The 57,671-nt window shown below is 36.4% G+C and carries 43 protein-coding genes, 5 tRNA genes and 4 pseudogenes (1 of these 52 running past the window's edge); 31 read left to right on the top strand and 21 right to left on the bottom strand.

Annotation, left to right across the window (positions count from 1 at the left end; all coding sequences use genetic code 11):
* Nucleotides 1-70 (top strand): annotated as a pseudogene (locus FLS47_RS19160) (IS982 family transposase) (its annotated part extends 42 nt beyond the left edge of the window); the annotation flags it as partial.
* 110 nt (nt 71-180) lie between these two features.
* Nucleotides 181-333: pseudogene (locus tag FLS47_RS18650) on the top strand (adenosylhomocysteinase); the annotation flags it as partial.
* 425 nt (nt 334-758) lie between these two features.
* Here the strand turns inward: FLS47_RS18650 and FLS47_RS14825 are convergent.
* The 3 genes from FLS47_RS14825 to FLS47_RS14815 all read right to left on the bottom strand — a co-directional run bounded on the left by FLS47_RS14825 (nt 759) and on the right by FLS47_RS14815 (nt 5,385).
* Nucleotides 759-1,766, bottom strand: a complete 1,008-nt coding sequence (locus FLS47_RS14825) for a clostripain-related cysteine peptidase (protein ID WP_188347446.1) — start codon at nt 1,764-1,766, stop codon at nt 759-761.
* A 269-nt stretch (nt 1,767-2,035) separates the two neighbouring features.
* Nucleotides 2,036-5,026, bottom strand: coding sequence for a collagen-like triple helix repeat-containing protein (locus tag FLS47_RS14820; RefSeq protein ID WP_149915124.1), 2,991 nt, complete (start codon nt 5,024-5,026; stop codon nt 2,036-2,038).
* 116 nt (nt 5,027-5,142) lie between these two features.
* Nucleotides 5,143-5,385, bottom strand: coding sequence for a hypothetical protein (locus FLS47_RS14815; protein ID WP_149915123.1), 243 nt, complete (start codon nt 5,383-5,385; stop codon nt 5,143-5,145).
* 205 nt (nt 5,386-5,590) lie between these two features.
* Here FLS47_RS14815 and FLS47_RS14810 point away from each other — a divergent pair, with 205 nt between their 5' ends.
* Nucleotides 5,591-6,208 carry a S24 family peptidase gene (locus FLS47_RS14810; protein ID WP_149915122.1) on the top strand — a complete coding sequence of 206 codons (618 nt, stop codon included), beginning with the start codon at nt 5,591-5,593 and terminating at the stop codon, nt 6,206-6,208.
* 139 nt (nt 6,209-6,347) lie between these two features.
* On the opposite strand, the gene FLS47_RS14805 is transcribed toward FLS47_RS14810, so the two are convergent.
* The 3 genes from FLS47_RS14805 to upp form a co-directional block, all read right to left on the bottom strand.
* Nucleotides 6,348-6,899: an AAA family ATPase gene (locus FLS47_RS14805; protein ID WP_149915121.1), complete on the bottom strand. Its 552-nt coding sequence runs from the start codon at nt 6,897-6,899 to the stop codon at nt 6,348-6,350.
* Nucleotides 6,900-7,038: 139 nt separating this feature from the next.
* Nucleotides 7,039-7,512, bottom strand: coding sequence for a ribonuclease H-like YkuK family protein (locus tag FLS47_RS14800; protein ID WP_149915120.1), 474 nt, complete (start codon nt 7,510-7,512; stop codon nt 7,039-7,041).
* A 71-nt stretch (nt 7,513-7,583) separates the two neighbouring features.
* Nucleotides 7,584-8,228 (bottom strand): uracil phosphoribosyltransferase, encoded by a 645-nt coding sequence (gene upp, locus FLS47_RS14795; RefSeq protein ID WP_149915119.1) that lies wholly within the window; start codon nt 8,226-8,228, stop codon nt 7,584-7,586.
* A 122-nt stretch (nt 8,229-8,350) separates the two neighbouring features.
* Here upp and uvrB point away from each other — a divergent pair, with 122 nt between their 5' ends.
* On the top strand, nt 8,351-10,381 hold the full coding sequence (gene uvrB / locus FLS47_RS14790; protein ID WP_149915118.1) for an excinuclease ABC subunit UvrB: 2,031 nt from the start codon (nt 8,351-8,353) through the stop codon (nt 10,379-10,381).
* A gap of 12 nt (nt 10,382-10,393) precedes the next feature.
* Here uvrB and FLS47_RS14785 read toward each other — a convergent pair whose 3' ends face one another.
* Nucleotides 10,394-10,819, bottom strand: a complete 426-nt coding sequence (locus tag FLS47_RS14785) for a hypothetical protein (RefSeq protein ID WP_149915117.1) — start codon at nt 10,817-10,819, stop codon at nt 10,394-10,396.
* A gap of 155 nt (nt 10,820-10,974) precedes the next feature.
* Here FLS47_RS14785 and proB point away from each other — a divergent pair, with 155 nt between their 5' ends.
* The 3 genes from proB to FLS47_RS14770 are packed head-to-tail and all read left to right on the top strand — an operon-like array spanning nt 10,975 to nt 13,652.
* On the top strand, nt 10,975-12,006 hold the full coding sequence (gene proB / locus FLS47_RS14780; RefSeq protein ID WP_149915116.1) for a glutamate 5-kinase: 1,032 nt from the start codon (nt 10,975-10,977) through the stop codon (nt 12,004-12,006).
* 8 nt (nt 12,007-12,014) lie between these two features.
* On the top strand, nt 12,015-13,262 hold the full coding sequence (locus tag FLS47_RS14775) for a glutamate-5-semialdehyde dehydrogenase (protein WP_149915115.1): 1,248 nt from the start codon (nt 12,015-12,017) through the stop codon (nt 13,260-13,262).
* Nucleotides 13,263-13,265: 3 nt separating this feature from the next.
* Nucleotides 13,266-13,652 carry a hypothetical protein gene (locus FLS47_RS14770; protein WP_149915114.1) on the top strand — a complete coding sequence of 129 codons (387 nt, stop codon included), beginning with the start codon at nt 13,266-13,268 and terminating at the stop codon, nt 13,650-13,652.
* A gap of 24 nt (nt 13,653-13,676) precedes the next feature.
* Here FLS47_RS14770 and FLS47_RS14765 read toward each other — a convergent pair whose 3' ends face one another.
* Nucleotides 13,677-14,813, bottom strand: coding sequence for an acyl-CoA dehydrogenase (locus FLS47_RS14765; protein WP_149915113.1), 1,137 nt, complete (start codon nt 14,811-14,813; stop codon nt 13,677-13,679).
* 102 nt (nt 14,814-14,915) lie between these two features.
* Here FLS47_RS14765 and FLS47_RS14760 point away from each other — a divergent pair, with 102 nt between their 5' ends.
* From FLS47_RS14760 to FLS47_RS14750, 3 genes are all read left to right on the top strand, one after another.
* Nucleotides 14,916-15,437: a PH domain-containing protein gene (locus tag FLS47_RS14760; protein ID WP_149915112.1), complete on the top strand. Its 522-nt coding sequence runs from the start codon at nt 14,916-14,918 to the stop codon at nt 15,435-15,437.
* Between the two features lie 4 nt (nt 15,438-15,441).
* On the top strand, nt 15,442-16,956 hold the full coding sequence (locus FLS47_RS14755; RefSeq protein WP_149915111.1) for a PH domain-containing protein: 1,515 nt from the start codon (nt 15,442-15,444) through the stop codon (nt 16,954-16,956).
* An 88-nt stretch (nt 16,957-17,044) separates the two neighbouring features.
* The gene (locus FLS47_RS14750) at nt 17,045-17,680 is read left to right on the top strand and encodes a peroxiredoxin (protein ID WP_149915110.1); all 636 of its coding nucleotides are present in this window, start codon (nt 17,045-17,047) and stop codon (nt 17,678-17,680) included.
* A 356-nt stretch (nt 17,681-18,036) separates the two neighbouring features.
* Here the strand turns inward: FLS47_RS14750 and FLS47_RS14745 are convergent, their stop codons facing one another.
* Together FLS47_RS14745 and FLS47_RS14740 are read right to left on the bottom strand one after the other, a co-directional pair.
* Nucleotides 18,037-19,137, bottom strand: a complete 1,101-nt coding sequence (locus FLS47_RS14745) for a S1C family serine protease (RefSeq protein WP_149915109.1) — start codon at nt 19,135-19,137, stop codon at nt 18,037-18,039.
* Nucleotide 19,138: 1 nt separating this feature from the next.
* Entirely contained in the window at nt 19,139-19,729 is a 591-nt protein-coding gene (locus FLS47_RS14740) for an RNA polymerase sigma factor (protein WP_262713886.1), read from the bottom strand.
* A gap of 287 nt (nt 19,730-20,016) precedes the next feature.
* Here FLS47_RS14740 and FLS47_RS14735 point away from each other — a divergent pair, with 287 nt between their 5' ends.
* The 12 genes and pseudogenes from FLS47_RS14735 (at nt 20,017) to FLS47_RS14680 (ending at nt 41,051) form a co-directional block, all read left to right on the top strand.
* A complete protein-coding gene (locus FLS47_RS14735) occupies nt 20,017-24,081 on the top strand; it encodes a glycoside hydrolase family 2 TIM barrel-domain containing protein (RefSeq protein ID WP_223225320.1) in 4,065 nt (1,354 codons plus the stop codon).
* A gap of 655 nt (nt 24,082-24,736) precedes the next feature.
* Nucleotides 24,737-25,759: pseudogene (gene ltrA / locus FLS47_RS14730) on the top strand (group II intron reverse transcriptase/maturase); the annotation flags it as partial.
* 327 nt (nt 25,760-26,086) lie between these two features.
* On the top strand, nt 26,087-26,308 hold the full coding sequence (locus FLS47_RS14725; RefSeq protein ID WP_149915108.1) for a (4Fe-4S)-binding protein: 222 nt from the start codon (nt 26,087-26,089) through the stop codon (nt 26,306-26,308).
* Between the two features lie 48 nt (nt 26,309-26,356).
* Nucleotides 26,357-27,238 (top strand): AraC family transcriptional regulator, encoded by an 882-nt coding sequence (locus tag FLS47_RS14720; RefSeq protein ID WP_149915107.1) that lies wholly within the window; start codon nt 26,357-26,359, stop codon nt 27,236-27,238.
* A gap of 361 nt (nt 27,239-27,599) precedes the next feature.
* The gene (locus FLS47_RS14715) at nt 27,600-30,827 is read left to right on the top strand and encodes a SusC/RagA family TonB-linked outer membrane protein (protein WP_149915106.1); all 3,228 of its coding nucleotides are present in this window, start codon (nt 27,600-27,602) and stop codon (nt 30,825-30,827) included.
* Nucleotides 30,828-30,845: 18 nt separating this feature from the next.
* The gene (locus FLS47_RS14710; RefSeq protein WP_223225316.1) at nt 30,846-32,531 is read left to right on the top strand and encodes a RagB/SusD family nutrient uptake outer membrane protein; all 1,686 of its coding nucleotides are present in this window, start codon (nt 30,846-30,848) and stop codon (nt 32,529-32,531) included.
* A 17-nt stretch (nt 32,532-32,548) separates the two neighbouring features.
* On the top strand, nt 32,549-33,790 hold the full coding sequence (locus tag FLS47_RS14705; protein WP_149915104.1) for a glycan-binding surface protein: 1,242 nt from the start codon (nt 32,549-32,551) through the stop codon (nt 33,788-33,790).
* Between the two features lie 24 nt (nt 33,791-33,814).
* Nucleotides 33,815-35,914 carry a glycan-binding surface protein gene (locus FLS47_RS14700; protein ID WP_149915103.1) on the top strand — a complete coding sequence of 700 codons (2,100 nt, stop codon included), beginning with the start codon at nt 33,815-33,817 and terminating at the stop codon, nt 35,912-35,914.
* Nucleotides 35,915-35,991: 77 nt separating this feature from the next.
* Nucleotides 35,992-37,350 (top strand): glycosyl hydrolase, encoded by a 1,359-nt coding sequence (locus FLS47_RS14695; protein ID WP_149915102.1) that lies wholly within the window; start codon nt 35,992-35,994, stop codon nt 37,348-37,350.
* A gap of 19 nt (nt 37,351-37,369) precedes the next feature.
* Complete coding sequence (locus tag FLS47_RS14690) at nt 37,370-38,365, top strand: glycoside hydrolase family 5 protein (RefSeq protein ID WP_149915101.1); 996 nt, start codon at nt 37,370-37,372, stop codon at nt 38,363-38,365.
* A 90-nt stretch (nt 38,366-38,455) separates the two neighbouring features.
* Nucleotides 38,456-39,625, top strand: coding sequence for a glycoside hydrolase family 130 protein (locus FLS47_RS14685; RefSeq protein WP_149915100.1), 1,170 nt, complete (start codon nt 38,456-38,458; stop codon nt 39,623-39,625).
* A 28-nt stretch (nt 39,626-39,653) separates the two neighbouring features.
* Nucleotides 39,654-41,051, top strand: coding sequence for an MFS transporter (locus tag FLS47_RS14680; protein WP_149915099.1), 1,398 nt, complete (start codon nt 39,654-39,656; stop codon nt 41,049-41,051).
* Between the two features lie 195 nt (nt 41,052-41,246).
* Here FLS47_RS14680 and FLS47_RS14675 read toward each other — a convergent pair.
* From FLS47_RS14675 to FLS47_RS14640, 8 genes are all read right to left on the bottom strand, one after another.
* Nucleotides 41,247-41,320 (bottom strand) — tRNA-Asp (locus FLS47_RS14675).
* Nucleotides 41,321-41,357: 37 nt separating this feature from the next.
* A tRNA-Asp gene (locus FLS47_RS14670) sits at nt 41,358-41,431 on the bottom strand.
* A gap of 51 nt (nt 41,432-41,482) precedes the next feature.
* Nucleotides 41,483-41,559: transfer RNA gene (locus FLS47_RS14665), tRNA-Asp, on the bottom strand.
* Nucleotides 41,560-41,616: 57 nt separating this feature from the next.
* A tRNA-Asp gene (locus tag FLS47_RS14660) sits at nt 41,617-41,690 on the bottom strand.
* A gap of 73 nt (nt 41,691-41,763) precedes the next feature.
* Nucleotides 41,764-42,837 (bottom strand): peptide chain release factor 1, encoded by a 1,074-nt coding sequence (gene prfA / locus FLS47_RS14655; RefSeq protein ID WP_149915098.1) that lies wholly within the window; start codon nt 42,835-42,837, stop codon nt 41,764-41,766.
* A gap of 78 nt (nt 42,838-42,915) precedes the next feature.
* Nucleotides 42,916-43,245 carry a DMT family transporter gene (locus FLS47_RS14650; protein WP_149915097.1) on the bottom strand — a complete coding sequence of 110 codons (330 nt, stop codon included), beginning with the start codon at nt 43,243-43,245 and terminating at the stop codon, nt 42,916-42,918.
* Between the two features lie 70 nt (nt 43,246-43,315).
* Nucleotides 43,316-43,879, bottom strand: coding sequence for a Crp/Fnr family transcriptional regulator (locus FLS47_RS14645; protein WP_149915096.1), 564 nt, complete (start codon nt 43,877-43,879; stop codon nt 43,316-43,318).
* The gene (locus FLS47_RS14640) at nt 43,870-44,616 is read right to left on the bottom strand and encodes a UDP-2,3-diacylglucosamine diphosphatase (RefSeq protein WP_149915132.1); all 747 of its coding nucleotides are present in this window, start codon (nt 44,614-44,616) and stop codon (nt 43,870-43,872) included. The genes FLS47_RS14645 and FLS47_RS14640 overlap by 10 nt, the downstream gene beginning before the upstream one ends.
* Before the next feature lie 93 nt (nt 44,617-44,709).
* Between FLS47_RS14640 and FLS47_RS14635 the strand changes: the two genes are divergently transcribed.
* The 4 genes from FLS47_RS14635 (at nt 44,710) to FLS47_RS14620 (ending at nt 49,932) form a co-directional block, all read left to right on the top strand.
* Nucleotides 44,710-46,857, top strand: coding sequence for a prolyl oligopeptidase family serine peptidase (locus FLS47_RS14635; protein ID WP_149915095.1), 2,148 nt, complete (start codon nt 44,710-44,712; stop codon nt 46,855-46,857).
* Between the two features lie 109 nt (nt 46,858-46,966).
* Complete coding sequence (locus tag FLS47_RS14630; protein ID WP_149915094.1) at nt 46,967-47,539, top strand: Crp/Fnr family transcriptional regulator; 573 nt, start codon at nt 46,967-46,969, stop codon at nt 47,537-47,539.
* Between the two features lie 78 nt (nt 47,540-47,617).
* A complete protein-coding gene (locus tag FLS47_RS14625) occupies nt 47,618-48,328 on the top strand; it encodes a pirin family protein (RefSeq protein WP_149915093.1) in 711 nt (236 codons plus the stop codon).
* A 233-nt stretch (nt 48,329-48,561) separates the two neighbouring features.
* Nucleotides 48,562-49,932: a DUF3943 domain-containing protein gene (locus FLS47_RS14620; protein WP_223225314.1), complete on the top strand. Its 1,371-nt coding sequence runs from the start codon at nt 48,562-48,564 to the stop codon at nt 49,930-49,932.
* Between the two features lie 21 nt (nt 49,933-49,953).
* On the opposite strand, the gene FLS47_RS14615 is transcribed toward FLS47_RS14620, so the two are convergent.
* From FLS47_RS14615 to FLS47_RS14605, 3 genes are all read right to left on the bottom strand, one after another.
* Complete coding sequence (locus FLS47_RS14615; RefSeq protein WP_149915091.1) at nt 49,954-50,508, bottom strand: GNAT family N-acetyltransferase; 555 nt, start codon at nt 50,506-50,508, stop codon at nt 49,954-49,956.
* 69 nt (nt 50,509-50,577) lie between these two features.
* A complete protein-coding gene (locus FLS47_RS14610) occupies nt 50,578-51,909 on the bottom strand; it encodes a trigger factor (protein WP_149915090.1) in 1,332 nt (443 codons plus the stop codon).
* Nucleotides 51,910-51,979: 70 nt separating this feature from the next.
* Nucleotides 51,980-52,061: transfer RNA gene (locus tag FLS47_RS14605), tRNA-Leu, on the bottom strand.
* 197 nt (nt 52,062-52,258) lie between these two features.
* Between FLS47_RS14605 and FLS47_RS14600 the strand changes: the two genes are divergently transcribed.
* The 5 genes and pseudogenes from FLS47_RS14600 (at nt 52,259) to FLS47_RS14580 (ending at nt 57,553) form a co-directional block, all read left to right on the top strand.
* Complete coding sequence (locus tag FLS47_RS14600; protein ID WP_149915089.1) at nt 52,259-52,876, top strand: hypothetical protein; 618 nt, start codon at nt 52,259-52,261, stop codon at nt 52,874-52,876.
* Nucleotides 52,873-53,175, top strand: coding sequence for a winged helix-turn-helix domain-containing protein (locus FLS47_RS14595; RefSeq protein ID WP_149915088.1), 303 nt, complete (start codon nt 52,873-52,875; stop codon nt 53,173-53,175). The genes FLS47_RS14600 and FLS47_RS14595 overlap by 4 nt, the downstream gene beginning before the upstream one ends.
* 51 nt (nt 53,176-53,226) lie before the next feature.
* Nucleotides 53,227-53,703: a Coq4 family protein gene (locus FLS47_RS14590; protein ID WP_149915087.1), complete on the top strand. Its 477-nt coding sequence runs from the start codon at nt 53,227-53,229 to the stop codon at nt 53,701-53,703.
* Nucleotides 53,704-53,705: 2 nt separating this feature from the next.
* A pseudogene (gene creD / locus FLS47_RS19080) lies at nt 53,706-55,178 on the top strand (cell envelope integrity protein CreD).
* A gap of 272 nt (nt 55,179-55,450) precedes the next feature.
* Nucleotides 55,451-57,553: a S9 family peptidase gene (locus FLS47_RS14580; RefSeq protein ID WP_223225312.1), complete on the top strand. Its 2,103-nt coding sequence runs from the start codon at nt 55,451-55,453 to the stop codon at nt 57,551-57,553.
* The last annotated feature ends 118 nt before the right edge of the window (nt 57,554-57,671 follow it).

Below are 57,671 nucleotides of genomic sequence, written 5' to 3'. Positions count from 1 at the left end.
CTTCCCTAAAAAACCTTCTTTAAACATACAGTTTGAACAGCAAGAAAACCAATTATTCCTCGCTGCTTAAACCGAACTCACGTTAATTAAGTGCATCTAAATTTTAAAAGAAAAATCTATGTCTTCATTAGAAACTACGTATGTATTCTACAAAGTTTCATTTGGTGATTTGATGCATTTTCATTTGTAATGTCAAATTCTTTTACGAATCAAACCTTAGCGCAATTAGAGCTTTGGACGAATACAGGTCAATATGAGGAAGAAGTCTGTACCTTGCCAAAAAATCTGGACGAGAAAATGGTATGCCTTAGTTTAGAGTGTAATGGCGTGTAATTTTATGAACTGACTACTGAACAATCATCCTATATTGGAATAGCTGTTTACGGTACATTCCAACCAGAAGCTTAAAAGGTGTTAAAATTAATTTTACCTAAAAAAGAAAGGGCCTTGCTAGCAAGGCCCTTTCTTTTTTAGGTAAATCTATATAACATTAAGGATATAGTCTAATTTCAATTTGAATATTCTCTTTAGTTTGGAATTTCAATGTTTGATTAATTTCAGATGACATAGGTTGTATATTTGTATTTTCTTTTATACAATCCTTTGCAAGATTTATTTTACACAATAAATCTTGTATATAATCAGTTGAATTAACTTTTTTCACAGATAAAAATGTTGGTAGATTTGTTTTCTATGTTGTATTACAAATATACTATAGCGAAATATTTAATCTAATACCTAATTGTGTGTATTTTACTCTAAAACAGCTCGTTGAACCCGCTTGCTGTGTACCATTTTAGTGACCTATAATAATCGTGTACCATGTTTTCATTTTCAGCATTTGGGATATAACAAGTAAGTCCACTGTTTTTATTTATAATAAAACCGTTAAATTTTGGAGTATTCGCCTTGAATAATAAGGCAGTATTGACAGCAGTTTTTAATGAGGCAACATTTAGATTGTTATAATTTGTTTCTATAAAATCTAAGAAATCAAATGCAATTAATGGATTACTAAATCGATCAAAATCCATTCGTTGAATCTGATCTCTATTAAAATCGTTATATAAAGGAGCCTGCGAATTGAGAGTTAGTTTCGTGGCATCAGCTAAAGCTTGAAGCTTACTAGCGTCTACTACAGATACGGTCGCAGATTGAAAATTTCCACTCATTTGATTGTAATGATTAAAATACTTTTGAGAAATTGATATATACGCGTTTGTGCCTTCTTGAAATAAATTATTAACAATTTTACTGTAGGGCATACCATTAGCTACCACTTCTCCTGGAGAAGCAATAAAATATTTAGATTTATCTTTAATCTCGTACAATACTTCAACACTTGCCATAGAGCACGCATCAAACATGATGAAATCAAAGACATTACTTGGAATAGCACTGTTCAACTCCTTGATGTCCATTTCATCGCCACCATCATTACCAAATGATTTTAATTTAATTGGACCTACATTGGCTGGCACCCATCCTGTAGCATGTGACCATAATATTAGACCATAGCTTTTTGCTTCGTAAGATTGTTGTACTTCAGTTATGATTTGTCTTAATACGGTAGGATCAGAAGAATTGTGACTCGTGTATTCTTTTATTTTCTTTTTTCCTTCTTTTTTAGAAATATGATAAAGTGCAGGGTTCGCTCCAGGTAGTTTAGCGTAAACAAGCAAATTACCGTCCACATCACCAATGTTATCTTCCAGTTGCTCGATATTATCGTATGCCTCTGGTGAGAGATTATTGTTAGCTGCCATATAGATTAAAATTGTTCTAAATGCTTGTTTTTTATTTGGAGTTGGATTGTTTTCCCCACACGCGCACAACACTAAAAATGTGAAAAAATATAATAAAATAATTGGATTTTTGAGTTTCATGAATGGGTAGTAAAAGAGGTTTGTATGTAATTAATTGTTGTAAAATATTACTTTAAGACAATTTATGAATTTGTTTTTATTTGCAGAAATATAAAAACACAAAAAGGGTGGCATAATTGCCACCCTTTAAGTTTTATAATAATTAAGTATTAGATACCGCTGTTTTTAACAACTGGTACATAGATATATCCAGTACTTTCAGATGCTTTTGCATCAGTAAGTCCATCATTAAATTTATTAGTGACAGTCACTTTATAAACAATTGTGATAGTTTGTTGAATATTAGCACCATTATTTGTCCATACAGCTTGGTTGTTAGAGTATGAAGCAGAAGCGTTAACTAATGTCAATGGAGTTAAACCGTTGTGACTAGAAATTAATCCAGGGTACACACCTACTACTGCTACGTTAGTTAATGTCGCAGCTGTTTCAGTACCTCCTACATAACCTACAGCATATTGATTCAATAATGAGCTTGTTGTTACGAAATTAGGACTAACAAAATCAAAGATTTTACCTCCGTTGAAATCAAGGACTTGTACTGCTCTACGTAGATCTAATTTAGATGTATTATCAGCAGTTACTTCTTTATCGATTAATTCAAGTTTATTACCCCAGTTTGCAGTAGTTCTTGCTTTAACAACCAATGGTTGAACAGGGTTTTTAAATTTAACTGGGAATGATTCTGTTTTGTACGTAGCACCATTCAATTTAGTAGTAATAGTAACATTAACTTCGTCACCATTGATTCTGTTTCTAGCAGCTTGAATTGTTTCATCCAATTGGATTTGTGCAGTGCCTAAATTACCGTTTACAACTGTGATACCTGAGATACCTGCTAAGCTAAATTCAAAAGTAGTATTAGCAGAACCAGCGACTGGAGTTGCAGGTGTTTTAGTCCAGTAATTCCACAAGTCAGCGTCTAATTGCCAGTTGTTACCACCAATGTTAATACCATTGATAACACCGAATGATTGTGTATTATCCCAGAATGTAACTTGTTTAGTTAATGATTGGATATTATTTGCTGTTACAGTTAATGTAATTTTAACATTTACTTCTGGATTAGCTAAGTTAGAAGAAGTGTATTTACCTGTGATAACATAAGTACCTGGTAACACTTGATTACCTAATGTAATCTCGAAGTTGTTTGAGTTAGGAATTGCTGCTGCGATTGGTGTTACAGTTATAGCTGCAGCTCCTACGCCAGAATAAGTACTACCATCTTTCGTAATAGATGAAGTGCTGTAATTAGCAACAGGATAGTTAGTGTTGAACGTAGTTTGGTTCATTCCTAATCTATTGTATGCAGCATCAAATGTACTTGGCTCTTGGAACGCTACGTTTAATGGAGTTGTTGTACCGACAGCAGTCATATTGAATGATGCTGTACCGTTGATAGATACTGGAGTTACTGGAGTATTTACAAGTGCGATTTTAACAAAACGAGTTGCTAATAATGTAGTTCCATTTGGAGCATACATATCAACTTTTACAACCGGTGTTCTATTACCTACAGCCGCTGCTGTGTTGTAGAAACCTGCTGTTCTCTCTGCTACAGAAATTTTTCCATTATCCAATTTGATATCGTCAGCGTAATCATTACCTCCAGTACCATATGGCGAAACTTTGGAGAATTTTAATACATAACCACTAAGCCCATTATCATCCATAGAGATAAGTTGTGGAGTTGTAAAGTTTCTTACAAAGAATCCTTTTAATTCTTGATTTAAGTCAATAGCACCTTTATATGTGTAAGAACTCAAATTTGGTCGTTGAGAAGCAGCTAACTCGCGCTCAGCGTTTTCATAAATGTTTAATGTAAAGTTTGCTTTTGTTTTAGCATCAAGAATACCTGTCGAGACACCAGTAAAAATACCATTCGAAGCATTTTGATCTCCGATAATAGTATTAATTCTAGAATTTGCGTTTACAAAATAATTTGGAGATGCACCAATAGCTTGGAAATCTGTTTGAGGAGTTACTATTTTACCATTAACTTTTTCATGACGCTCAATAGTTACTTCGTTGATATAAACGATTTCCTCTTTTGCTAAATTGTATTCAGATACAACTCTACTTTGTTTATCTCCTGTGCTACCGTCAGCTTGATTTGCTTTTTTATTTAAAACTCTTAAAGCTAAATGTAATTTGTTCGCATCAGAATTTGCTGGGAATGTGATTCCTTGAGGAGTTGCTGCAATAGTAACTTCACTGAAAGTCTTACTAATAGTATTAATTGAGAATTGCGCTAAATTATCTCCGCTGCTTCTAAATACAGGTGCAGCTGTAGCAGTTTGAGACACTAAACCTTCAACATCATAGAAGTTAGGGTTAACACCAAATGGATTTAATTTGTATGTGATTAAACCAGCACCTTGCATTAATGTAGTTCCGTGAGTTGCGTTGCTACGAACGATTTTAGGGAAAGTCAAAACAGGAGAGTTGCTTTCAATAAAGTTAGGCAATAACGCGATACTTGTAATTGCGTTTTTCTCTTTACCTATGAATATACTTTCAGATGCAGTTCCGTTAGAACCAGTGAATACAACATTATATCCTCCGTCAACTTCTACAACTGTTACTTCTCCGGAGTATGCTAATACATTAGTATTTAGATCATTAATAAACCAGTATTTTTTACCACCAACAGTTCTAATTTCAGGAGTTGCACCGTTAGCTCCATTAGTACCGTTAGCACCTGTTGCTTTTACAGTTGATGGAGTCCAAGTAGATCCGTTTGTAGAACTTTCCCAGAAATTTGTTGTGGCATTGATTCTCCATTGTGTACCTGGTGTACCAGCGGGGCCTTGAGCGCCAGCAGGTCCTTGAGCACCAGCAGGTCCTTGAGCACCAGCAGGTCCTTGAGCACCGTTTCTAATAGAATAGTTTACAGTTGACCCATCAGGTTTTTTAAACACAATATCAAATCCACCTGTTACAGAAGTAACAGATTGAACTACCATGTTTGCTGCTAAAGATTGTAATTGTGTTTTTAAAGTTGCAATGTCAGATGCATTCTGCTCAATGCCTTGTTCAAGTCGTGTGATGTCGTCATCATACTTCTTACAGCCCTCTAATACCACCGAGCTACTAATAGCTACGGCTAAGGCTAGTTTGGATAGATTTCTAATTTTCATATTCGCTTTTTGAGATTAGTTCGAATTATTTGTTATTTTATTTTTATATCTAGTTAATAATAATAAGCTGTGTAAAAGTACAACATAATATTGTATTTACAAATTTTTTTTAAATTTTATTTATTATACGTTTTTATTTCGAAAATAAGATGGTGAATGTGCCCGTCAATATCATTTATTTCAACTTCATAAGTGGTTTTAATATTTTTTTTATTTATCTTAATGTGCTCTTTTGCAAAATCTTTGTCTTTTAATTTTATGCATTTTAACGTAGCTAGCGTTATTATGTCTTGGTTTGTAATTTCGTCTTCCAATTTTAGATTGACGGAATCTGTTTTCTGTTCATGTTGGCTTTTCATACCATTTGTTAATAGTTGGCTGTTGTTGCCCTTGTCAGTTATTTTGTAAAAGTACAATACAAAATTGTTTTTTGCAATATGTTTGATGTTTTTTGTATATTATTTTAATTTTCCGACTTTTGGTCTTATTTTTGTTCTTCCTGTAGCAACATTGGAACTAGAATCAACTGTCTAGAAAAGCAATTCTCTATAATTACAATAAAAAATGACAAACTGGGATCGTTTAGAAAAAGTAATAAAATATTTAAACTTCAACGTTAATTCTTTTGCCAAGGAAATAGGTTTGAACAGGGCTGAAAGATTATATCAAATAAAAAGAGGGAACTATGCTATAAGTAAAAACCTTGCTAGCACAATTTCTGAACACTTTCCAAATATTAATGATGCGTGGTTGATTACAGGTGAAGGTAGTATGTTAAAAGATAGTTCGGATTCATATTATAAAATACCTTTGTTTAATGTAAGTTTAGACGAATTCAATATCGATTTAACCAAAATGACGGCAGCCCATGAATTGGAAATTCCAATATTGTCCGGTAGTGATTTTGCTATAGTGAATGAAGGTGAAGCTATGTCTCCAGAAATTGAGCATGCAAGTGTTGTGTTTGTCAAAGAGGTTGATAAGTCTGCAGTAATTTACGGGGATATATATTTAATAATATCTGAACACATAAATTTAATTCGTTTTGTGCGTGGGTTAGATGAGAAAAGATGGAAGCTTGTTGCAAAGAATTCAGCTGATTACGATGAAATTGTAATTGATCATGAACTCGTAAAAGCTGTATATAAAGTGAAAGGTGTGCTTTCTATGGTTACAATGTAATAATGTAAAAAAAATATTTTTAAAAAGTTCATCACAGTTGATGAGCTTTTTTTATATCCCTGATTTTACATTGAAAATATTGTTTTTATTTTTATTGTTTGATTGGGTTAGTGAAAATATTGGTTGTCTTTATTAATATTTATTTCTGTGTATTATGATCGATAAATTGACTCGATACCATCAAACCTTTCTGCAATCTATCTTGATCCGTGCCAGATATAATGTGGTAATTTGCATTTAGCGCATTTAATTCATCTTTCCATATGTTCATAAAGTGCTCTCTTTCCGTTGGGAAGTCACGTAAAGGATCATCTTGCCATGGTAAATCAATATCCATTAACAAATACAGATCGTATTTTCTATTTTGTATTTCTGCTATGATATTTTCAGGTGTGTGTTTGAATAAATGATCACACCATATTTTCACTGTCAGAATTGTGGTATCACATATTAAGATATTGTTTGTTGCTTTACTAGCAACAGCTTCTTCTAGGGCACGTTGACCGTGAAACATATTCACTTCATCTTCTAACGTATATTGGCGATTCAAATCTTCGCAATAAAATCGTGCATATTCCGGGACGCAAAGTGTGTTTAATTCTTTTGCAAGGTAATTTGCCATGGTCGATTTTCCTGTAGATTCAGGGCCTACCACCGCGATTTTCAGAAGAGTATTTATTGAGTGCGCCATTCTTGCAATATTACACAAAATATTAGGGTTGCAAAATGCTTTTGTGTGAAAATGATTGGTCTAAAATGGAGAGAAAAGTTCTATTCTTCAATTAAATTTCTTAATTGAAAACAGGTTAAAAAAGAAAAATGCTGAATAGTTATTGTACTATTCTATTCGCACAGTTTGTACTAGCAAACGATTCAGGTTTTGCTTTAAATACAAAGCCCATTCCTAAGATATAACCCATAGCTTCTTTTAGGGCTACATTTGATTCGAAATTAGGATTGGTATTAATGTCGGCATGTACCTCTAGGTCTACCTCGTATTTGTCAAGGAGAGGACACAAAAGATAAGCGGCTTCGATGGATTTTTGGACTTCAAGGAGCATCCTTTCTTTGATACTCATGCGGTAGGTAATGCGTTCTTTTTGTGTAAACATAAATCCTCCTTTATGTTCACGAAGAAAAACAATGACAGTGGCCATTTCAACAGTGTTACGTTTGACTTGGGAGTCCGTTCCGATGTACACTTTTAGCTTGTTTCCTAATTGTTTTTCTCGAATTATTGCTGTTTCAACAGCTTCGTTGATAGATGAGCGAAGGTATTCGCCATTGAATTTTTGCCATTCCATAGCTAATTTTGTTTTTTATTGAAGTTAAGATTCGAATGTTCATTTTATATGAATGTAATATTAATACTCAATTAAGCTTTGTTGCCATATGCCAAATCGCCTGCGTCACCTAATCCGGGAACAATGTAAGATTTGCTGGTAAGTTCATTGTCTACGTCTCCAATCCACAAATAAGCTTCTGGGATAAAGGCACGAACATGTTGTACACCTTCTTCGGAAGCGATGACTGCTGCAATATGCAACTCTTTAATATTGTATTGACTTAATAATTCTTTACAACACAAGACCAGACTTTTTCCAGTTGCCAACATAGGATCTGCGATGATCACTACTTTATCATCCAAGTCGGGAGTATTCTCGTATTTTTTATGAATTTCAAATTCACCACTTTTTTTTGTGTGACGAAATGCCGCTATGAAGCCCGAATCTGCATGATCAAAAACATTCAAAAATCCTTGATGAAAAGGCAATCCTGCACGAATTATAGTAATAAGCACGGGTTGTTCATCTAGTGTAAGCATTTTCGAAATACCCAATGGCGTTTCAATTTCTTCTTTTGAATACGTGAGATTTCTACTGATTTCATATGCCATGATTTCACCTAATCGTTCGAGATTTTTTCGAAAGCGTAGTCGGTCTTGTTGAATAGAAATATGGCGGAGTTCGCTTATATATTGATTGGCTATACTATTTTTTTTTGTAAGAATCGTAACCATAGCAGTCTAGTTTAGAACCAATTTAACAAATAATATTGACATATGTTTATGTCGCGCCACAATATATCTTTAATGTTAGGAGATGGTGTAAAGAATTGGTATTTTTACATTAGAGGCATTATATGAGATTCGAACTTACATCAGAATACCAACCTACGGGAGATCAACCAGGAGCAATTAAAGAGCTAGTTGCAGGCGTCAAGGAGGGTGAAATTTACCAAACTTTGCTGGGTGTAACAGGTTCCGGTAAAACTTTTACTGTGGCCAATGTGATACAGCAGACGCAAAAACCTACCTTAATTCTTAGTCATAATAAAACATTAGCAGCGCAATTATATGGAGAATTCAAGCAATTCTTCCCCAATAATTCGGTGAATTATTTTGTGTCTTATTACGATTATTACCAACCAGAAGCTTTTATTGCAACAACAAATACGTATATCGAGAAAGATTTAGCGATCAATGAAGAAATTGAAAAATTACGTTTGGCTACGACTTCGGCTTTAATGTCGGGTCGGAGAGATGTGATTGTCGTTTCTTCGGTTTCGTGTATTTATGGTATGGGAAATCCTGAAGACTTTTCACGTTCGATTTTTCGATTTGGCGTAGGTACTACGATTTCTCGTAATGCTTTTTTACATCGATTGGTTGAAATTTTATATTCTCGAACGACTTCAGATTTCAAGAGAGGAACTTTTCGTGTGAAAGGAGATACCGTCGATATTTATCCTGCTTATTTGGATATTGCCTATCGGGTTTCATTTTTTGGTGATGATATCGATGAATTATCTGAAATTGATCCTGTTTCGGGGAAAACAATCATTAAACATGAAAGTTTATCGCTGTTTCCTGCGAATTTATTCGTTACCCCAAAAGATAAGTTTACCTCTTCAATTTGGTCTATTCAAGAAGAACTGGTTGCTCGTAAAGCACAATTGGAAGAAGAAGGCCGGATGTTGGAAGCGAAACGTTTGGAAGAGCGTGTAAATTACGATTTGGAAATGATGCGTGAACTGGGGTATTGTTCCGGTATTGAGAATTATTCGAGATTTTTTGATGGTCGTCAACCTGGGATGCGTCCTTTCTGTTTGTTGGATTATTTTCCAGAAGATTATTTGTTAGTGATTGACGAAAGTCACGTAACGTTACCGCAATTGCGTGCAATGTATGGCGGTGACCGTTCACGCAAAATTTCGTTGGTTGAACACGGTTTTAGACTTCCCGCAGCATTGGATAACCGACCTTTGAATTTTCCAGAATTTGAGTCCTTGACAAATCAAACAATCTACGTTTCGGCGACGCCGGGAGATTATGAATTGCAAAAAACTGAAGGTGTTTTTGTAGAACAAGTAATTCGTCCTACGGGCTTGTTGGATCCAATTATAGAGGTTCGACCGGCAATCAATCAGGTGGATGATTTCCTGGAAGAGGTGGATAAAGCTATAAAGGATGGTGGACGTGTATTGGCGACTACGTTGACCAAACGAATGGCAGAAGAGTTGACAAAATACATGTCTCGACTAAATATTAAAGTGCGCTATATACATTCAGAAGTGAAGACTTTGGAGCGTGTAGAAATTTTGCGTGGTCTTCGTTTGGGGGAATTTGATGTGTTAGTGGGTGTCAATTTATTACGTGAAGGCTTGGATTTACCCGAAGTTACATTAGTAGCAATTTTGGATGCGGACAAAGAAGGTTTCTTGCGTTCGGAACGTTCATTGATACAAACAATTGGTCGTGCAGCACGTAATGACAAAGGTCGAGTGATCATGTATGCGGATAAAGTAACCGACAGTATGCGTATTACGATTGAGGAGACCGATCGTCGTCGAGATAAACAAATCGCTTATAATTTAAAACACGGTATAACGCCACGTACGGTTGGTAAATCGCGCGAAGAAATTATAGAACAAACATCGGTAGCGGATTATAAGCCAGGAGAAGTGAAAGCTTATGTGGAGCCAGATGCATCGTCGATTGTAGCTGCAGATCCATTGATGGAATATATGGGCGAAAAAGATTTCAAGAAAGCTATTGAAACGGTTCGCAAGCGCATGGAAAAAGCCGCTAAAGACATGGATTTCTTAGAAGCAGCTAAATTGCGTGATGAAATGTTTGCGATGGAATCACAGTACAAAGAGAGATTTGGTTAACCCACATCTCTCTTATTTTCTTTCCTGGTATAATTTTATTTTATTGAGACTTAATGTCCAACAAAAGTTTTCTTTTGTTAGATGAAATTTGCCATTCGAATAAAGTGTATCGTTACTTTGATCCAAAATAATACTTTCATCTTCTTCAGCTACAAAAACTTCGGCTTTCTTTTGGACAGAATCTAGTAAAATAAAGGCAGCAGTTTGATACGAATTAGCGGTATTCAAAATATCCAATGAAATGCCTTCTGTGAAAGGTTGAATACAATCATTCTTCAATTGTGACCACGTATATCCTGCAGCTGTAAGACAACCATTTTTATCTTTCGTTCCACCTATATTTTGGAGCGTATCCGTGCTTTCCATTGCATTATTTGTTCTATTGGATTGACAACCTATCAGGAGTAATACAATTGATAATAAAAGGCTTATTTTCATAATTTTGTTAACTTAGTGTGTTATAGGATTTAGCAAAAAATATTCCGAAATACGTTTTACATCTTTTCTTTGGTTACTTTTGTTTATTTTGTAAATAACAATTGTTAAGTTTACGCAATTGTTAACTTAAGTATAGTCTAATTGAAAAAGTGTTAATGAAGAAGGGGGTTTTAGTTATAAAATTCGGTTCTGCTTCTGTAACTTCAGATGGTGAAATCGATGAACGCATTATATTAGAAATTGCTCGTCAAGTTTCTGTATTACAAACACAGTACAATATTGTAATTGTTTCGTCTGGTGCGGTTGCTGCGGGAAAGAAATTTATACCCAAATACAAAGGGACTTTGGAGCAACGTAAAGCTGCTGCGGCAATTGGTAACCCCTTATTGGTGCGTAAATATTCGACCTATTTCAAACCCTTTAAAATTGCATTGGCACAAAGTCTTTGTGAGCGTCATCACTTTTCGAATAGAGAACAATTTTTGCAATTAAAAAGTACATATGAGACTTTATGGAAAAATAATGTAATCCCGATTGCGAATGAGAATGATGTTGTCAGCAACAAAGAACTTAAATTTTCGGATAATGACGAATTAGCAACTCTTATAGCTGCAGGTTTTGGAGCAGACAAATTATTGCTGTGTACATCAGTTCCGGGCGTTTTGGATGCGGACGGAAATGTTATTTCGGAAATTGATACGATTGATAAAAGTGTTCTATCATTAGCGAGAAAAGATAAGTCTTCTGTGGGTTTGGGCGGGATGACTTCTAAGCTGAATTTTGCACGATTGGCTACACAAATGGGCATTGAAGTCGTTATTTTCAGTATGCATGGGGTTGACAATATTATTAAGGCTGTAAAAGGTGAAGTAGGAACTTTGTGCAGGGCACAAGAAAAAAGAGTCTCATCTAAGCAAAAATGGATGGCAAGTGGCAGTCTGATAAAGGGCTTGGTGACGATTGATAAAGGAGCTTTAAGTGCTTTGCGTAACCGCAAAAGTTTGTTGGCTGTTGGGGTGATTGACATCATTGAACATTTTGAAATTGGTGAAGTCTTTCATATCGCAGACGAAGAGGGAACGATTCAGGCTGTAGCAAAGTCAAAGATTGATTCTTTAGCGATGAAGACGAATAGTAAAACTAAGAATTTGGAAATAGCACATGCTGACGATATTGTGCTCATATAATAGAGGTAATGGGAAGTATTCAAGTACAATTACAAGCTGCACAGCGAGCTAAAAAATCAATCAATGCTTTAGCGTTGAATGAAAGACAAGCTATATTGATAGGGATTTCGGAATCTTTGTTAGAAAACATTGATAAAATAATCACGGAGAATAAAAAGGACTTGGATCGCATGGATCCTGCGGATTCCAAATACGACAGACTTTTGTTGACTAAGGAACGTATTATTGGTCTTTCGAATAGTGTGTTGGATGTTGCAAATTTGCCCGATCCTACTGGTGTAACTCTGACTTCAAGAGTACTGGCTAATGGTCTGCAAATTGAGAAAAAATCAGTAGCCTTAGGCGTTGTTGGCGTGATTTACGAGGCGCGACCAAATGTTACTATTGATGTGGCAGCTTTGTGTATTCAATCTGGAAATGTGTGTCTATTGCGTGGTGGATCGGATGCAATTTATACAAATACTTGTTTGGTGGATTTGATACAAGCTGTGTTGGCTGGACACGGAATTGATGTGCATTTGGTACAATTGCTTCCATCAGACCGTGATTTGGTTTATGATTTGTTGACGGCGACGCAATATGTGGATATAATCATTCCACGTGGATCTCAATCTTTGATTGATTTTGTTCGTGAGAATGCTAAAGTTCCCGTTATAGAGACGGGAGCAGGTGTTTGCCATACGTATGTGGATAAAACTGCGGATCTCGATAAAGCTGTAGCAATTGTTGTGAATGCAAAAACGTCACGACCTTCGGTGTGTAATGCGCTAGATACTGTGTTAGTGGATAGAGAAATTGCTGACGCTTTTGTACAGAAATTGGCTTCGCCATTAATTCCTTTTCAGGTGGAAGTCTTCGCTTCAGAAGAATTATACGGTAGCTTCGAACAATTCCGCTATCCCTATTTAGTAAAAGCGCAGGAAGAGGATTTTGGACGCGAGTTTTTGGATTTTAAATGTTCTATTAAGTCGGTCGATGGGCTTGCAGAAGCGTTAGAACATATCGAAAAATATTCTTCCAAACACTCAGAATGTATTGTGTCTACGGATGAACGAAGTATCAATACTTTCTTGCAAACAGTTGATGCGGCTGCGGTGTATGCAAACGCTTCTACACGTTTCACGGATGGCGGAGAATTTGGGTTAGGTGCTGAGATCGGTATTTCTACACAAAAATTGCATGCGCGTGGACCATTTGCTTTGGAGAAGTTAGTCACCGAAAAATGGTATATTCGTGGTGACGGACATATACGATAGCAGATGGGTATTCGATACGAGAAAGATACTATCCTTAATTGGATAAATGAAATGGGTAAGTTCCTAAGATTGTTGGTAAATAAATGGGAGGGACAATTGGAAGATCTCGCACCCGAAGTTATTCCTAAAGGATATAAGGAGTTTTTTAATAAAGAGAGAGAAGAGTTAATAGCACTATCTGATAATGAATTAATCATCTTTGCTTCCACATTAGAACCCGAGCAAATTCGTCCATTCGCGCAATTGTTGATGTATGATGGGTTGATCAATTCAGATAAGATAATTTTGGGGAAAGCTAAAGTAGTTTTCGAATATCATATGAAATCTTCCGGAAGCTTTTCTTTTGAAGATTATGATTTGCTAGGTCAGATTGATAAAGCTTTAAAATAGAAAAAGTCGGAATTCCGACTTTTTCTATTTTAATACCTCTCGAGCGATTACTAACCTTTGAATCTCGGAAGTACCTTCATAGATTTGGGTAATTTTGGCGTCGCGCATTAAGCGTTCCACGTGATAATCTTTCACATAGCCATATCCACCATGAATTTGTACCGCTTCTACGGTATGTTTCATGGCTACTTCCGATGCGTGTAATTTCGCCATTGCCGCTTCTTTTCCATACGGTAAACCTTGGTCTTTTGTCCAGGCGGCTTTATAGGTTAGTAGTCGTGCTGCTTCGATTTCAACTTCCATATCGGCTAGTTTGAATTGTATAGCTTGGTGACTCGAAATTGGTTTACCAAATGTTTTTCTTTCTTTTGAATAAGCTAAAGCTAAATCATACGCTCCAGCGGAGATGCCTAAAGCCTGTGCTGCAATTCCAATACGTCCTCCATCTAAGGTTTTCATCGCAAACTTAAATCCAAAGCCATCGTCGCCAATGCGGTTTTCTTTGGGAACTTTTACGTCCGAAAACATCAATGAATGCGTGTCCGAACTACGAATCCCCAATTTGTTTTCTTTGGGTCCAATAGTGAATCCTGGCAGACCTTTTTCGACAATGAGTACATTTATGCCTTTGTGTCCTAATTCGGGATTTGTTTGCGCAATTATTAAATATATATCTGCGTTACCGCCATTGGTAATCCAGTTTTTTGTGCCGTTAAGTAGATAATGATCCCCTTTGTCTTCGGCAGTTGTATGTTGCGAAGATGCGTCCGAGCCAGCTTCTGGTTCGGAAAGTGCAAAAGCGCCAAGTTTTTCTCCTTTTGCTAGCGGTACTAAATATTTCTGTTTTTGTTCTTCTGAACCGTATTCATTTAACCCCCAAAGCACTAATGAATTGTGCGCAGAAACGATGACAGCCGCTGAAGCATCTATTTTGGAAATCTCTTCTAAGACTAAAACATATGCTAATGTATCCAAACCTGCACCTCCATATTGTTCAGGCGTCATAATTCCCATAAAACCCAATTCTCCCATTTGTTTGACGAATTCACAAGGGAATTTAGCTAATTCATCACGCTCTATTACACCAGTTTTTAATTCCTGCGCAAATTCACGAGCTGCGTCACGAATCATCTTATGTTCTTCAGATAGTTCAAAATTCATTTTATCAAAGTTTATAAGGTTGTAAATCAAATATAATAAATTATACTATGCAAGCATAATAAATTTTTGTTGAAAATATTTATTATATTAGGAAATACTATTATGACAGAATTTTCAAACAATCAAGTTCTTGTAAAAGACTTGCCAGATTGGCGAGATGTACAATTTGAACATATATCGCCAAAATACAAAACAGTCGTTTTGATTCAATATGTAATCCTTATCACAGTATTTCTTATAATACTTTTTGGTGTTTTCTGGTTAAATGATGATCCTTGGAATAGTACTTATCTGTATATTCTTTTTGGCGGATTGAGTTTTATACTACTATTGCTCATTTTGAGTGTATGGTCTTTACGTTATTGGGGGTATGCATTGCGGGAACAAGATATATTGTATAGATCGGGAATTTTTACAAAATCTATTAAGATTATTCCCTTTAAACAGATTCAACACGTAGATATAAAAGAAGGAGCTGTCTCACGGTTGTTTAATCTTTCCAGCATAGAGCTACATACTGCTGGAGCAGGTGAAGGGCTCAAAGTCCCAGGGATTGAGTCAACGCAAGTCGCGATTATGCAAGAGTTCATTTCTCAAAAAATCAGCCAAAAGCCTATTCATTAACTGTATGCAAGAAGCGCATTTATTTGGATTGCCACAGCGGCTTAATTCTTTAGGTTATCTAATCAATATTCTAAAGACTTTTGTAAAAATCATTAAGCAATTATTCTTTTTCATTGTTTATATGGTTTATAAGCATCGTGATATCATTTTTTCTAAATATGTATGGATTATAATTTTCGGATTATTGCTGTTGGTAGCTATAATCGCATTGGTCAATTTCAGAACCTTTAAATATTATGTGGATGAGGAAGCGGAAGAATTTGTGGTTCAAAAAGGTTTATTTAGCAAATCCAAAGTTGTCATCAAGTTTTCCAATATTCTTCAAGTTAATATCACCCAAAATGTAGTCCAAAAGGCTTTATCATTATACGGACTCACACTGGATACTGCGGGCAGCGATAAAGTAGAAGTTGACTTATATGCCTTGGATGGTTTTCATGCAACAGAATTAAAAAAACTTTTGCTGTCGAAAATTCATGGAGAGCAGCAAAAAGTATCCACAGAAGAAACAGATATTTTAACGCCTACAATCAGTTCTGATAAAACAGTCTTATCGTTACCAGCGAAAAATATATTGCTAGTTAGCTTGTTTAGTAATTATCGTCAGGGATTAGCACTTTTTTTCGCTTTCTTTGTGACCATGTTCCAAAACTTTAAAGATGCAATTGAAACATTTGAACTTTCGGATGAAGATATTGACACCGCCGCTGTAAAAGAACTGGCATTAGCTTCAATATTCATGCTTGTGATTATTGTATTGATTGGACTAATGACTATTCCATTCATTATCAATTTAGTTCGATATTATGTCAAATATTACAATTTTAATATTGTAAAAAATATTACTGGAAATTTCAGTATGCAATATGGTTTGTTTAATAAAGTAAATACCATTTTTAACCGTGAGAAAATTCAATTTATCACGTTTAAACAGAACCAAATCTTAAAGCACTTTGGAATAGGAATTTTGTCCTTAAAGCAGTTGGTTACGAATGCTGCTAAGGAAGACAAAAGTAGCATTGTTATGCCTGGAATTATTTTAGCTGATCGCGATAAGGTTTATGAACTTGCGTTTCCAGATCCGATATTTGAAAACACCACAGAATTAAAACCAAGAATAGGATTGTTGATTAATTTATTTATCAAAATGTTGTTCTTTTTTGGGCTGTTAGGTATTGCTCTTTACTATATAGAATTCGATACGATGTTAATATATCCTGTCTTTTTAATTCTTCTGTTAGCAACTACAATTTATAATTATCTTTTCTATAAAAATTATAGACTGATTTATAATGATAATTTTATAGTAAAACGTTATGGAATGTGGAATGAAAAGGAAATAGTCATTCCGATGGCGCGTGTGCAGAGTGTAGGTGTATCACAGACAATTTTTCAACAACAATCCTTTACAGCGAATTTGAATATTTCTACCGCAGCCAAGGGAGTGAATTTTCGATTTTTTCCTGATGATGAAGTAAACCAAATCGCGAATTATGTGTTATATAAAATAGAAAAATAAATTTATAGCAGATAAAAATTGGAATAGATAATAAAGTCTACTATATTTGTAGGGTTAATAGATTATTTTAATTTAAAACAACAAAAATATGAGTTTAAGATTAGGAGATGACGCGCCAAATTTTACAGCGCAAACGACTATTGGAGATATAGATTTTTACGATTATACAGCAGGAAGTTGGGTAGTATTATATTCACATCCTTCGGATTTCACACCCGTTTGTACAACAGAATTGGGTCGTACTGCACAATTGAAATCAGAGTTTGAAAAACGCAATGTAAAGGTCTTAGCATTGAGTGTCGATCCAGTAGAAGAACATTTGGAGTGGGTGAAAGACATTAATGAAACACAAAATACTACAGTAGATTTTCCAATCATTGCAGATAAAGATCGTAAAGTAGCTGAATTGTATGATATGATTCATCCCAATGCGTCCGCTACAGCGACTGTTCGTTCGGTATTTGTGATTGGTCCAGATCGTAAAGTCAAATTGACATTAACTTATCCAGCATCCACAGGACGTAATTTCAATGAAATTCTAAGAGTAATTGATTCTTTGCAATTGACAGCAGAATATTCGGTAGCTACACCAGCAGATTGGTCGCACGGTGAAGACGTAATTGTAGTTCCTGCGATTAAAACGGAAGATATCCCAGCTAAGTTTCCGAAAGGTTTTAAGGAAATCAAGCCTTATCTACGTGTAACACCACAACCAAACCTCTAATCACGACTAGCACAAACAACATATATAACTAGAAAGCCAACTATCTTTAGTTGGCTTTTTCATTGTATGAATTTCTTCGTTTTCTCAATATAAAGGACACCAGTATCGCAGAGATGATGATAATCAACAGATGTACTGCCAGCTGTTTATAATCCAATGTGTAGTGCTCATTACTTGAGAAATACAGGAAAGATTGTGTTGCTAATAGTAGAGACAAGAATATGAATAGATATATCCAAAAAGTTTTCATGTTAATTCTAAGATATTAAATATCTAATATTCAAACAAATAAATTTTGTAACAAAAAAGGACACATTGCTGTGTCCTTAAACTATATGATGATTTTAGACTAATTTTTAATAAACTTTGACAATATATATAAAGTCTTGTAACTTTTTAATCTGTTCGGTACGGCTTAATTTATTTAGTGAATTTTTGTTGTTCAGTACGATATTACCTTTCAAAGAATCGCTTGGGATTTTGTTAAGCGTTTCAATTAATTCTTTTGATTTAATGGCGAAAGCAGCACCGTCAATGCCTTTTTGTTTACCCGAAATAATACCTACGATATTACCTTGTGCATCCAAAACAGGGCCACCACTATTACCTGGGTTTACAGGAATTGATATTTGATAAGCAATCGTATCACCCGAATACCCCGTATTTGAACTTAAATAACCTTGACCATAAACCGCCTCATCACGTGGAAAACCTATTGTATATATATCCTCACCGACATCAGCCAATTGTCTTTTGAATGTGTAAGGCACAGTTTTAACATTTTTGAATGTAGAATCTACAATACGTAATATCGCAAGATCTTTTTCTGCATCCGTATGAATGATTTCCGCACGGAATGCTTTACCTTTTTGATTTTGCAACTGAATAGAATCCGCACCATTAACGACGTGATAATTTGTTACCACATAACCATCTTTAGTCAATAAGAATCCGGTAGCACCGAAATGCGTAGGAGTTTCTTTCTGTGTAATGTCGTTTTTGTTGATGTTTTGAATGACTTTGTTTTGTGCAGTCACATTACGTTTTACAGAATTCATTTCTCTACGCAAAGCACTATAGTCTGAAGTTGCTTTTTTCACATCTGTGAAATAGCCTGTCAACCACAATGTACTAAATACAGAAATAAATGCTACAGCCGCCGCGACACCGGTATTAATCTGTAATTTACTCCAGAATGAAATAACTTTTGTGCCGAAGTCTTTCTCTTTCTCAAAAGAGGAAACTTGTGCGGACTCTTCTAGGAGCGCAGCTTTAAAATGATTTCTGTGTTCGTTTTCTTGGAAAGTAGCTAAGAAATTCTTGTGTTCTTCGAAAATTTGCGCATATTCAGGGTTAGACTGGCAAAAATTTTCGAAAGCCTGAACATCTATTGGTTCAAGTTCACCTCTCAAATATTGGTCTGCCCATTCTATGAAATTATGCCGCTGCATTTGCATATTACTCTTTGATTTTGATCGTAAAAAATATCTTTTTGAGACGTTGTAAGCATTTATACTTTTGTGTCTTTGCGTTGTCGCTATTGGTATATCCAAACTTTTCCGTTATATCCTGCATGGATAAGTTTTTGATATAAAAATCTTTCAACAGCGTCTGACACGGTTCGCCTAATTGAGTCATTGCTTCGTTCATTTGATCAAATTTGTTTTCAATCTCTTGATGTTGTTGCAAATCCTCTTCGACATGTAATATATCTTCAAAATCCGATATATCAGCCGTATTAGTGCTGTGTCCTTTTCGCGACAACTGCTTTAACCACAATCTGCGCGAAACAGCATACAAAAAAGTACTGAGTTTACTACTCAACTCAAATTTTTGTTGAGTAATCTTATCGTACAATACCATCACCGCCTCTTGAAAGATGTCTTTCGCTTCTTCATCACTTCCATTATTGTTGATAATCATGTGTGCAATCGAAGGGTAGAATGATTTGTATATCTTGTGGATAGACCTATTATCTCCCTGAGCGATGCCGTTGATGATATCAGCGTCTGAAACGTCTGCTGGTAATATGTTCTTAATCTTACTCACTTATTAATACCCTAAAATCCAAATAGTAACCCTTTGAAAATTAAATTTAAGATATGAAAAAAATCTCACCCAAACGTAGTGGAATTTTTAATGAAAACCCAATAAACTTAATGAAATTACTAGGATATTGTTTTAACCAATTGTTATACAATATCTTTTGTTTGAGTGGAATTGATAAGTGTGCAACAAATATTCATTAGAATTGAAAATTCCGCAAACGTGTGTGTTTACTTTGCCTGTTGTATTTGCTCTAGGATATGATATTTTTGTTTTATACTTCTTAAACAATGAATTGCAAATCAATTATTTCTCTTTACTTAATGCTAACTTTTATCTTGTCGCATTCGCATGCGCAGGAACGAGTTGGAACAATCATGCCGGTTACACGAAATCTAAATGGATTCGCTTTTGGTGTGAAGGATGCGCCCGAGGGCAATGAATGGCAGTCACCTCAACAATTGTCGTTGAACAAGGAATTGCCTAAATCGTATTTCTTTTCCTTTGGTAATACAGAGCAAGCGTTAAAGGTATTACCAGAAAATAGTCCTTATTACCAAAGTTTAAATGGCACTTGGAAATTCAATTGGGTAAAACATCCAGATGAAAGACCTATGAATTTCTATGAAAATTCATTTGATATAGCTAAATGGGATGATGTTCCTGTGCCGATGAGTTGGAATATTCTAGGTATTCAGAAAGATGGTTCCTTAAAATATGGTGTTCCAATTTATGTCAATCAACAGGTAATTTTTCAACACAGCGTCAAAGTTGGTGATTGGAAAGGTGGTGTAATGCGCGAACCACGTCAAGATTGGACAACATATACCTATCGTAATGAAGTCGGATCGTACAAAAGATCGTTTGATGTGCCTAAGGATTGGAAAGGGAGAGAAGTGTACATTAATTTTGATGGGGTAGATTCGTTTTTCTATTTGTGGATAAATGGCAAATATGTGGGTTTCTCAAAAAACTCCAGAAACTTAGCTTCGTTTAATGTCACTCCTTATCTGAATGAAAAAGGTTCTAACACGGTATCTGTTGAAGTTTATCGTAATTCTGATGCTTCGTTTATCGAAGCTCAAGATATGTTTAGACTTCCAGGTATATTCCGTATGGTTTCATTGACTTCGAAGCCGAAAGTTCATGTACGTGATTTAATAGTTATTCCGGATGTTGTGAATGGCTATAAAGATGGAGTATTGGAGATTTCAGCTGATGTAAAAAATGCAAATAAAAAGCTTCATAAAGGCTTCACGCTGACATACAAGTTGTATGAAAATACGTTATACTCTGATCAGGTTGAAAATTTGATAGCCACTGTCGTTGATGAGGCTGGAGAATCAGCTAAAATGGATCCGCAAACTATAGCTTTCACGACCAAACATCTGAAAGTTTCTAATGTACGTTTGTGGTCAGCCGAGAAACCTTACCGTTATACTCTAGTTGCAGAACTAAAAGACAGAAAAGGAAAAGTTATTGAAACGGTGTCCACACATGTGGGATTCCGTAAAGTAGAAATAAAAGATACCAAAGCGGAAGACGATGAATTTGGATTAGCGGGGCGCTATTATTACATCAACGGCAAAACGGTGAAGTTGAAAGGAGTGAATCGTCATGAGACAAATCCAGAAACAGGTAAGGTGATTTCTCGTGCGCAGATGGAAGATGAAATCAAATTGATGAAACGTGCGAACATCAATCACGTCAGAAATGCGCACTACCCAGACGATCCATATTGGTATTACTTGTGTGATAAATATGGAATTTATTTAGAAGATGAAGCGAATATTGAGAGTCACGAATATTATTACGGTGAAGCTTCATTGTCACATCCACCAGAGTGGAAAAATGCACATGTCGCACGTAATGTGGAAATGGTACATGCTACTATTAATCGCCCATCTGTGGTTATTTGGTCATTAGGAAATGAAGCTGGACCAGGTCAAAATTTCGTGGAAGCATACAATGCGATTAAAAAAATAGATATTTCGCGTCCTGTACAATACGAGCGTAATAATGCGATTGTGGATATGGGTTCAAATCAATATCCTTCTATTAGCTGGGTGCGTGGCGCAGTAACGGGAAAATTTAATCTCAAATATCCATTCCATATTTCTGAATATGCACACTCGATGGGTAATGCTGCAGGTAATTTAATTGATTATTGGGAAGCGATTGAATCCACAAACTTCTTTATGGGCGGTGCATTGTGGGATTGGATGGATCAATCGATGTATTATTACGATAAGAAAACTGGTGAGAAATTCTTTGCGTATGGTGGTGATTTTGGTGACAAACCGAATGATGGCACTTTTGTGAATAATGGATTAATCTTCGCGGATCGTACCGAAAAACCACAATATTGGGAAGTCAGAAAGGTATACCAAAATGTCGGCGTAAAAGCTTTAGACATTACAAAAGGCGAAATCGAAATTTTTAATAAAAACTATTTTGTTTCGTTAGAAGATTTTGATATCCAATGGGCATTATTTGAGGATGGTTTAGAAATCGAAAGAAGTTCTGCATTTATAGGACCGAAAAATATAATTGGAGCTCGTCAAAAGCAGATTGTACGTGTTCCTTTGTCTTTTGATAGATTGAAAGAACAATCGGAATATTTTGTGAAAATCCAATTTATACATAAGGAAGATAAATTTTGGGCAACAAAAGGATACGTTCAAATGGAAGAACAATTACTAGTGAAAAATGCAACTAACAAACCTTTAATTTCTACGGTTTCAAAAGGAAGTGCTTTTAACATTTCGGATAACGCGAATTTAAAAATCGTAGAAGGAGAGGGATTCAAAGCTGTTTTTGATCTTCAAAAAGGAACTATACACAGTTTGTCGTACAATGAGAATACGATTATCCGCGCAGGTGAAGGTCCAAAATTGGATGCGTATCGTGCACCACTGGACAATGACAATTGGGCTTACCAACAATGGGTGGCAAAAGGATTACATAATCTAAAACACAAAGCATTATCTAATTCTATCTTCCAAAGAGCTGATGGTGCATTGGTGTTATCATTCGTAGTAGAATCGCAAGCACCTAATGCTGCAACTATTCAAGGAGGTACTTCTGGTACCTACAAAATTATAGAGCACACAGATAGGCCTTTTGGTGATTCGGATTTTAAATTCACAACCAATCAGATTTGGACGGTTTATGCTGATGGTTCTATTGAGTTAGAATCAATTGTTTCATCGAATGATGAAAGTTTTGTATTAGCGCGATTAGGTTATGGTCTACAATTGCCGGACAATCTAAGCAATTACACTTATTATGGTCGAGGACCAATCAACAATTACGCTGACCGCAAAACAGCACAAAATATAGAATTGCATAAAAGTACAGTTAAGGATCAGTTTGTGAATTGGGCTAATCCACAAAGCATGAGTAATAACGAAGAAGTACGATGGGCGTCGTTAACAAATGCGAGTGGTAATGGCGTTATTTTCGTAGCGAAAGATCAGTTAGCAACTTCAGCATTGCCTTGGTCTGAATTGGAAGTGACATTAGCACCGCATCCACATGAATTACCAAAAAGCTCGGGCACTCACTTGCATTTAGACGCTGCGGTTACAGGATTAGGTGGGAATAGCTGCGGTCAAGGTCCTCCGTTGGAGCAAGATCGTGTGAAAGCTACTACAACTTCATTAGGATTTATTATTCGTCCAGTTCGCAATGCAAATTTCATAGCGCAAGCTAATGTGGCTGCAGCAGGTGAAATGCCGTTGACTGTTACACGTAATAAAGTAGGTGAGGTGACTATAGCAAGCGATAATAAAGATGCAAAGATTATGTATCAAGTCGGTAAATCAAAACCACAGTTGTATACTTCTACATTCAGATTGAGAGAAGGTGGAGAGGTAACAGCTTGGTATGAAGCAAACTCAAAAATCAAAACCTCGGTAGTATTTCCACGGATTGAGACTGTTCCTTTGAGTGTCGTATTTGCTTCGAGTGAAGAAACTGGTGAAGGTGCAAAATTCTTAGTAGATGGTAATCCAAATAGCATTTGGCATACGATGTACTCGGTTACAGTAGCCCAATATCCACATTGGGTGGATTTTGATATGAGTGAAGTGAAACAAATCAAAGGATTTACGTATTTGCCACGTCAAGATGGGCCTAATGGTCGAATTAAAGATTACAAAATCCAAATCAGTTTGGATGGTAAGACTTGGTCAGATACAATCGTAGAAGGAAGCTTTACGCGTGATGCTGGTGTGCAGACAGTGCGACTTAAAGAGGCTATAAAAGGACGTTACCTAAGATTTACGGCTTTAAGTTCACAAAATGGTGCGGACTTTGCGTCAGGCGCAGAATTCGGGATTATAGCAGATTAGCAATACAATTTTCACTTTTTAATATAGAGCAGAGACAGCAATGTTTTTGCTCTTTTTTGGTGTGCCCGACATGGGCGATAACTCTAGGGTGCAAGTCCCGAACACGCCATTACAGTTGGAAGTGTTAGCCGAAGGCAAGGGGGTCCATCGTGAGGTGGAATCTGAAGGAAGCATTAGGCAAACTTTCGGTCTGACGGACAGAAACTACATATAAGGCCTAAGCTGCTGGATGAGGTTGCAACACAAACTAAAGTCCTATACTGTACAGAAGCATCAAGGTAAATGTAGCAGACACATGAGATGAAAGTTATCGTTCTTACCCGGGGAGATCTCACAGACTTGTGGAAGTTTTTTTTTCAGAAGCAAGGAGTAAAGCTAGCTGTGAGAAGTCAGCCGATTTCGTAGTACTTGCTTACGGCAAAGCAAGGAAGGAATGAACCTTAAGTTAGTGATCAATACATGAGAATTACCTAATGAAGGATAGAATGCAGAAAATTGATAACGTTTATCAACCTGATCACAAAAGAATAGGGCGGAACCCGAATGCTATGTGGGAGGGCAGACTTTTATTAGGATGATTGAAAAGAACCTCACAGACACAAACACATGAGTAGATGGACTTTTAGAACAACTTCTTAGCCGTCAGAACCTAAATGCTGCCTATGTACAAGTGGTTTGTAATCGTGGTGCTTGCGGTATCGATAAGATGGGCGTCGAATCCCTTGTGGATTATCTTAGAGAGCATAAGGAGAAACTTTTAACATCCATCAAGCAGGGGAATTATTCTCCTGCACCGGTAAGACGTGTCGAAATTCCCAAAGAGAATGGGTCAAAACGAATGCTGGGCATCCCAACAGTAGTTGATCGGCTCATCCAACAGGGCATTAGTCAAATCCTAACACCAATCTACGAACCTGAATTCAGTGACCACAGCTATGGTTTTCGTCCGGGTCGCAATGCGCATCAAGCGCTTATCAAATGCAAGGAATACATTCAACAGGGGTATAAGTATTCCGTAGACATGGACTTAGAGAAGTTCTTCGATACGGTGAATCACAGTAAACTGATTGAATTATTATCACGCACGATCAAAGATGGAAGACTGATCTCACTTATCCATCGATACTTGAGAGCAGGTGTAGAAATAAACGGAAGGACTAAAGTAACTACAGAAGGTGTACCTCAAGGAGGCCCACTAAGTCCACTTTTGAGCAATATTATGCTTCATGAACTGGACAAAGAACTGGAATCTCGAGGACACAAATTTGTACGTTACGCTGATGACCTTATGATACTTTGTCGTAGTAAACGGAGTGCCTCACGGGTTATGGAATCGATCACAAAATTTGTTGAAGGTAAGCTGATGCTTAAAGTCAATAAAGAGAAAAGCGTCGTTCGTCATGTATCCAAGATTAAATTTCTAGGCTATAGTTTCTACAATTACAGAGGGGAGTGGCGCTTACGTATTCACCCTAAAAGTCTAGGGAAGATGAAAGCTAGGATTAAATGCCTAACGGGCCGCAGTCGAGGTTGGAGCGATGAACAGCGAATTCTCTACCTTAGGGAATACCTCACAGGCTGGATGCACTACTTTAAACTCTCGGACATGGGGAGTAATCTCCGGGATATGGATAAATGGTACCGTCGTAGGTTACGTATGGTCAAATGGAAACAATAGAAACGAATCAAGACTAAAATCACGAACCTGGTGCAACTAGGCGTGAGTAAGTACAAGGCGTATGAATGGGCCAACACAAGGAAAAGTTACTGGCACACAGCAAAAAGCTGGATACTGACAACAATCCTTTCCAACGACTATCTTAAACAACTGGGATACCCATCTTTACTGGCAGAATACAAGCGAGTTTGTGTTACAACTTAGGGAAGCGCCGTATACCGAACGGTACGTGCGGTGCTGTGGAAGGTCGGAACGGGAATTAATCCCGTTCCTCCTATCCGATTTTATGCTTAAAATTTATTAACTTAAACATGCTATCGATATATCATGGAAAAGATTATTAAATACCCACATCCAAATGGTGAAATCACAGTATTGTGGAAGCCAGAATTATGCATTCATGCGGGAGTATGCGTACGAATGCTTCCTCAAGTATATAAACCTAAAGAAAGACCATGGTGTAGTCCTGAGAATACGGATACAAAGCCTTTAATTGAGCAAATAATTAAATGTCCATCAGGGGCTTTGAGTTACGAGCTGAATAAATAATAATTTATTCACAGATTGATTATATTTAACTAACCAATCTATGAATTTATGTCTGTATCTATCTTAAGAGAAACAACTCCTCTGTCGGAGAAGGATTGTTTTATGGTCTTTTTTCGAGAGAAATCTTCCTTTGATTTTCCTTTACATGTTCACGCTGAGTATGAACTTAATTTTATTGAAAATGCGAAAGGCGCTCAGCGTATTGTTGGTGACAGCATAGAAGAAATTGATGACATAGAGCTTTCTTTTATTGCCAACGAGGACCTGGAGCACGGTTGGTTTATGCATAATTGTCAATCCGACCTCATAAGGGAAATCACTATTCAATTTCATCCTGATCTTTTGAATAATCAAATTCTTTCCAAAAATCAATTCGTATCCATAAAAAGATTATTTGAGAAAGCAAATAATGGGGTCACTTTTGCTAAAGAAACTGTTATTGAATTAAAATCACTTTTATATGATTTGACAAAGGAAAGGGAAGGATTTTATGCAGTAATGAAGCTTTTCGAAATATTATATAAGTTATCAAATTCTGCCGATTACAGAAGTCTTTCGAGCCGTTCTTTCCATGACAAAATGCAGGATTATGATAGTCGTAGAATTAATAAAATAATCCAATACTTGCGAAGTAATTATAATAAAGATATTTCATTAAAGAAGGTAGCTAATTTGGTGGGGATGACCGAAGTGTCAGTAAGCAGGTTTCTCAAGCAGCGCTCAGGTCGCACTTTTATTGATACATTAAATGATATTCGGTTGGGGCATGCCAGTCGGATGTTAGTCGATACTACGCATAGTATTGCTGAAATAGCATTGGATAACGGATTCAATAATTTATCTAATTTCAACCGTATTTTCCTGAAGAAAAAGGGAATTACTCCAACTGTTTTCAGAAATAAATTCAGAGATTCTAAAATCTATCTATAGGTATTTAATAAGTCGGTGTTGATAAAAAAATATTTTATTAAGCATGTCATTTGTGGGCTTTATCCAATATTTTGGTTGGAAATGTGTGATTAAAAGATAAAAAAGTATTATAGCTTAAGGTCGTATTTCTTGTAAATTTGAAATAAGCTATTGATAAAGCTATAACCAATATAAACAAAGTTTATCATTTAAAAAATTCAATCTAATTTATATCAGTTTAAGTGAATTTATTTGCTAATCTGTTATTGTCGAAAGTCTAGTGAATTGATATTCTGCGGAATGTATAAGAAACATCTATAACTAAATTATAAAATGTGGACGGTTTTCAAAAGTCGTTTACAGCCAATTTAAACATTTATCTATGAATAAATTTTATTATTTATTACTGATTTTTTTGGTTGTTCCAATTATTACGCATGCACAGACTTTGCAGATAACAGGAAATGTTACGCAAATGGATAGTGGCGAGCGTTTAGCTGGGGTTTCCATAAAAGTAAAAGGTACTGATGTGAGTGTCTTTACCAATCAAAATGGGGAATATTCTTTAAGTACAACTCGTGGAAGCACACTTGTGTTTTCGTATGTAGGGATGCTCTCAAAAGAAATTTTAGTTACAAACACTGTTTTAAATGTAGAATTAGCCTCATCCGAAAATACACTAGAAGAGGTGGTCGCTATCGGATACGGTACAATGAAAAAAAGTGATGTATCTGGATCATCTGCTACACTCAACGAAGAGAAGCTAAAAGGATCTGTCATCACAAATTTGGATCAAGCATTGCAAGGTCGCGCGGCTGGAGTCGCTACAGTATCCACTTCTGGTGCACCTGGTGCATCTGTCTCGGTTCGTGTTCGTGGGCAAGCAACTATTAATTCAAAGGCCGAACCATTGTATGTAATTGATGGTGTAATTATCCAAGGAGGTGGCAGTAGTGGTCATGATTTTGGTTTGGGGGATGCATTAGGAAATGGAAATGTTTCGACAGTGTCACCTTTATCGACGATCAACCCATCGGATATTTTGTCGATGGAAATCCTGAAGGATGCATCCGCAACGGCAATTTATGGAGCTCAGGGAGCGAATGGTGTGGTTTTGATTACAACCAAAAGAGGTCGTGCTGGACAAGCTAAATTTAGTTATGAAGGCATGTCAGCTTTACAAAATCAAATTGGCCGTCTTAATATGATGAATCTTCGTGAATTCGCGCAATTCAGTAATGATATCGCAGGAGAGGTAAATTCTAGAGATAATAGACCAGAATTTTTGGATCCATCACTATTGGGTGAAGGTACCAATTGGCAAGAGGCGATATTCCAAAAGGGATTGATGCAACAGCACCAACTTTCTGGGCAAGGAGGTACTGAATCTGTTAAATATTATGTTTCAGGATCATTTATGGATCAAGAAGGAACGGTAATTGGTACTAAATTCAATAGATACGCTTTTCGTTCAAATCTGGATGCACAATTGAAGTCATGGTTCAAATTAGGAACAAATGTGATGTATTCTTCGACGGATGAACGATTGAATCTTGTAGATAGTGATGAGGGGATCGTAAAATTTTCATTGCTGACTCCTCCAGATATCCCAATTTATGATATTGATGGCAATTACGCGAGTGTAGTTCGTGAGGGTTATACTACACTAAATCCCATTGCCAAGGCATTGAGTGATGACATTTTATTAGCACGAACAAAGCTTAACGGTAGCATTTTCGCTGATTTGAATATTCTTAAAGATTTGGTTCTTCATTCAGAATTGGGGTTTGATATTGGAGGTTCTAGAGCTGAATTATTTGAGCCAACCTTACAATTGGGTAATTGGAAAAGAACCATTAATTCGAGTGCTTGGCAACGAAACAATAACAAATTTTGGCAATTAAAAAATTATTTGACTTACACCAAATCTTTTGGTAAAGTACATAATTTGAATGCTATGATTGGACAAGAAGCCTGGGAATCGACCTATGAACACATGCGTATAAGTGCAACGAATCTACCGTCTAACGATATTAAGAATCCGCGACTTGGTATTGACCCGCAGATTAATTCTGGATTTGGTAGCGCTGCAATGTCCTCATTTTTTGGACGCTTTATGTACAATTATGATGACCGGTATATGGCGACGTACACGTATAGACGTGACGGTTCTTCTAATTTTGGACCGAAGAATAGATGGGCAAATTTTCATTCTTTTGCGGCATCGTGGCGATTTACAAATGAAGAGATTTTTAAATCGGACACTTCTATACTAAGTGATGGTAAGTTTAGATTTGGTTGGGGGCAAACGGGTAATTCGAATATTGGATCATATCTGTGGGGATCAAGTATTTCCACTATGCCGACTGGCTTAGGTCCTGGATATCGCCAGTCAAATATTGCGAATCCGTTTATTCAATGGGAAACTCAGGAACAGTGGAACTTCGGTTTAGATCTTTCATTTTGGAATGGAAGAGTTAATCTAGTTGCCGATGCTTACGATAAGACTTCAAATGATATGTTGATGTCACTTCAGTTGCCTTCATATATGGGAACGCGTGGTAATGCTTCTTCTGCATTGGCATCTCCGATGGGAAATTACGGCTCCATAAATAACAGAGGATTAGAAATTTCATTGAATACTAAAAATCTAAAAGGGGAATTCTCTTGGAGCTCTGATTTTCAAATTAGTTTCAACAAAAATAAGTTAACTGCCCTTGATGGAACAGCATCGGCACATATTGAAGGCTATGGCCAATGGAGTGATGTAGTCACGGTAACAAAAGTTGGTGAGCCGCTATATAATTTTTATGGTTATAAAGTAATTGGTGTATATAAGGATTTGGAAGATCTTCAAAATTCTCCAAAAGCAGAGAAATATCCTACAAATGGAGTCTTCAATAGATCTAATACCACTTGGGTGGGAGATTTAAAATATGCCGATTTGAGCGGTCCAGATGGTGTTCCTGATGGAATTATAAATACCTATGATCGAACAAATATCGGTTCTCCAATGCCAACATTTACTTTTGGTTTCAATAATACATTCAACTATAAAAATTTTGATTTGAATATCTTTTTGAATGGTTCGTATGGGAATAAAGTTATGAATTATGCTTCGATAAACTTCTCAAATATGTTGACAGCATGGAATAATCAAATGAGTGTTGTTAATGATCGAGCACTTCTAGAGCCTGTTAATCCAACTAAAACTTATCCTGCATCTGTGAATGGTGTTGTGGTGAACAATTGGTTTGAAGACATCACCAATGTTCGCGTTAAGAATCCTGACACAGATATTCCAAGAGCTATATTTAATGATCCTAATGATAATGATCGTATCAGTGATCGTTATATTGAAGATGGATCTTATCTGCGTATTAAGAATATAGCTTTGGGCTATACACTTCCTAATGCAATAAGTCAAAGATGGCGCTTTGATCAAGTACGTCTGTATGTGAATATTCAAAATTTGCACACCTTCACAAACTATACAGGATACGATCCAGAAATCGGCGTTAGTACAGCAAGTGCCAATGTGTATGGATTGGATAATGGACGCTATCCTTCGCCACGTGTTTATTCAGCAGGTATTAATTTGTCATTTTAAAAACCAGTTATGAAACTCATGAAAAAATTAATATACACTTCGAAAATTTTATTCATCACCTGGTTTTCTATGGTAGTAACGTCATGTGGTGATTTCTTGGAACGACCAACTATTGATAGCTATACAATCGATATTTTCTATCAAACGGATGAGCAATGTTATCAATCCGTGAATCCTATATATAGCTCACCGTGGTATGACTTTCAGCGTGGATTTTTCAAAGTCGGTGAAGTGCTTTCGGGTAATTACTATTGGGGAAATTCTCCATATATGACATTTACTATTAATTCCACCGATCAGGATTTGGTAAATATGTCCGCTTCCTTATGGTCTGTTAATGCCTATTGTAATGGTATTATAGAAAATATTGACATGAAATCTGGTCCTAATGTTACAGATTTTGCAAAGAAAACAGTAAAAGGAGAAGCTTTGGTTTGGAAAGCGATGACATACTTTTATTTAGTTCGCACATTTGGTGCAGTACCGATCATTCACAAAAATTCAGAAGAGATTTCTTCTGGTAATTATAATAATTTTTATAAAGCTCCTGTAGATGATATATACCATTATATTATTATGACTTTGGAGCAGGCCATCGAATGGTTGCCTACAAAAAATCGTGAAGGTCGAATTGACAGATATTCAGCGTATGGCTTACTATCGAAAGTGTATTTGACGAAAGCAGGATATGGCCAAAGTGGCACACGTAATCAAGAGGATTTGGATAGGGCAGCAGAATATGCGTTGAAAGTAATAGAAGAGAGTGGTCGCACTTTAGTTCCTGTGTATTCGGATATTTTCAGATTAAAGGGGAATTTTTCCTCAGAAAGTTTGTTGGCGTGGCATTGGACAGTTTCGAATAATTGGACTTCGCAGAATACTTTACAATCGGATTTAGCATTAACAGGTTTTTCTGAATTTGGAGATACTTGGGGAGACTGGGGTGGTCCATCAGTTGACTTGCAAGAGGCATTTGGAGAGAATGCCCTTTCACTGACACGAACCAATACAGATCGCCGTCGAAAAGCATCGATGATGATGTTTTCGGATAAGTACGAGTATTTCTGGTCTGATAAGGGCGGATTTGATTATTCGGATTTTGCTATTAATACGACAGGTGAGTTTAGATCACCGGTGGGAGCCAATAGTGTAAAACATCTTGTTGGTAATAATAATGACCATATCGTTGGTATAGGAACTGGTATGGCAAATATGGCAACAAGTTTGAGTACGCATTTATTGCGTCTTGCTGATGTCTATTTGATATATGCAGAAGCGGTATTGGGAAATTCAAGTTCCACGACAAATGCCAAAGGCTTGCAATGTTATAATCAAGTGAGAGCTAGAGCTGGTTTTACTGCAGCACGCACGAGTTATACATGGAGAGATATATGGATCGAAAGAAGATTAGAGTTAGCCTGTGAGGGTGATCGTTGGTACGATTATGTGCGTTGGCATTATTACGCACCGCAAGCCGCTATCACCGAATTAAAAGCTCAAAAGAGAGGTTCTTACATGGGATTAGACGATTTTTATAAAACTGGAGTGTTAAATCCTTCGACTACTATGTATGATAATAGTGCTCCTATTCCCAATATCACGGATGCGCACTTTACATTACCATTTCCTGATACAGATTTAGCGATGAATCCAAATTTATTGAAAGAGCCTGTAAAATTTGATTTTAGTTCAATCAAGTATTAATCTAAAACTTAGAATAAATGAGAACAAAATATAACATATTAAATGGGCTGATTTGTATACTAGGTCTATTTAGTTTGATCACAATGGAATCCTGTAAAAAGGAAGATCAGAAATTCCAACTAACAGATGGGAGCCCAACAATTCGTTATGTTCGATTGCCCGATGTAAACGTTAGTGATTCATTATTGACGAGTGCCTTTTTAGGTAATAGTATTGCTATCGTTGGGGAGAATCTTACATCCGTATCCGAAATATGGTTTAATGATCAAAAAGGCATTCTGAACACCAGTTTCGTTACTGATAATGTAATTATAGTTTCTGTCCCCCAACAGATTCCCGAAGCGGTCACAGATAAAATATATTTCATCAATAAGTCGAAAACAGATACAATCGGCTTTGGATTTAATATTTTGGTACCAGCTCCCGCTGTAGTAGAAATGGAATGTGAATATGTCAAAGCTGGAGATGTGGCGACAATACGTGGAAATTATTTTCTACCATTGGCTGGATCAGATAATCCTAAGGTCATCTTTACACCGAATATTAAAGCAACACAAATTGTATCGCATTCGCCAAATGAAATAAAAGTTGTAGTTCCTGCTGGGGCTACAGAAGGTCCAGTAGCTGTAGAGTCAAGATATGGATCAACACGATCAACATTTCATTTCAGAGATACGCGGGGCATGATTACAAATTATGATGCAGATTTTCCTATAGTAAATAGTTGGGGGAGGGCAGGAAGATTGGAGGAAGATCCGACTTATTCTTTGTCTGGGAAATATTTAAAACTTTCAGGCTCGTTTAGTGATCCAGGTGAATGGACGGTGGGTAGTGAAGGTGAAGCATTAAGTCATTATTGGGGCAATGAAAATGGACATACTGGTAATTTATTCACTTCAGATCCTGCTGCATCAGTATTGAAGTTTGAGGCAAATGTTCCAGTCAAATGGAGTGCTGTCGGACTATCTCTGATATTTGCGGGAGCGGGCACGACAAATGGCCCTCTTTATGAAGACGCAAAGCCAAGAGGTATTTGGATGCCCTGGAGAAATACAGGCGAGTATCAGACGAGTGGATGGGTAACTGTGTCAATACCCATTTCAGAATTTAAATATAATGGTGCTGCCACAGCATTGAGTGATCTACCGGAAGCATACAATAATCTCAATATATACTTAGGTAATAGAGGTTTACCGTATGTTGGTACAGCCTGTGACCCAGTAATATTAATAGACAATGTCCGTGTAGTTCCACAATAGGGATTTTATTAAATAAATAAGATTATGTTACATACTATAAAATACGGTCTTTCAAACAGCATTTTAGCTTTGCTTACACTTTTTACGCTACTGTTTATTGCCTGCGAAAAGGATGAAGTAAATGTTGATACCGTCCAATTGGAGGTTTTTGGACCATCGCCAGTACTTAGAGGAGGAGAAATACGATTTATTGGAAATAATTTAGATAAGGTTACTGCTGTAGTGCTTACAGGAGGTTTAGAAATTACAGAAATTCAGCGCTTAGGTAAAGAAGAAATACGTATTCAAATACCTCAAAACGCTCAGCCAGGTCTTATATCTTTAAAACATGCTGATGGCGAAATAAGTACGAAGACACCTTTGACCTTTTCAGAACCCATCAGTATTAGTAAAATTAGCCCGACTACCGTAAAAGCAGGAGATGTTTTGGTCATTGAAGGAGATTATTTGAATCTTATAAATGAAGTGATTTTTACACAAGATGCGGTTGTAAGTGCAGCGGACTTCAAGAGTCGTACACGTGCCAAAATCGAAGTTGTCGTACCTAAGGAAGCTAAAAGTGGTAAAATAAGTGTTTCTAATGGAATGGAAATTCCAATTGTAGTTTTTTCGGAAGCAGAATTGAATGTAACACTTCCTACTTTAATTTCAATAGCTCCAAACCCAATAAAACCTGAGCAAGAATTAACTATTAAAGGCACGAACTTTCAATTGGTCGAAAGTATTATTTTTCAAGAGGACTTGAAGGTTACTGCATTTACCGTAAATCCAGCAAATACTGAGATAAAGTTGAAAGTTCCCGAAATGGTGAAAGAGGGCTTAGTCAAGTTAGTTACTTTTTCTGGCATCGAAGTGGAATCCGCTGAATTGAAATTAATAGGACCAACTATTTCACAAATTTCATCAAATCCAGTTAAAAACGGATCGAGCTTGAAAATTGACGGTTCAAACTTAGATTTAGTTACCACTATTATTTTTGAAGGGGATAAAGAAGGTACGATCACTGTACAATCTGCTACATCTATTATTGTTACTGTACCGATGGATGCGAAATCGGGAGATGTAGTACTGAATACGAATTCGGGTAAGACGGTAACGACTAATGTGAATATGGTATTGCCTACTTTAAGTTCTTTTAGCCCTACCACGTTAATGGCAGGTGCGACTATTACCATTACAGGAACGAATCTGGATCTAGTTCGTAGTGTAATATTTGGAGGAAATCAAACTGTGGCAAATATTGTCGCAAACTCATCCACTACTATTCGCATAAATGTACCTGTTGCTGCAGAATCTGGAGTTATAAAATTAATTACTTCGAATGGTGCAGAGGTAACATCGGCTTCGAGTTTGATCGTTACTTCGCCTAATATTCCAGTGATTACACGAATAACAAGTCCTGTGAAGCCGGGTGAAATGCTCCGAATTGAAGGAACGAAGTTACATTTAGTAGAAAGCGTTTACTTTCAAAATAATGTAAAAGCTACTCAATATGTTTCACGAAGCGAAACTTTAATACAAGTATATGTACCAGCCAATGCTGCTAAAGGAAATGTAACATTGAAATTGGTGACTTTTGATGGTACAGAAGTAACATCACCTTCATTTGTAATATCAGGTACTGATCCAGTAGTAGATCCTTCCTATGTATTTTTTGATTTTGATGGTAAAAACTCGTGGTGGGGAAGTTATGGTAGTATAGAAAACCAATCGAGCCTTTCTATGAGTGGAAGCTATTTCCGAATCAACCAGAATTTACCAAGTGGATGGGCGGATTTCTTTTGGCGAAATAGTCAAAATGATATGAAAGTAGCAGGTGTTACAGTTTCAGAATGGGCAATCAAAATGGATGTAAATGTATTAGGAAATACTACCCAACGATTCAAATTTAGATTAAATGGATCAGATGGTGATTTTTGGGCTATAATTCCCGGGTTTGAAAACAAAGGAGGTTGGTATACGGTTACGATTCCTTTGACAGAATTCAGAGATGGTGAGGGGACCGGTACGAATCGGTTACCGAATGTACAAAACATTACGAATGACTTTGGATTAGCTACAGCTGGAGATGCAGGTTTTGTAAACATGTGTATTGATAATATTCGTTTTGAGAAGATAAAATAATATTTTTTGTGGAGTGATGAAGATCTGATTCACTCCACATTTTTTACAATAGCACAATAGGGTAATAATTTTAGCGCATGCGATTTATTCTCATTCTTTTAATTTATTTAAGTCAGTTTTCATTATCTGGATGTGCCAATTCCGAGCCAGTCAGAGAAAATGGCATTATTCCATTATTGGTCTCTTCTTCCATTGTTAATGGTGCGCAAGATGTTACGTATGGTTTACAGACTATAAAATTGACCTTCGATCAGAATATTATTCTAGCTGATAAAGATGCGGTTTTATTAAATGGAATGAAGTTAACTGATGTAGATGCTGCATTCAAAGAACTAAAAATAAATGTGCAATTGATGCATACTACCACATATGTATTGCAAATTTTGAGTACTGCTATCAAAGGTCCAACAGGAATATATGCAGAGGCTATGACTATTACTTTTAATACGATTTCCGAACCACAACAATATATTCAAACTGATTTAGTTACAACCAATGCATCTGCGCAAGCAAAGAATGTATATGGTTTTCTAAGAGAAAATTTTGGTAAAAAATCCATCTCTGGCACTATGGCAAATGTTAGTTGGAATACGAATGAAGCAGAATGGGTATATAAACATACAGGTAAATATCCTGCGTTGAATGGTTTTGACCTTATTCATTTGTACGCTTCTCCAGCTTCATGGATAAATTACAATGATACCAAAGTAATCGAAGACTGGTGGAATGCTAATGGCTTAGTGACTTTGATGTGGCATTGGAATGTGCCTGCAAACGAAGGTAGTTCAAATCATCATTTTTATACAAAGGATACACAATTCGATATTTCCAAAGCAGTGATTGAAGGTACATATGAACACAAAATAGTTTCTGCAGATTTAGAAAAGGCAGCAAATGTATTGCTATTGTTAAAAGATAAAAATATCCCAGTGCTCTGGAGACCTTTGCACGAAGCGGCGGGTAAATGGTTTTGGTGGGGAGCAAAAGATGCAAGTTCTTATAAGAAATTATGGATAATGATGTTTAATTATTTTAAATCTAGAGGATTAAATAATCTTATTTGGGTTTGGACATCAGAGACAAATGACGAGGATTGGTATCCTGGTGATGCTTATGTAGATATCATTGGATGTGATTTATACAATAGACCAACTTCTTCTTCAGTGTCAACAATTTATAATTATATCAACGCAAAATATCCGAATAAAATTATAGCATTAAGTGAGTTTGGTACGCTCTCAGATTTCACACCACAATGGGAGAGTGGATCTACATGGTCATGGATAATGCCTTGGTATGATTATGATCGAACTGTGGATGCTCGATCCAATAGTTTTAACGAAAAATCACATATGCATGCAAACATTGAGTATTGGAACAGACTATGGAGTAATGAATATGTATTGACACGAGACCAAATGCCAAATTTAAAATAATATAATACCCATCCAAATTATGAAAATTATTCGATTTATTACCTTAATGTTGTCCATTATATTACTTGCACAGATATCTTGTGCTAAAGATTTGGATGATGACCAGGCAGTTGTACTTGCTAAAAACTTCGTAGATAAAAATGGACATCTATCAGTTAAAGGAACTCAACTCGTAAACCAACAAGGAGATCCAATCATGTTGCGCGGAGTGAGCTTGGGTTGGCACAACTGGTGGCCTAGATTTTATAATTCAGAAACTATTTCTTGGCTTAACAAAGATTGGAATTGCAACTTGGTTCGCGCAGCAATCGGCGTAGAACCTGATGGAGCATTTTTAAAAAATTCAGCATTTGCATATGAGAAATTGTATACGGTTATTGATGCCGCGATACAAAATGGTATGTATGTAATTGTGGATTGGCATAGTCATCATATTTATACGGATGAAGCTATTGATTTTTTTAAAATAGTAGCTACAAAATATAAAGGAATACCAAATCTGCTCTATGAAATATACAATGAGCCCGAGAAGGACAGTTGGGAAGATGTCAAAGCTTACTCTGAAAAATTAATCAATGCTATTCGAGGTATTGATCGGACAGCAATTATATTGGTTGGAAGCCCACACTGGTGCCAAGATATTCATATTGTAGCCGATAATCCTATTATGGGACACACAAACATCATGTATACGGTGCATTTTTATGCGGCTACACATAAACAGTTTTTACGCGATAGAGCAGATTATGCGCTAAATAAGCAAATCCCAATTTTCGTTTCTGAATGCGCCGGAATGGAAGCTACTGGTGATGGTCCGTTAGATATGGAGGAATGGAATGTATGGCAATCATGGATGAATAAAAATAGTATAAGCTGGGTTGGATGGTCATTGGCCGATAAAAATGAAACCTGCTCTATGATTACTAATACAAGCTCTCCAATGAGTAAATGGATTGAAAGCGATTTAAAACCGTGGGGTAAACTTATTAGAGAAACTTTAAGAAGTAGCAAATAATTGATTTTATTTCAAAGATTAGGTAATTGTATTTACATACGATCAAGCTTTGGTATGTCCTTGAACACGGATAAACTTTAGAAAATTAACATGAATGAGTTATTTCAGAAAAGATTTGAGGTTTTAACCAGAAATCATGAACTTCTATTAAATAGGAAAAATGAACCAGTTTTTCCAGGGAACGGGGTTTTTGAACGGTACAAATATCCCATTCTTACAGCAGAACACACACCGTTATTTTGGAGATATGATTTAGATGAAAATCAAAACCCTTATTTAATGGAAAGATTCGGTATAAATGGAACATTCAATGCTGGGGCAATAAAGTGGAATAAAAAATATCTAGTTGTCGTACGCGTAGAAGGGAATGATCGCAAATCGTTTTTTGCAATCGCCGAAAGTGATAATGGAGTAGATAGTTTTAAGTTTTGGAATTATCCTATTACTTTCCCAGAGGCGGATAATCCGGAGACCAATATATACGATATGCGAATAACTGCACATGATGACGGTTGGGTATATGGCATATTTTGTGCAGAAAGAAAAGATACAACTGCATCACCTGAAGATTTTTCCTCTGCAGTGGCGTCTGCGGGAATTGTTCGAACAAAGGATTTAATAGACTGGGAAAGGCTACCTGATATTAAATCTAGAAGTCAACAACGAAATGTAGTGTTGCACCCAGAATTTGTCGAAGGTAAATATGCACTCTACACAAGACCACAAGATAGTTTTATAGATGCAGGTAGTGGTGGTGGGATTGGTTGGACTTTGGTAGATTCTTTGTACGATGTCTCTATTGAACATGAAATTATTATAAATCATCGCTTCTACCATACGATCAAAGAATTAAAGAATGGGGAAGGCCCAGCTCCCTTGAAAACTGAAAAAGGTTGGTTGCACTTAGCGCATGGGGTGCGTGCTTGTGCAGCAGGCTTACGCTATGTTTTATATCTTTATTTAACAGATTTAACAAACCCAACGGTATTGATAGCCGAACCAGGAGGGTATTTTATGGCTCCACAAGACGATGAACGAATAGGAGATGTGGCAAATGTGCTTTTTTCTAACGGATGGATTGCAGATGACGATGGTAAAGTTTATATTTACTATGCATCTAGTGATACACGTATGCATGTAGCCGTATCTTCTGTCGATCGCCTATTAGATTACTGTCTAAATACTCCGCCCGATGGTTACAGATCAGCTACATCTATACAGCAATTAAGCCAATTGATATCCAACAATCTGGAGCAATAGCTTTCTGACCTACAAAAACTGTTATTAAATGATTTCTGAAAAGGTAACCCTAAAAGAGAAGATAGGTTATGGTTTTGGTGATGCCGCATCTTCTATGTTTTGGAAGCTGTTCGGCATGTACCTCATGTTTTTCTATACTGATGTCTTTGGTTTAGAGGCACAAGTAGTGGGTACCATGTTTTTAATTACAAGAGTCTGGGATTCTCTCTTTGATCCAATTATAGGTGCGATAGCAGATAGAACGAAGTCCAGATGGGGTAAGTTTCGACCTTACTTATTGTATGTCGCAGTGCCCTTTGGAGTTATTGGTGTTTTCACGTTTTATACTCCTTCATTTAATGATTCAGGGAAAATTATTTATGCCTATGCTACTTATTCTTTGATGATGATGGTGTATTCGGTAATCAATGTGCCTTATGCATCTTTGTTAGGAGTCATGAGCTCATCACCGAAAACTAGAAGTGTTCTGGCTACCTATAGAATGACATTTGCTTATCTTGGGAGTTTTGTGACTTTACTATTTTTCAATCCGCTAGTGAGCTATTTTAGCGATAATGATATTGAATCATCCAATCAGCAATATGGCTGGGTAATGGCCGCAAGTGTTGTAGCTGTGAGTGCTGTAATTTTGTTTTTTCTCTGTTTTTTGTGGACAAAAGAACGCGTTGTTGCTATTTCAGATGACCACAGCTCTTTAAAGGAAGATGTTAAAAACTTGCTTCGAAACAAGCCATGGTGGATTTTACTGGGAGCTGGTGTTTTTACTTTAGTTTTTAATTCTGTTCGGGATGGAGCAGCGCTATATTATTTCAAATATTACGTAGAAGAAGATCTGTTTGATCATATTAAGATTTTTCAAATTCCATTTGTATTAAGTGGTTTGTACTTCTCGATTGGACAGTTAGCCAATTTAGTAGGTGTCATTATAGCAGCGCCATTAAGTAATCGTATAGGAAAGAAAAATACTTTTATTGGAAGTATGCTTATCGCATTCATTGGAAGTATATTTTTCTACTGGATACCAAGAGACGGTGTTTTTGAAATATTCACGCTACAGATTCTAATTAGTTGTTGTGCTGGTATTGTATTTCCATTATTATGGTCTATGTATGCAGATTGTGTAGATTATTCGGAATATAAAACAGGAAGACGTACAACAGGTTTGATATTTAGCTCTTCTTCTATGAGTCAAAAATTAGGCTGGGCATTCGGATCGGCTTTGACAGGATGGCTATTGGGCTATTTTGGATTTCAAGCCAACACTATACAGTCAGATGATACGTTAAACGGCATACGTATGTTTTTAAGTTTTTTTCCAGCCATTGGGGCATTATTATCTGCAATTTTTGTGTTTTTTTATCCATTAGATGAAGCTCGTGTAATTAATATATCAGAAAGCCTTAGTCTCAAAAGAAATCAGATATAGTTTAATAATTATTTAGCGCATGATTAATTATCAACTTTAGTATATAAACTATTGTTAAAAAATAGATTCAACAATAATAGCGTCAGCTTTACAGCAAAATTCTAATTAAAAGATAAAGAATACTAAGTATGTATTTTATCATAAACAAAAAAAGGTTATTCAAATAAATGAATAACCTTTTTGAAATATCTTAAGCGGTCTGGACGGGACTCGAACCCGCGACCCCATGCGTGACAGGCATGTATTCTAACCAGCTGAACTACCAGACCTAAGATTTTTAGTTGTTGTATTTAAAAAGAATTTTAGCGGTCTGGACGGGACTCGAACCCGCGACCCCATGCGTGACAGGCATGTATTCTAACCAGCTGAACTACCAGACCTAAAATCTTTTTTAATGCTTTTAAAGAACGATTGAAATCTTCGAAATAATTTGGCGGTCTGGACGGGACTCGAACCCGCGACCCCATGCGTGACAGGCATGTATTCTAACCAGCTGAACTACCAGACCAAAATTATTTTCAATATTTTTCAGAACGTTGAAAGAACTTTTTCTTTCTTCTTGTTGCGGTCTGGACGGGACTCGAACCCGCGACCCCATGCGTGACAGGCATGTATTCTAACCAGCTGAACTACCAGACCTAAACCCTTCATCTGAGAAGGTGTGCAAATATAGGGCTGTTTTGCGTAAAAACAAACTTTTTTTGCAAAAAAATTAGTCTACAGCACCATCTTTCATCTTCTCTGCATTCTCTGCAAACTGCAATGCATCGATAATGTCCTGAATATCACCGTCCATAATAGCTGTAAGATTATACATCGTTAAACCAATTCTATGTTCAGTTACGCGACCTTGTGGGTAATTATATGTACGAACTTTTGCCGAACGGTCTCCAGAAGATACCAAAGTCTTACGTTTAGCAGCAATATCTCCATTCTTTTTATTCAATTCGATCTCGTAAAGTTTATTACGAAGCATCTCCATAGCTAATTCGCGGTTCGCCAATTGCGAACGTTCTACTTGACAAACGACAACAATACCTGTTGGTTTGTGTGTTAATTGAACTTTTGTTTCTACTTTATTTACGTTTTGACCACCAGCACCACCAGAACGTGACGTTTGTAATTCGATATCTCCAGGATTCAACTCTACATCGACTTCTTCTGCTTCAGGTAATACCGCTACAGATGCAGCAGATGTGTGTACACGACCCTGCGTTTCGGTGTCAGGGACACGTTGCACACGGTGTACACCAGATTCATATTTCAATTGTCCGTAAACATCTTCACCAATGACTTTCAAGATTACCTCTTTATAACCTCCAGAAGTACCTTCAGTCACATCCATTACTTCATTACGCCATCCTTTTTTCTCAAAATAACGGGTATACATACGGTATAAATCTCCTGCAAAAATAGCTGCTTCATCACCTCCAGTACCACCACGAATCTCAATAATAGCGTTTTTAGCGTCTTCAGGATCTTTAGGGATCAACATTAGACGAATTTCTTCTTCTTTTTCCTCTTTTTGCGCATACAGCATATCCTGCTCTTCTTTTGCCATTTCACGCAATTCTTGATCCTTTTCATTCAAAAGAATCTCTTTGTTAGCTTCCATATTGCTAACAATATTTCTATAAATATGATATTGATCTACAATTTTGCCCAAATCTTTGTATTCCTTGTTCAATTTTGCAAAACGTTTCATATCTGAGATGGTTTCTGGATTGCTTAATTCAGCTTCCACTTCTTCCCATCTTTCCTTAATAGCTTGTAATTTTTCTAACATAATTCTAAATTCCACAGGCTTATTTACCTTTTGGAAAGGCAAAATTACTGAAAATTTATATTAATTGAGCAGGATTTCTTAATGACTTGAAACTGCTTTAAGCCCTACAATAGATGCGATTAAAGTAAAAATGAAGAATATACGCCAAAAGTCAGCGGGTTCTTTGAAAAAAAATATTCCCATCAATACGGTACCTACAGCACCAATCCCTGTCCAAACAGCATAAGCTGTTCCGAGTGGCAGAGTTTGAGTTGCTTTAATCAATAAACCCATTGATGCGAATAGACAAACCACAAATCCACCATACCAAGCTAAACTTTCGTTGCCTGTAGCGTCTTTAGCTTTTCCTAGACATGTGGTAAAACCAATTTCAAATAAACCACCTAAAATTAAAAATATCCAATTCATGTTTTTTCCTTTTGTTGTAACACAAAGGTCAGGATTTTAGGAGGAATAACTTTTTACAAATGATAAAAAACTATTTGATATCTGCTCGAATTCGGGACAACGTAACTTGAGTAACGCCAAGGTAAGAGGCGATATAGCCCAATTTGATGTGATGCAATAGTTTGGGAGCTTTACGAAGTAAATCAGCATAGCGCTCGGCTGCTGATTTAAAAAGACTTTGCATGAGTCTTTCTTCGATTTTAAGTGTTTCTAATTCCGCTAATTTTCTTCCCCAATTCGCAATAGGTAGCGAAGTGGTATACAATTCTTGGAGCTTTGGTATAGAAATACGGTTAATAGAACAATCCGATAAGGTGTCTACAATTTCGTAAGTAGGCAAGGAGTGTATGTAACTGTTGAGTGGTAATATGATATCACCTGGAAAGCAAAAGTCTAATACAACTTCTTTTTCTTCTTTTGGGTAAAAGATTCGACAGATTCCTTCTTCAAGGAAGTATATGTATTTGTTAATTTGTTGTTGCTGAATAAGTATATCATTCTTTGCGAGGGAGACTTTCTCTGCTATTCCAATGATTTTATCCATCTCCACAACGGCCAAAGGATAAATAGACGCAATACCTTTGCTTAGTTCCATTGTTGCAAAGTTAATTTATCTCCATCATACACAGCGTACGTACGATGATTTATCCATTCTCCCAAATTCACGATTTGAGTATTGTCATTTACGATAATATCATAAGGGACATGGCGATGTCCATAAATCATAAAATCATAATTTTGCGAATTCAATAATTCTCTGCTGTACTGAATTAGCCATTCTTTATCTTCTCCCAAAAAAGTTTCGGGTGCATTGCTAGAAACACGGCTATGTTTTGACCAACGGGTCGCAATACCTATTCCTAGATTAGGATGTAGCCTTGCAAATAGCCATTGACAAAGAGAACTTCTGAAAATCTTCTTTAAAAATTTATATTTCGCATCGCCAGGACCTAATCCGTCGCCGTGATGGATATAAAATGACTTGCCATCAAGATTCAATACTAATTCATTATCAATAATCCGTGCATTCAGCTCTTTTTTCAAATACCCAAACATCCACATGTCGTGATTGCCTTTGAAAAAAGTAATTTTGATTCCTAGATCAGCCAATTCTGCCAATTTTCCTAAGAATCGAATATAGCCTTTGGGAATTACGGTTGCATATTCAAACCAGAAATCAAAAATATCACCAACTAAATATAGTTCGATCGCATCATGCTTAATAGCATCTAGCCATTGCACAATAACTTTTTCGCGTTCAGCGGATTTTTCTAAAGGAAAAGCACCTAAGTGAAAATCGGAAGCAAAATATATTTTGTTTCTTGTTTGCATAAGCGGTAAAAATACCGAAATAGCACGTTGATTACAACCCTCTTGGCGCAAACTCATAATATTTAGTAGTTTTGTTTATATAGATGATAAATTATGATAAGAAATTTAAGTTTAATCTTGTTGGCGACAGCTATAGTCGGCTGTCAATCACAAAATAAAATCGAAGCAGTGAAAGATATTACGTTAAAACCGTATCCACAGACAGAGAAAGTTGATCAAAAGGACACTTATTTTGGTGTAGAAGTGGAAGACCCTTATCGTTGGTTGGAGGATGATTTGTCCGATAAAACAAAAGCTTGGGTTACAGCTCAAAATGAAGTAACACAAGATTATTTATCTCAAATACCTTTTCGTGATACCATCAAATCTCGTTTGGAAACTTTATGGAATTACGAGAAATACTCTGCTCCGTATCAAGAGGGAGAGTATATTTATTGGTACAAAAATGATGGACTTCAAAATCAATCGGTATTATACCGTAAAAAAGGCGATAATGGCAAGGAAGAGGTATTCTTAGATCCAAATAAATTTTCAACAGATGGATCGACCTCTTTAGCTGGTATTTCTTTTAGTAAGGATGGTTCATTAGTGGCGTATCAACTTTCAGAGGGTGGTTCGGATTGGCGTAAGGTTGTGGTGTTGAAAGCAGATGATAAGTCTGTAGTGGGTGATACATTAATTGATGTCAAATTCTCTGGTCTCGCATGGAGAGGCAACGAAGGTTTTTATTACAGCTCATACGAAAAACCGAAGGATGGTTCTGCTTTGTCCGCGATGACGGATGTGCACAAATTGTATTTCCATAAATTAAATACGCCACAAACAGAGGACGAATTGATCTTTGGTGGCGAAAGTATGAAACGTCGTTATATTGGTGCAGGACTGACTGAAGATGAGAAATTCTTAATAGTAAGTGCAGCAAATACGACTTCAGGTAATGAATTATGGGTGAAAGATTTAAGTATCCCTGATTCAAAATTTGTTGCTGTCGTGAATAATATGGATAAGAATCATTATGTCATGGACAATGACGGTAGCAAATTGTTTATTTATACCGAATTAAACGCGCCAAATGGTCGTATTGTTACGGTTGATTTTGCTAATCCAACTCCTGAAAATTGGACAGATTTAATTCCTGAAACAGATAATGTATTGAGCCCATCGATAGGTGGCGGTAAAATATTCGCTTCTTACTTGAAAGATGCGACTTCATTAGTGAAACAATTTGATCGTAATGGTAAACTAGAGCGTGATATTGAATTACCAGGTGTAGGGACTGCTTCAGGTTTTGGTGCAAAGAAAGAAGATAAAGATTTGTATTATTCGTTTACTTCGTACATACATCCAAGCACAATTTACAAATATGATATTGCTTCGGGAAAATCAGAAATCTACAAAGAATCGGGTGCGAAATTCGATCCTTCGCAATATGAGTCCAAGCAAATATTTTATACGTCAAAAGATGGTACAAAAGTTCCGATGATTATTACACACAAAAAAGGTGTAAAACTAGATGGAACAAATCCAACATTATTATATGCTTATGGCGGATTTAATATCAGTCTGACACCGTCTTTCAGTTTAGCGCATACAATTTTGTTAGAGCAAGGTGGTGTATACGCCGTAGCGAATCTCCGCGGAGGTGGCGAGTACGGCGAAAACTGGCATTTAGCAGGTACAAAATTGAAAAAACAAAATGTCTTTGACGATTTCATTGCGGCAGCAGAATATTTAATCAATGAAAAATATACTTCTTCCGAAAAATTAGCAATCGCTGGTGGTTCGAATGGTGGACTTTTGGTTGGTGCATGTATGACACAGCGACCAGAGTTGTTTAAAGTTGCATTTCCTGCTGTGGGTGTATTGGATATGTTGCGTTACCATAAGTTTACAGCTGGTGCGGGTTGGGCTTTTGATTACGGCACAGCAGATGATAGCAAAGAGATGTTTGAATATTTGTACAAGTATTCACCTTATCATGCATTAAAACCAAATACTTCGTATCCTGCGACGATGGTCACGACCGCAGATCACGACGACCGTGTGGTTCCAGCGCATTCGTTTAAATTTGCAGCTCGTCTTCAAGAGTACCACAAAGGAAGTAATCCAGTATTAATTCGTATTGATACCAAAGCAGGACATGGTGCAGGTAAATCAACAGCCATGCAAATTGAAGAAAATGCAGACCGTTGGGCGTTTATGTTTCAAAATATGGGAGTAGGATATTCTGAAATTAAATAGTGTTAACTTATACAGAGAATACTTAATAAAGCCGCTACTTGCAATGTAGATTGGCTATACCGAAATTAAATAGTATTTTAGTAAGGACGACAATTAGTCGTCCTTTTTTATGGTTGAAAAATTAATACAGCATATCCAAAGTATTGTTCCCCTTACAGAAGAAGAGGTAGAAATCGTTCGCGAGCTGGTCAAAGAAAAGGATGTTCCACGTAAAAAATTTCTGCATCAAGCTGGTGAAGTGGCGTCGTATTCTGCTTTTGTAGTGGAAGGATGTTTACGTTCGTACACAGTTGACCGTGACGGTTTTGAACATATCGTGCAATTTGCGCCTGAGAATTGGTGGATTTCGGATATGTATTCTTTGGTGAAAAATAAACCCAGTGAATTGAATATTGACGCTTTATTGGAGAGTAAGGTGTTATTGCTTAGTCGTACTTGTCAAGTTTCTATTTTTGATAGAATTCCAAAGCTCGAACGTTATTTTCGTATTTTGAGTGAAAATGCGTTGGCTGCGAGTAATCAACGAACAATAAATTACCTTAGTCTTACAGCCAAATTACGTTATGAAAAATTCTGTGATTTGTATCCTACACTGATTCATACTATACCACAGAAATCCATCGCTTCTTATATTGGTATTACTCCTGAATTTTTGAGTAAGCTTCGTGCAGAGCGTAACTAATATTTTCTTAATGTAGGTTAAGAATTTCTGCGTAGCAGGATGGTAACTTTGTAGTATCAAATTAGAAAGGAAAATAAAATGAGAACGATAATTCATAAAGCAGATAGCAGAGGATATGCAGATCACGGTTGGTTGAAAAGCTACCACACATTTAGTTTTGCAGGATACAACAATCCACAGCGTATGCATTTTGGGGCATTGCGCGTATTGAACGATGATTTTGTTGCAGGAGGAAATGGTTTTGGTCGTCATCCGCACAGCAATATGGAAATTATATCTATTCCATTAGAAGGTACCTTGGCACATAGCGATAGTATGGGTAATGAAGGAACAATTCAGCCCAACGAAATTCAGGTGATGAGCGCAGGAACTGGTGTAACACATAGTGAATTCAATGGAAGTGAAGTTGATCCTGTTAAATTTTTACAAATTTGGTTATTCCCAAATAAAGAAAACGTAACGCCACGATACGATCAAATCAAAATTGATCCGGCTGATCGTAAAAATAAATTGCAACAAGTTATCTCACCCAATCCCGATGGCGAAGGTACTTGGATTCACCAAGATGCGTGGTTTCATTTAGCAGATTTGGATGCTGGAAACGCTGTTGAATATGCATTGAAAGGAGAAGGAACAGGTGTCTATATTTTCTTATTGGAAGGACAATTGGAAGTAGCTAACGAAACTTTGGAGAGAAGAGATGCTATTGGCATTACAGATGTGTCTTCTATTACATTGACAGCGAAAGAAAATGCTTCCGTATTGATCATGGAAGTGCCAATGGTGTAATTAGTTATTAAAGATAGAAGTAATAGCCTAGCTTTTGACTAGGCTATTTGTTTATAACATTGTTTGTAATAAAACTGTCCAATTATACTAACTGAAATTTATTCTCTTTTTAAATTTCATATTTTTGTTGAATGATAAAATGTTTTCAAGTTTTATTTTTAGTTCTTTTATGCTGCTCTTATTCAAAGGCTGAGGATATTTCTTTCTCAAAGCAAGATTCCTTAATTATAACTTTGGATTCAGCTGAAAATTATCCACGTAATTTTTGGAAGCCGATTAATCTTTCAAAGTCTGATATGACAGTTCAAGAATTAATTCCAACACGCAAAAAGCATTTTTGGCGTGCAGGTACAGAATGGTTTTTAGCACAAGCATTTCCGGCGACATTTAACCGTTTTATCACACGTGATCCGTATTCGTATATTTCTTTTCAGAACTTTTTAGATCATCAGCGTATTAGTGCTTGGGATTGGGATGATAATCAATTCACCACCAACCAAATTGACCACCCGTGGCACGGTCAATTATATTTTAATGCTTTCCGTAGCAATGGATATAATTTTTACCAATCCAGCATCGCTACTGTTGTAGGTAGTTACATCTGGGAGACAGCAGGGGAAACACAGCATCCTTCGATAAATGATTTGGTAAACACGACTTTTGGCGGTGTGATTTTGGGAGAAATGACACATCGCGTCTCGCGTAATATATTGTCCCGCAGCAAACATGGGCATAATATGATAGGAAATGAGATTGTTGCATTGCTGGTTAATCCTGTGAATAGTTTGAATAGGTTATTGGATGGGAAATGGGGTAAGAAAATTGATGATTATTATACTGTAGATTCTTCACATATCAGTGCTGAATTTGATATGGGATTTCGTCGCTTCGACGCTAGAGAAGGTGATTTTCTAGAAAAGGGTAAAAATTCAATATATAGTAGATTAAGGTTTCATTACAGCAATGGTGACCACAATTACAAAAGGCCCTTTGATGAGTTTCATGTGAATTTGGAAGTAGGGAGTGGGGATAGTACGTTTATTAATGCAGTCAATGTACATGCCTTATTAAGTGGAGCACAGTTTTTCAAGTCGAGGAGAGGGGAACATTTTGGTACATTGAATGCGCATTATGACTTCTACAATAATGATGCGTTTTTCTACGGTGCCCAAAGTTTAGTGTATAACTGGAACTCACAATTTAGATATAAGAAAAATAATCGGTTGAACCTAAGTGTGGGGGCAGGAGCAGTCGTACTTGCTGCGGTGCCTGACCCTTATTTACTGTATGGCGACAGTCGAAATTACAACTACGGTTCAGGAGCATCTTATCGTTTTCGTGGGGAATTAAGTTTGTTGAATCGTTTGATGGTAACAGGTGATTATAACGGTGGTTATTTTCATACCATAAGTGGCAATGAATCATATTATATATTGCATACCACTACACTAGAAGCAAGTTTAAGATTATTCAGTCGCTTTTCATTAAATGTCGCTTCTGGTTATTTTGCTTTAGAAGGACATTTTAAAGAAGATAAATACCCAGATTTTCAGCGGGAGTTTCCATTTGGAAGAATATCTGTAGGTTATAATATTCAATTTTAGGAATTATAATTACATGGAGCATTATGCATATTGCATGTGCTCCATCACTTTACCAAAAATGCGAACATCCTTAACTGTTTTAAAGCCAATTCTTTCGTATAAGAGTTTGGCAGCTGGATTTTCTTTATCCACCAAAAGTCCCAAAACTTTCTTCTGTTTGACGACAACCTCATCAATTGCATATTGTATTAATTGTTTACCAATTCCTTTTCCTTGCGTACTGGGGCTTACTGCAAGAGTGTCGATATACATTTCTCCTGCTTGCGTTTCATTCTCCGCCCAGTAATCTACATCTCGATCAGCTTTGATTTTATCCCAAATAGGTTGACGCAATTCTTGTAATTTAGCTCCATCATATATGGAAATTTGTCCTAGAATTTCATTATTTTCTTCTGCTACAAAAATATTTTGATACGAATATTGGTTATTCTCTTGAGATACAAAGTGCGCTAAGAAAGCATTTGCCCTCTCTATATTTTCTTCACCTATAAATTGATAGGTAATCTCAAGCATAGCAAGATTCATCAATTTTGCGATTTTATCTGCTTCAGATTTAAGTGCTGGACGTATGATCATGGCTTATTAATAAAAAAGGTTAGCAAAATAATTTGCTAACCTTTTACATTCAAAAAATCAATAAAAATATTATTTTTCTAATTCTTGGAATTTATCGTAATCGATAGCTTCTGTGTTCATTTTCACAGTTGATTTCAAGTGATCGAATACTTTCAAAGCTTTTACTTCTTCGAATAAACGATTAGCTTGCTCTCTGTCTGACAACAATTGAAGTGCAAATTGACCTAATTGCTCATCAGTAGGTTCTTCGTTGATGTTGTACATTTTGATTTGACCGTAGATACGCTCTTTCGCTAAATCAACTACCTCATCGTATTTAACTTCCAAATTGTTAGCTGTAACGATACGGTTTTCGATGATAGTCCATTTCAAGTTGCTTACGAAGTCAGCAAAACCTTCTTCGATTTCTTCAGCAGATAAGTTAGGATTTGTAGCTTTTAACCATCTTTTCAAAAACTCTTCTGGGAATTTTACGTCAACTTTATCCATACCGAAAGTATACATATCGTTACGTAATTTTTGAGCTGAGTTTTGTTTGAATAAGTTTTCAACTTCTTCTTTTACTTTCGCGTTGAATTGCTCTTCAGTAGTTACTTCATCAGCAGCGAATAATTTATCGAAAAACTCTTGGTTCAAATCAGACTCTTCAAGACGGTTGATATTTTTAACTGTCAATTCGAAATCAGTTACGTCCAATTCTGCAACTTGTTCTTCAGTGATAGCCAAAATACGTGCTAAATCAGCAGAGTTAAATGCTTTTTTAACATCAATTTTTACAACGTCGTCTTTTTTAAGACCTACTAATGATGCTTTAATAGCTTCATCTTCGATAATATCTGTACGAACTGAAGTAGTTTGCTCGATACCTTCTTCTCTATCTTGTTTCAATGTAGCGTATAATACGTCACCTGCTTCAGATACTTCTGGGTTCGTCATTTTGCCATAGCTACGACGTAAGTTTTTGATACGCTCTGCTAAAGTCACTTCATCAGCTTTGATGTCGTACTCTGTAAATTCAGTTTCTGCCGTGAAAGGAACTTCGAATTCTGGAGCCAAACCAATTTCATAATTGAAACTGAATGTATCTTTGAAATCCCAGTTGTAATTGGCATCATCACCTTCTACTGGAAGGGGTTGACCCAATACTTCCAATTTTTGTTCTGTGATATATGCTGAAATTTTGTCGTTTACTACGCGATTGATCTCGTCAAGTAGAATTGATTTACCATAAGTACGTCTGATGTGACCTACAGGTACCAACCCTGGACGGAATCCTGGTAATTTTGCTTTTTTAGCTTGATCTTTAATCGCTTTGTCAACTGCCGGATTATAATCTTCTGGTGCTAAATCAACGGTAATTTTAGCGTTGATGTCGTCGATTTTCTGATGTGAAATATTCATACTTGTTAAGCGTTATTTTCGCATTATAAAAAAAATCCTCCCGATGCATTTTGTTCGGGAGGATATCAAGTGCGGAAGAAGGGACTCGAACCCCCACGCCTCGCGGCGCCAGATCCTAAGTCTGGTGCGGCTACCAATTACGCCACTTCCGCAGTTAGGATTTTTTTATTGTGTCACAAAGATAGAATCATTTTGCATACTTGTCAAGTGTTGTTCGGAAAAAAATGTATTTATTTTCGGATGAATATTCTAAATGACTAAAAGCAAGACCATTAATTTTTGTCCTTTTAAATAAAAATAATTTGCAAGTCTGGATAATATATATAACTTTGTATATCAAAGTACTTTTATGAATCAGAAAGACTTAATAAATCAAATTGGACAGATACGCTCCTTGATGGAGAAATCATCAAAGTTCATGTCAATAAGTGGGCTTTCGGGTGTTTTAATCGGAAGTTATGCGTTAGTAGGAGCTTTTGTAGCTTATGTATTGGTATACGGATTCGATAGTGGATTTGGTTACCGCGATCATTATGTCAATAATGGAAACATTCCAACGTTAGTAGTTATAGCCTTATCTGTATTGGTTGTATCCATAGGAACGGGCTATTATATGGCTAGACAAAAAGCGAAGAAATCCGGACAATCTGTTTGGAATCCAACAAGCAAAGCCTTATTCAAGGCTATGGCAGTACCATTACTAACTGGTGGTTTACTTTCGCTGATTTTTATTTATAAAGGGGACTATGGTATGATTGCGTCTACGATGTTGATTTTTTATGGATTGGCATTAAGTGCAGCTTCAAGTTTTACATTCAAAGAATTGCGTTGGTTGGGCATTTTGGATATTATTTTAGGATTGTTAGCTTTGTGCCTTCCCGGATACGGCATTTACTTTTGGGCTGTCGGCTTCGGTATTTTACACATTATTTACGGTTTAATCGTTCATCAACGCTACGAGAAGTGAATTTAGATTTATCTCTATATGACAAAGTATTAGAAAATCGTGTACGTTTGCAGATCATGAGTATCTTGGTCGCAAACGAACATTATGATTTCAATTCGTTGAAGGAACTTTTGGAAGTAACGGATGGAAACTTGGCTTCAAACCTCAAAAGTTTGGAGAAGGAGGGATATATTACGGTAGAAAAATCATTTGTAGATCGAAAACCCAATACAAAATACCGTAAGACAGATAAAGGTCAGAAAGCTTTTGAGAATCATCTCGCAGCGTTCGAAAATTTAATAAAACAACAGTACAAATAAATTTTTTTACCCACGAACTTTGAGATACAAAGTACTTTTAAGTTGTAAATTATGAGATTACGATTTATGTTATTTCTTTATAATGGTTCGTCCGATCTATATACTAAGCTATTCAAACGTAATAAAAAAGCTTGGGGACTAAGTGTATCGGATTTCCTGGCATATCCGACGAATACTTTAGGCTACGCACTGGGAAATTTCTATTTATCAAACGGGTTTGATGTCATGCCAAAGCTGGAAAATCACGATGTCTTTCACGTGATTACTGAAACGAATACGGACATTCAGGGCGAAATAGCTATGCAATATTTACTTATGGGAAACGGAAAACGAAGTCTCTATATGTATGCGATGATTGGCATTGGTACAGTTATCTATCCCGAATTTATTCGATATTACATGTTCAGTTATCAAAAAGGGAAATCACTAAGTAAATTTCATCATATAGAATTCAAAGACTATTTAGCCAAACCATTAGTCGAACTTCAGCATTCACTTTATTTAAAGTCAAAATTTCAAACTATATAATCATGGAAACTAATAATCAAAACCCCACTCTGGAAGAACATAATCGAAATTCTCCAACATTATATGACCGTATTGTGAATTCAATTGTCCTGAAATTGGGTGTAATATTATTTCTTACACTACTTATGTTAATTCCGCTGAACTTAGTCAATGACTTAATTCGCGAACGAAAAATAAGGGAGTCACAAGTTTCAACAGATATATCTGCGAAGTGGGGGAAATCTCAAGTTGTGTCTACACCTATTTTGGCTGTTCCTTATAAATACAGTGAAGAATCTATAGAGAAAAATGCGTTAGGAAAGGAAATAGTAACCCACACCATTGTAGAAGATTGGATTTTCCTTTTACCAGAACAGACTCACGTAAAAGTAGATGTTAATCCAGAATACCTCAAAAGAGGAATTTTTCAGTCTGTAGTCTATACCTCAAAATTGGATATGCGAGGTGGCTTTTCGAAAATTGATTTGGAAAGTTTAAATGTTCCTAAAGATGCTGTCAATTGGTCACAAGCCAAAATCGTTTTGGGTATAGAGGATGTTAAAGGTGTCTCGATAGCACCAAAATTGAATTTTGCTGGTGTATCAATTCCACTTAAAATGAATGGAAAGTTGTTTACACTCTTTCCAAATAATTTGGTTGCGGATTTAAAATTGACTGACGAAAATTCTATATCATCATTTCATATCGCGTACGAATTAAAAGGTTCGAAATCTTTTAATTATTTGCCTTTGGCAAATCAAACGAAACTTAATGTCACAGGAAAATGGGGTAATCCAAGTTTCAATGGAGGTTTTCTACCTGACGATCGCGATGTGCAAGATTCAAGCTTTACGGCAGAATGGAATATCCCGAGTTTCGCACGTAAGTTGCCGCAACAATGGATTGGACAGTCCCAGATTTATAGTTTTCAAGATTTAGCTTTATCCGAATAAACTATAGATAATTTGCCTGAATTGAATCCTGCTGCTGGAGCCAACTCCAATTTAGTATCTACGGATATGGACATGATACAGGTTAATTTCTTACCAGAAGTAAACAATTACCAAAAAACTACGCGTGTGGCCAAATATGGCATTTTGGTAATCATATTGACATTTGCATCCTTATTCTTTACAGAGATTATTAAGAAGCAACGTATTCACCTCATCCAATATATTTTGATTGGCGCTGCTATGGTGTTATTCTATTCTTTATTATTGGCTTTTTCAGAACATATTGGTTTCAATCCAGCATACTTAATTTCTGCACTAGCGACAATTCTGCTCATTGCTTCGTTTATTTATATGATTACCAAAAATCGTAATACAGCATTGCTTTTTGCTGGAATTTTGGGTTTGTTCTATACGTTTATATACGTCTTAATGCAATTGCGAGATTATTCGCTAATAGTTGGAACTGTGGGAATATTTATAATTCTAGCTGTACTTATGCGTGTGTCCACAAAAGTGAACTGGTATCAATTTGATCGCAAATGATAAAGCTAGGATTTGAAGGCATCAAGATGTATGTTACATGCATCTTGATGCTTATTCTGAAGAAAAAAATATGAAGTTTGTTTGGGAGAATTTTGAATCGTCTTTTGGAATATATCATTATTCTACGTTTTGTTAATTTCCCCTATTCGTCGCGGATTTTAATCAAAAATATCTAATAATTTAAAAAGTCCGTGTGAAGCTTGAGTTTTACTTGAGCCTTTTCTGTTTTATTCCCTTTGGCTTTTTTATTATCTTGCCTTAAAAAATATTTGATGATGAATAGAGTTTCTATTTTAACTGCTTTATTACTTATGAGTGCATCAGCAATGGGGCAACGTGCACCAGAGAAAAGAATTGAGAAATCAGTTTTGACGAGTAAAATAAACGATTATTTGACCAAACGACCTATGAATGCGGAGGATTTGTGGAAATTGGGACGTGTTTCAGCAGAAGGTTTGACTGCGGACGGTACTACCTTGGTATATGGTGTTTCGAATTATTCTTTCGAAGAAAATAAATCAGAAAAAAACTTATTTACAATTCCTGTAAAAGGTGGTACAGCACAAGCTTTCACTACGGAGTCGGGGGGTGAGTCCGTGATTGAAATTACTGCTGAAAATGATGTCATTTATCTTTTCAAAGGTCAATTGTGGAAGAAAAATATCAACGGTGCCAATGCAGTTCAATTGACAGATGTAGAAGGTGGATTGTCGGATGTAAAAATTTCTCCCGACAAAAAACATATTATCTACAGTAAGCAAGTACTTATTAACAAAAACCACAGCGTGGATAAATATGCTGATTTACCCAAATCAAATATTTATATCTATGATAATTTAGATTATCGTCATTGGGACAAAGATAACGATGGGCGTTTCAATCATCCATTCGTTGCGACATATGATAATGGTAAAATCGGTGAAGCAATTGATCTTTTAGAAGGCCAGCCTTTTTATACGCCTACTGTACCTTTTGGCGGAGCTGAAGATTATGTGTGGACACCTGACGGAAAATCAGTTTTGTACGTGTGTAAAAAGAAATTTGGGAAAGAGTATGTGACAAGCACGAATACGGATATTTTCCAATATGTATTGGCTACAAAAGAGACGAAAAATCTCACGGAAGGCATGCTGGGCTATGATAATCATCCAGAGTTCAGTGGTGATGGCAAGCGTTTAGCTTGGACAAGCATGAAGACCGATGGGTATGAAGCGGACAAAAATGATATTATTATGCTGGATGTTAATTCAGGTGTAAAGCTAAATCTTACAGCGCATTGGGATGAAACAGTCAACTCGTACAAATGGAGTAAAGACGGTAAGAAGATTTATTTTGTTGCCCCAAAAGGAGGAACAGTGCAATTATTCGCCGTAGACATTCCGACAAATCTGAATTTACGTTCTTTACCGAAAATCCAACAAATTAGTGAAGGGCAATTCGATGTTTCGGGTATAGTCGGTGAAACAAAAGATGGGCTAGTGGTTACTTCTACCAAGATGACACGCGCAACGGAAGTATATTTGTATAGTTTTAAAACAAAAAACCTAACGCCAATAACTACGGTGAATGATGCGAAATACGCACAATTTCAAGATACAAAAGTAGAAAGTCGTGTTACCAAAGCATCGGATGGTCAAGATTTATTTTCTTGGGTGATCTATCCACCAGATTTTGATCCTACTAAAAAATATCCAACTTTATTATTTTGCCAAGGTGGGCCACAATCGGCTACAACGCAAGGTTATTCATTCCGTTGGAATTTTCAATTGATGGCTTCGCAAGGCTATATCGTTATTCTTCCTAATCGTCGTGGTATGCCTGGATGGGGTACAAAATGGAATAAAGATATTTCAAAAGATTGGGGTGGACAAGCAATTCGAGATTACATCTCGGCAATAGATGATTTCAAAAAAGAACCCTATGTAGATAACGACCGTATTGGCGCTATAGGTGCGAGCTATGGTGGATATTCTGTTTTTATGTTAGCAGGTGTGCACGAAGGCCGATTCAAAACTTTTATTTCACACTGTGGATTATTTAATATGGAATCGTGGTATGGTACGACAGAAGAGTTGTTCTTTGCCAATTATGATTTAGGTGGTCCATATTGGGATAAAGCCAATGCGAAAACATACCAAGACTTCAACCCGATTCGTCATGTCGATAAATGGAATACACCTATCCTTATTTTACAAGGTGGAAAAGATTATCGCGTGCCTATTGGACAAGGACAGGAAGCTTTTCAAGCGGCGCAATTGAAAGGAATCAAAAGTAGGTATGTTTTTATGCCAGAAGAAAATCATTGGGTGCTATCTGGTCACAATGCGCAAGTATGGCAACGTGAGTTCTTTGGCTGGTTGAATGAAACATTATAGCATAAAAAAAGTCTGAAGCGGGGAACTTCAGACTTTTTAACTAACCAATTATTAACCTAAATTATGAATTACTACTATAACGACCAATTTTATGCCAATGTTGTATGTGATTGTTGAT

Source organism: Sphingobacterium cavernae (assembly GCF_008520265.1).
Classification (GTDB): Bacteria; Bacteroidota; Bacteroidia; order Sphingobacteriales; family Sphingobacteriaceae; genus Sphingobacterium; species Sphingobacterium cavernae.
Note: the sequence above shows the minus strand (reverse complement) of the source record. Positions and strands in the feature narration are given on the sequence as shown.

What these genes read in the sequence shown, in the direction of transcription:
- FLS47_RS14615 (WP_149915091.1), bottom strand. Translation starts at nt 50,508, where the DNA reads ATGATCATACGTCCAGCACTTAAATCTGAAGCAGATAAAATCGCAAAA.
- FLS47_RS14735 (WP_223225320.1), top strand. Translation starts at nt 20,017, where the DNA reads ATGAATTGCAAATCAATTATTTCTCTTTACTTAATGCTAACTTTTATC.
- FLS47_RS14800 (WP_149915120.1), bottom strand. Translation starts at nt 7,512, where the DNA reads ATGGAATGGCAAAAATTCAATGGCGAATACCTTCGCTCATCTATCAAC.
- FLS47_RS14755 (WP_149915111.1), top strand. Translation starts at nt 15,442, where the DNA reads ATGCAAGAAGCGCATTTATTTGGATTGCCACAGCGGCTTAATTCTTTA.
- FLS47_RS14630 (WP_149915094.1), top strand. Translation starts at nt 46,967, where the DNA reads ATGGTTGAAAAATTAATACAGCATATCCAAAGTATTGTTCCCCTTACA.
- FLS47_RS14610 (WP_149915090.1), bottom strand. Translation starts at nt 51,909, where the DNA reads ATGAATATTTCACATCAGAAAATCGACGACATCAACGCTAAAATTACC.
- FLS47_RS14710 (WP_223225316.1), top strand. Translation starts at nt 30,846, where the DNA reads ATGAAAAAATTAATATACACTTCGAAAATTTTATTCATCACCTGGTTT.
- FLS47_RS14810 (WP_149915122.1), top strand. Translation starts at nt 5,591, where the DNA reads ATGACAAACTGGGATCGTTTAGAAAAAGTAATAAAATATTTAAACTTC.
- uvrB (WP_149915118.1), top strand. Translation starts at nt 8,351, where the DNA reads ATGAGATTCGAACTTACATCAGAATACCAACCTACGGGAGATCAACCA.
- FLS47_RS14750 (WP_149915110.1), top strand. Translation starts at nt 17,045, where the DNA reads ATGAGTTTAAGATTAGGAGATGACGCGCCAAATTTTACAGCGCAAACG.
- FLS47_RS14695 (WP_149915102.1), top strand. Translation starts at nt 35,992, where the DNA reads ATGCGATTTATTCTCATTCTTTTAATTTATTTAAGTCAGTTTTCATTA.
- FLS47_RS14820 (WP_149915124.1), bottom strand. Translation starts at nt 5,026, where the DNA reads ATGAAAATTAGAAATCTATCCAAACTAGCCTTAGCCGTAGCTATTAGT.
- FLS47_RS14725 (WP_149915108.1), top strand. Translation starts at nt 26,087, where the DNA reads ATGGAAAAGATTATTAAATACCCACATCCAAATGGTGAAATCACAGTA.
- FLS47_RS14580 (WP_223225312.1), top strand. Translation starts at nt 55,451, where the DNA reads ATGATGAATAGAGTTTCTATTTTAACTGCTTTATTACTTATGAGTGCA.
- FLS47_RS14640 (WP_149915132.1), bottom strand. Translation starts at nt 44,616, where the DNA reads ATGCAAACAAGAAACAAAATATATTTTGCTTCCGATTTTCACTTAGGT.
- FLS47_RS14775 (WP_149915115.1), top strand. Translation starts at nt 12,015, where the DNA reads ATGGGAAGTATTCAAGTACAATTACAAGCTGCACAGCGAGCTAAAAAA.
- FLS47_RS14590 (WP_149915087.1), top strand. Translation starts at nt 53,227, where the DNA reads ATGAGATTACGATTTATGTTATTTCTTTATAATGGTTCGTCCGATCTA.
- FLS47_RS14805 (WP_149915121.1), bottom strand. Translation starts at nt 6,899, where the DNA reads ATGGCGCACTCAATAAATACTCTTCTGAAAATCGCGGTGGTAGGCCCT.
- FLS47_RS14715 (WP_149915106.1), top strand. Translation starts at nt 27,600, where the DNA reads ATGAATAAATTTTATTATTTATTACTGATTTTTTTGGTTGTTCCAATT.
- FLS47_RS14645 (WP_149915096.1), bottom strand. Translation starts at nt 43,879, where the DNA reads ATGGAACTAAGCAAAGGTATTGCGTCTATTTATCCTTTGGCCGTTGTG.
- FLS47_RS14760 (WP_149915112.1), top strand. Translation starts at nt 14,916, where the DNA reads ATGACAGAATTTTCAAACAATCAAGTTCTTGTAAAAGACTTGCCAGAT.
- FLS47_RS14690 (WP_149915101.1), top strand. Translation starts at nt 37,370, where the DNA reads ATGAAAATTATTCGATTTATTACCTTAATGTTGTCCATTATATTACTT.
- FLS47_RS14680 (WP_149915099.1), top strand. Translation starts at nt 39,654, where the DNA reads ATGATTTCTGAAAAGGTAACCCTAAAAGAGAAGATAGGTTATGGTTTT.
- FLS47_RS14770 (WP_149915114.1), top strand. Translation starts at nt 13,266, where the DNA reads ATGGGTATTCGATACGAGAAAGATACTATCCTTAATTGGATAAATGAA.
- FLS47_RS14785 (WP_149915117.1), bottom strand. Translation starts at nt 10,819, where the DNA reads ATGAAAATAAGCCTTTTATTATCAATTGTATTACTCCTGATAGGTTGT.
- FLS47_RS14765 (WP_149915113.1), bottom strand. Translation starts at nt 14,813, where the DNA reads ATGAATTTTGAACTATCTGAAGAACATAAGATGATTCGTGACGCAGCT.
- FLS47_RS14700 (WP_149915103.1), top strand. Translation starts at nt 33,815, where the DNA reads ATGTTACATACTATAAAATACGGTCTTTCAAACAGCATTTTAGCTTTG.
- FLS47_RS14825 (WP_188347446.1), bottom strand. Translation starts at nt 1,766, where the DNA reads ATGGCAGCTAACAATAATCTCTCACCAGAGGCATACGATAATATCGAG.
- FLS47_RS14815 (WP_149915123.1), bottom strand. Translation starts at nt 5,385, where the DNA reads ATGAAAAGCCAACATGAACAGAAAACAGATTCCGTCAATCTAAAATTG.
- FLS47_RS14650 (WP_149915097.1), bottom strand. Translation starts at nt 43,245, where the DNA reads ATGAATTGGATATTTTTAATTTTAGGTGGTTTATTTGAAATTGGTTTT.
- FLS47_RS14600 (WP_149915089.1), top strand. Translation starts at nt 52,259, where the DNA reads ATGAATCAGAAAGACTTAATAAATCAAATTGGACAGATACGCTCCTTG.
- FLS47_RS14635 (WP_149915095.1), top strand. Translation starts at nt 44,710, where the DNA reads ATGATAAGAAATTTAAGTTTAATCTTGTTGGCGACAGCTATAGTCGGC.
- prfA (WP_149915098.1), bottom strand. Translation starts at nt 42,837, where the DNA reads ATGTTAGAAAAATTACAAGCTATTAAGGAAAGATGGGAAGAAGTGGAA.
- FLS47_RS14685 (WP_149915100.1), top strand. Translation starts at nt 38,456, where the DNA reads ATGAATGAGTTATTTCAGAAAAGATTTGAGGTTTTAACCAGAAATCAT.
- upp (WP_149915119.1), bottom strand. Translation starts at nt 8,228, where the DNA reads ATGGTTACGATTCTTACAAAAAAAAATAGTATAGCCAATCAATATATA.
- FLS47_RS14705 (WP_149915104.1), top strand. Translation starts at nt 32,549, where the DNA reads ATGAGAACAAAATATAACATATTAAATGGGCTGATTTGTATACTAGGT.
- FLS47_RS14625 (WP_149915093.1), top strand. Translation starts at nt 47,618, where the DNA reads ATGAGAACGATAATTCATAAAGCAGATAGCAGAGGATATGCAGATCAC.
- FLS47_RS14720 (WP_149915107.1), top strand. Translation starts at nt 26,357, where the DNA reads ATGTCTGTATCTATCTTAAGAGAAACAACTCCTCTGTCGGAGAAGGAT.
- proB (WP_149915116.1), top strand. Translation starts at nt 10,975, where the DNA reads ATGAAGAAGGGGGTTTTAGTTATAAAATTCGGTTCTGCTTCTGTAACT.
- FLS47_RS14745 (WP_149915109.1), bottom strand. Translation starts at nt 19,137, where the DNA reads ATGCAAATGCAGCGGCATAATTTCATAGAATGGGCAGACCAATATTTG.